57 protein-coding genes are annotated in these 55,495 nt (G+C 33.9%); 52 read left to right on the forward strand and 5 right to left on the reverse strand.

The features are described from left to right. The 31 genes from HMPREF2801_RS06285 to HMPREF2801_RS06435 all read left to right on the forward strand — a co-directional run. A partial coding sequence (locus HMPREF2801_RS06285; RefSeq protein WP_148130085.1) for an ATP-binding cassette domain-containing protein occupies positions 1-402 on the forward strand: 402 nt, incomplete at its 5' end. Continuing rightward, positions 390-1,256 carry an energy-coupling factor transporter ATPase gene (locus tag HMPREF2801_RS06290; protein ID WP_070611220.1) on the forward strand — a complete coding sequence of 289 codons (867 nt, stop codon included), beginning with the start codon at positions 390-392 and terminating at the stop codon, positions 1,254-1,256. The genes HMPREF2801_RS06285 and HMPREF2801_RS06290, both read left to right, overlap by 13 nt. Beyond that, positions 1,249-2,046, forward strand: coding sequence for an energy-coupling factor transporter transmembrane component T family protein (locus tag HMPREF2801_RS06295; protein ID WP_070611221.1), 798 nt, complete (start codon positions 1,249-1,251; stop codon positions 2,044-2,046). The genes HMPREF2801_RS06290 and HMPREF2801_RS06295 overlap by 8 nt, the downstream gene beginning before the upstream one ends. Further along, on the forward strand, positions 2,043-2,774 hold the full coding sequence (truA, locus tag HMPREF2801_RS06300; protein ID WP_070611222.1) for a tRNA pseudouridine(38-40) synthase TruA: 732 nt from the start codon (positions 2,043-2,045) through the stop codon (positions 2,772-2,774). Before HMPREF2801_RS06295 ends, truA begins: the two co-directional genes overlap by 4 nt. 146 nt (positions 2,775-2,920) lie before the next feature. Further along, positions 2,921-3,307: an Asp23/Gls24 family envelope stress response protein gene (locus HMPREF2801_RS06305; protein WP_070611223.1), complete on the forward strand. Its 387-nt coding sequence runs from the start codon at positions 2,921-2,923 to the stop codon at positions 3,305-3,307. Continuing rightward, positions 3,304-3,702: a transcription antitermination factor NusB gene (gene nusB, locus HMPREF2801_RS06310; protein ID WP_070611224.1), complete on the forward strand. Its 399-nt coding sequence runs from the start codon at positions 3,304-3,306 to the stop codon at positions 3,700-3,702. The genes HMPREF2801_RS06305 and nusB overlap by 4 nt, the downstream gene beginning before the upstream one ends. Position 3,703: 1 nt before the next feature. Then, on the forward strand, positions 3,704-5,155 hold the full coding sequence (gene xseA, locus HMPREF2801_RS06315) for an exodeoxyribonuclease VII large subunit (RefSeq protein WP_083303720.1): 1,452 nt from the start codon (positions 3,704-3,706) through the stop codon (positions 5,153-5,155). Next, positions 5,156-5,380 (forward strand): exodeoxyribonuclease VII small subunit, encoded by a 225-nt coding sequence (gene xseB / locus HMPREF2801_RS06320; protein ID WP_019124819.1) that lies wholly within the window; start codon positions 5,156-5,158, stop codon positions 5,378-5,380. Further along, a complete protein-coding gene (locus tag HMPREF2801_RS06325) occupies positions 5,364-6,227 on the forward strand; it encodes a polyprenyl synthetase family protein (RefSeq protein WP_070611225.1) in 864 nt (287 codons plus the stop codon). The genes xseB and HMPREF2801_RS06325 overlap by 17 nt, the downstream gene beginning before the upstream one ends. Then, positions 6,227-7,027 (forward strand): TlyA family RNA methyltransferase, encoded by an 801-nt coding sequence (locus HMPREF2801_RS06330; protein WP_070611226.1) that lies wholly within the window; start codon positions 6,227-6,229, stop codon positions 7,025-7,027. Before HMPREF2801_RS06325 ends, HMPREF2801_RS06330 begins: the two co-directional genes overlap by 1 nt. Before the next feature lie 7 nt (positions 7,028-7,034). Next, positions 7,035-8,696, forward strand: a complete 1,662-nt coding sequence (gene recN, locus HMPREF2801_RS06335) for a DNA repair protein RecN (protein ID WP_070611227.1) — start codon at positions 7,035-7,037, stop codon at positions 8,694-8,696. Further along, positions 8,697-9,248, forward strand: a complete 552-nt coding sequence (locus HMPREF2801_RS06340; protein ID WP_070611228.1) for an NUDIX hydrolase — start codon at positions 8,697-8,699, stop codon at positions 9,246-9,248. Next, entirely contained in the window at positions 9,241-10,041 is an 801-nt protein-coding gene (locus HMPREF2801_RS06345) for a purine-nucleoside phosphorylase (protein ID WP_070611229.1), read from the forward strand. The genes HMPREF2801_RS06340 and HMPREF2801_RS06345 overlap by 8 nt, the downstream gene beginning before the upstream one ends. Beyond that, the gene (locus HMPREF2801_RS06350) at positions 10,041-11,342 is read left to right on the forward strand and encodes a thymidine phosphorylase (RefSeq protein WP_070611230.1); all 1,302 of its coding nucleotides are present in this window, start codon (positions 10,041-10,043) and stop codon (positions 11,340-11,342) included. The genes HMPREF2801_RS06345 and HMPREF2801_RS06350 overlap by 1 nt, the downstream gene beginning before the upstream one ends. 1 nt (position 11,343) lies before the next feature. After that, positions 11,344-11,976, forward strand: coding sequence for a site-2 protease family protein (locus tag HMPREF2801_RS06355; RefSeq protein WP_070611231.1), 633 nt, complete (start codon positions 11,344-11,346; stop codon positions 11,974-11,976). Further along, complete coding sequence (locus HMPREF2801_RS06360) at positions 11,955-12,698, forward strand: segregation and condensation protein A (RefSeq protein ID WP_070611232.1); 744 nt, start codon at positions 11,955-11,957, stop codon at positions 12,696-12,698. The genes HMPREF2801_RS06355 and HMPREF2801_RS06360 overlap by 22 nt, the downstream gene beginning before the upstream one ends. Beyond that, positions 12,667-13,194, forward strand: coding sequence for an SMC-Scp complex subunit ScpB (gene scpB / locus HMPREF2801_RS06365; RefSeq protein WP_019124810.1), 528 nt, complete (start codon positions 12,667-12,669; stop codon positions 13,192-13,194). The genes HMPREF2801_RS06360 and scpB overlap by 32 nt, the downstream gene beginning before the upstream one ends. Beyond that, entirely contained in the window at positions 13,191-13,898 is a 708-nt protein-coding gene (locus tag HMPREF2801_RS06370) for a pseudouridine synthase (RefSeq protein WP_070611233.1), read from the forward strand. The genes scpB and HMPREF2801_RS06370 overlap by 4 nt, the downstream gene beginning before the upstream one ends. Then, positions 13,895-14,449, forward strand: coding sequence for a tRNA 5-(aminomethyl)-2-thiouridylate-methyltransferase MnmM (locus HMPREF2801_RS06375; protein WP_070611234.1), 555 nt, complete (start codon positions 13,895-13,897; stop codon positions 14,447-14,449). Before HMPREF2801_RS06370 ends, HMPREF2801_RS06375 begins: the two co-directional genes overlap by 4 nt. Next, the gene (locus tag HMPREF2801_RS06380; RefSeq protein WP_070611235.1) at positions 14,446-15,636 is read left to right on the forward strand and encodes a BaiN/RdsA family NAD(P)/FAD-dependent oxidoreductase; all 1,191 of its coding nucleotides are present in this window, start codon (positions 14,446-14,448) and stop codon (positions 15,634-15,636) included. The genes HMPREF2801_RS06375 and HMPREF2801_RS06380 overlap by 4 nt, the downstream gene beginning before the upstream one ends. Positions 15,637-15,722: 86 nt before the next feature. Next, positions 15,723-16,343 (forward strand): (d)CMP kinase, encoded by a 621-nt coding sequence (gene cmk / locus HMPREF2801_RS06385; RefSeq protein ID WP_070611236.1) that lies wholly within the window; start codon positions 15,723-15,725, stop codon positions 16,341-16,343. A 3-nt stretch (positions 16,344-16,346) separates the two neighbouring features. Then, entirely contained in the window at positions 16,347-16,937 is a 591-nt protein-coding gene (locus tag HMPREF2801_RS06390) for a lysophospholipid acyltransferase family protein (RefSeq protein WP_070611237.1), read from the forward strand. Beyond that, a complete protein-coding gene (locus HMPREF2801_RS06395) occupies positions 16,922-19,105 on the forward strand; it encodes a bifunctional 4-hydroxy-3-methylbut-2-enyl diphosphate reductase/30S ribosomal protein S1 (protein ID WP_070611238.1) in 2,184 nt (727 codons plus the stop codon). Before HMPREF2801_RS06390 ends, HMPREF2801_RS06395 begins: the two co-directional genes overlap by 16 nt. Before the next feature lie 176 nt (positions 19,106-19,281). Next, positions 19,282-19,848: a DUF5317 domain-containing protein gene (locus HMPREF2801_RS06400; RefSeq protein ID WP_070611239.1), complete on the forward strand. Its 567-nt coding sequence runs from the start codon at positions 19,282-19,284 to the stop codon at positions 19,846-19,848. Then, positions 19,841-20,671 carry a diadenylate cyclase CdaA gene (cdaA, locus tag HMPREF2801_RS06405; RefSeq protein ID WP_070611240.1) on the forward strand — a complete coding sequence of 277 codons (831 nt, stop codon included), beginning with the start codon at positions 19,841-19,843 and terminating at the stop codon, positions 20,669-20,671. The genes HMPREF2801_RS06400 and cdaA overlap by 8 nt, the downstream gene beginning before the upstream one ends. After that, on the forward strand, positions 20,652-21,593 hold the full coding sequence (locus HMPREF2801_RS06410) for a CdaR family protein (protein WP_070611241.1): 942 nt from the start codon (positions 20,652-20,654) through the stop codon (positions 21,591-21,593). The genes cdaA and HMPREF2801_RS06410 overlap by 20 nt, the downstream gene beginning before the upstream one ends. Before the next feature lie 22 nt (positions 21,594-21,615). Continuing rightward, the gene (gene guaB / locus HMPREF2801_RS06415) at positions 21,616-23,061 is read left to right on the forward strand and encodes an IMP dehydrogenase (protein WP_019124800.1); all 1,446 of its coding nucleotides are present in this window, start codon (positions 21,616-21,618) and stop codon (positions 23,059-23,061) included. 81 nt (positions 23,062-23,142) lie between these two features. Next, entirely contained in the window at positions 23,143-23,826 is a 684-nt protein-coding gene (locus HMPREF2801_RS06420) for a response regulator transcription factor (RefSeq protein WP_070611242.1), read from the forward strand. A gap of 13 nt (positions 23,827-23,839) precedes the next feature. Next, positions 23,840-25,261, forward strand: a complete 1,422-nt coding sequence (locus tag HMPREF2801_RS06425) for a sensor histidine kinase (protein ID WP_070611243.1) — start codon at positions 23,840-23,842, stop codon at positions 25,259-25,261. After that, complete coding sequence (locus tag HMPREF2801_RS06430) at positions 25,245-26,681, forward strand: hypothetical protein (protein WP_246829989.1); 1,437 nt, start codon at positions 25,245-25,247, stop codon at positions 26,679-26,681. Before HMPREF2801_RS06425 ends, HMPREF2801_RS06430 begins: the two co-directional genes overlap by 17 nt. Positions 26,682-26,689: 8 nt before the next feature. Beyond that, positions 26,690-27,025 (forward strand): cytochrome C biosynthesis protein, encoded by a 336-nt coding sequence (locus HMPREF2801_RS06435; RefSeq protein WP_070611244.1) that lies wholly within the window; start codon positions 26,690-26,692, stop codon positions 27,023-27,025. A 115-nt stretch (positions 27,026-27,140) separates the two neighbouring features. Here HMPREF2801_RS06435 and HMPREF2801_RS06440 read toward each other — a convergent pair whose 3' ends face one another. Further along, positions 27,141-27,629 (reverse strand): ComEA family DNA-binding protein, encoded by a 489-nt coding sequence (locus tag HMPREF2801_RS06440; RefSeq protein ID WP_246829990.1) that lies wholly within the window; start codon positions 27,627-27,629, stop codon positions 27,141-27,143. 302 nt (positions 27,630-27,931) lie between these two features. On the opposite strand from HMPREF2801_RS06440, the gene fusA reads away from it, so the two are divergent. From fusA to radA, 7 genes are all read left to right on the forward strand, one after another. Continuing rightward, a complete protein-coding gene (fusA, locus tag HMPREF2801_RS06445) occupies positions 27,932-29,992 on the forward strand; it encodes an elongation factor G (protein WP_070611245.1) in 2,061 nt (686 codons plus the stop codon). A 132-nt stretch (positions 29,993-30,124) separates the two neighbouring features. Next, on the forward strand, positions 30,125-30,607 hold the full coding sequence (locus tag HMPREF2801_RS06450) for a hypothetical protein (protein WP_070611246.1): 483 nt from the start codon (positions 30,125-30,127) through the stop codon (positions 30,605-30,607). A gap of 273 nt (positions 30,608-30,880) precedes the next feature. After that, on the forward strand, positions 30,881-31,333 hold the full coding sequence (locus tag HMPREF2801_RS06455) for a CtsR family transcriptional regulator (protein WP_070611247.1): 453 nt from the start codon (positions 30,881-30,883) through the stop codon (positions 31,331-31,333). 11 nt (positions 31,334-31,344) lie between these two features. Further along, positions 31,345-31,854, forward strand: coding sequence for a UvrB/UvrC motif-containing protein (locus HMPREF2801_RS06460; protein WP_070611248.1), 510 nt, complete (start codon positions 31,345-31,347; stop codon positions 31,852-31,854). Further along, the gene (locus tag HMPREF2801_RS06465) at positions 31,841-32,827 is read left to right on the forward strand and encodes an ATP--guanido phosphotransferase (RefSeq protein WP_070611249.1); all 987 of its coding nucleotides are present in this window, start codon (positions 31,841-31,843) and stop codon (positions 32,825-32,827) included. The genes HMPREF2801_RS06460 and HMPREF2801_RS06465 overlap by 14 nt, the downstream gene beginning before the upstream one ends. Further along, entirely contained in the window at positions 32,824-35,295 is a 2,472-nt protein-coding gene (locus HMPREF2801_RS06470) for an ATP-dependent Clp protease ATP-binding subunit (protein WP_070611250.1), read from the forward strand. The genes HMPREF2801_RS06465 and HMPREF2801_RS06470 overlap by 4 nt, the downstream gene beginning before the upstream one ends. Next, positions 35,264-36,640, forward strand: coding sequence for a DNA repair protein RadA (gene radA / locus HMPREF2801_RS06475; protein ID WP_070611251.1), 1,377 nt, complete (start codon positions 35,264-35,266; stop codon positions 36,638-36,640). The genes HMPREF2801_RS06470 and radA overlap by 32 nt, the downstream gene beginning before the upstream one ends. 76 nt (positions 36,641-36,716) lie before the next feature. Here radA and brnQ read toward each other — a convergent pair whose 3' ends face one another. After that, positions 36,717-38,024 (reverse strand): branched-chain amino acid transport system II carrier protein, encoded by a 1,308-nt coding sequence (gene brnQ / locus HMPREF2801_RS06480; protein ID WP_070611252.1) that lies wholly within the window; start codon positions 38,022-38,024, stop codon positions 36,717-36,719. 117 nt (positions 38,025-38,141) lie between these two features. Between brnQ and HMPREF2801_RS06485 the strand changes: the two genes are divergently transcribed. Then, positions 38,142-39,419, forward strand: coding sequence for a bifunctional folylpolyglutamate synthase/dihydrofolate synthase (locus tag HMPREF2801_RS06485; protein ID WP_070611253.1), 1,278 nt, complete (start codon positions 38,142-38,144; stop codon positions 39,417-39,419). Between the two features lie 141 nt (positions 39,420-39,560). Here the strand turns inward: HMPREF2801_RS06485 and rpmB are convergent, their stop codons facing one another. After that, positions 39,561-39,752 (reverse strand): 50S ribosomal protein L28, encoded by a 192-nt coding sequence (gene rpmB, locus HMPREF2801_RS06490; protein WP_019124785.1) that lies wholly within the window; start codon positions 39,750-39,752, stop codon positions 39,561-39,563. Between the two features lie 181 nt (positions 39,753-39,933). Between rpmB and HMPREF2801_RS06495 the strand changes: the two genes are divergently transcribed. The 10 genes from HMPREF2801_RS06495 (at position 39,934) to HMPREF2801_RS06540 (ending at position 48,249) form a co-directional block, all read left to right on the forward strand. Beyond that, on the forward strand, positions 39,934-40,287 hold the full coding sequence (locus HMPREF2801_RS06495) for an Asp23/Gls24 family envelope stress response protein (protein ID WP_070611254.1): 354 nt from the start codon (positions 39,934-39,936) through the stop codon (positions 40,285-40,287). A gap of 13 nt (positions 40,288-40,300) precedes the next feature. Further along, on the forward strand, positions 40,301-41,965 hold the full coding sequence (locus tag HMPREF2801_RS06500) for a DAK2 domain-containing protein (RefSeq protein WP_070611255.1): 1,665 nt from the start codon (positions 40,301-40,303) through the stop codon (positions 41,963-41,965). Between the two features lie 55 nt (positions 41,966-42,020). Next, positions 42,021-44,054, forward strand: coding sequence for an ATP-dependent DNA helicase RecG (recG, locus tag HMPREF2801_RS06505; protein WP_070611256.1), 2,034 nt, complete (start codon positions 42,021-42,023; stop codon positions 44,052-44,054). Between the two features lie 53 nt (positions 44,055-44,107). Beyond that, complete coding sequence (gene rsmD / locus HMPREF2801_RS06510) at positions 44,108-44,674, forward strand: 16S rRNA (guanine(966)-N(2))-methyltransferase RsmD (RefSeq protein WP_070611257.1); 567 nt, start codon at positions 44,108-44,110, stop codon at positions 44,672-44,674. Next, complete coding sequence (gene coaD, locus HMPREF2801_RS06515) at positions 44,652-45,137, forward strand: pantetheine-phosphate adenylyltransferase (RefSeq protein ID WP_070611258.1); 486 nt, start codon at positions 44,652-44,654, stop codon at positions 45,135-45,137. Before rsmD ends, coaD begins: the two co-directional genes overlap by 23 nt. After that, the gene (locus HMPREF2801_RS06520) at positions 45,134-45,574 is read left to right on the forward strand and encodes an ATP synthase subunit B family protein (protein ID WP_019124780.1); all 441 of its coding nucleotides are present in this window, start codon (positions 45,134-45,136) and stop codon (positions 45,572-45,574) included. Before coaD ends, HMPREF2801_RS06520 begins: the two co-directional genes overlap by 4 nt. Positions 45,575-45,706: 132 nt before the next feature. After that, positions 45,707-46,288, forward strand: coding sequence for a hypothetical protein (locus HMPREF2801_RS06525; RefSeq protein ID WP_070611259.1), 582 nt, complete (start codon positions 45,707-45,709; stop codon positions 46,286-46,288). Positions 46,289-46,292: 4 nt separating this feature from the next. Further along, positions 46,293-46,844, forward strand: coding sequence for a hemerythrin domain-containing protein (locus HMPREF2801_RS06530; RefSeq protein ID WP_083303723.1), 552 nt, complete (start codon positions 46,293-46,295; stop codon positions 46,842-46,844). Positions 46,845-46,948: 104 nt separating this feature from the next. Then, positions 46,949-47,815, forward strand: coding sequence for an S-layer homology domain-containing protein (locus HMPREF2801_RS06535; protein WP_070611260.1), 867 nt, complete (start codon positions 46,949-46,951; stop codon positions 47,813-47,815). Positions 47,816-47,889: 74 nt separating this feature from the next. Beyond that, the gene (locus HMPREF2801_RS06540; protein ID WP_019124776.1) at positions 47,890-48,249 is read left to right on the forward strand and encodes a hypothetical protein; all 360 of its coding nucleotides are present in this window, start codon (positions 47,890-47,892) and stop codon (positions 48,247-48,249) included. A 65-nt stretch (positions 48,250-48,314) separates the two neighbouring features. Here the strand turns inward: HMPREF2801_RS06540 and HMPREF2801_RS06545 are convergent, their stop codons facing one another. Together HMPREF2801_RS06545 and glmS are read right to left on the reverse strand one after the other, a co-directional pair. Then, positions 48,315-49,565, reverse strand: a complete 1,251-nt coding sequence (locus HMPREF2801_RS06545; protein WP_070611261.1) for a hemolysin family protein — start codon at positions 49,563-49,565, stop codon at positions 48,315-48,317. 81 nt (positions 49,566-49,646) lie between these two features. Continuing rightward, positions 49,647-51,473 (reverse strand): glutamine--fructose-6-phosphate transaminase (isomerizing), encoded by a 1,827-nt coding sequence (gene glmS, locus HMPREF2801_RS06550; RefSeq protein ID WP_070611262.1) that lies wholly within the window; start codon positions 51,471-51,473, stop codon positions 49,647-49,649. A 395-nt stretch (positions 51,474-51,868) separates the two neighbouring features. Between glmS and HMPREF2801_RS06555 the strand changes: the two genes are divergently transcribed. The 3 genes from HMPREF2801_RS06555 to HMPREF2801_RS06565 are packed head-to-tail and all read left to right on the forward strand — an operon-like array spanning position 51,869 to position 55,460. Further along, positions 51,869-52,618, forward strand: coding sequence for a peptidylprolyl isomerase (locus HMPREF2801_RS06555; RefSeq protein ID WP_070611263.1), 750 nt, complete (start codon positions 51,869-51,871; stop codon positions 52,616-52,618). Positions 52,619-52,625: 7 nt separating this feature from the next. Continuing rightward, positions 52,626-53,957, forward strand: a complete 1,332-nt coding sequence (locus HMPREF2801_RS06560) for a GTP pyrophosphokinase (protein ID WP_070611264.1) — start codon at positions 52,626-52,628, stop codon at positions 53,955-53,957. Between the two features lie 48 nt (positions 53,958-54,005). After that, positions 54,006-55,460, forward strand: a complete 1,455-nt coding sequence (locus tag HMPREF2801_RS06565) for an aminoacyl-histidine dipeptidase (protein WP_070611265.1) — start codon at positions 54,006-54,008, stop codon at positions 55,458-55,460. The last annotated feature ends 35 nt before the right edge of the window (positions 55,461-55,495 follow it).

Consider the following 55,495-nt stretch of genomic DNA (forward strand, 5'->3'; position numbering starts at 1 on the left):
GGTGGACAAAAGCAAAGAGTTGCCATAGCAGGAATCCTTGCCATGAGTCCAAAATATATTATTTTAGACGAGCCAACTGCCATGCTTGACCCTAGTGGAAGGCACGAAGTTATTGATACTCTTGTGAAGTTAAATAAGGAAGAAAATAAAACTATTATCCTAATCACTCACTACATGGAAGAAGCAGCAATCAGCGACAGAGTTGTAGTTATGGAAGATGGAAATATTGTCCTAAGTGGAAAGCCTAGGGAAGTATTTTCTCATGTTGATGAAATAAAAAAATTGGGACTGGATGTACCACAAGTTACAGAACTGGCACATGAGCTTAAAAAAGATGGTATTGAAATTTCTACAGAAGTTTTAAATATCCAAGAAATGGTGAAGGAAATATGTCACTTATAGAGATAAAAAATTTAACACATATTTATAGTGAGGGCCTTCCCTTTGAGAAGAAGGCAATTGATGATATAAATTTAAAAATTGAAGAAAATGAATTTATTGGTCTCATTGGTCACACAGGCTCTGGCAAATCAACTTTTATTCAACACTTAAATGGACTTTTAAAGCCAAGCAGTGGAGAAATAATTGTGGATGGAATGAAGGTAGACAAGTCCAGCTCAAACTTAACTGAGCTGAGGAAAAAAATTGGACTTGTATTTCAATACCCAGAGTACCAACTTTTCGAAGAGACCATAGAGAGAGACATTGCCTTTGGACCAGGTAATTTAGATTTATCTGAAGAAGAAGTCCTAAGAAGAGTAAGGTCTTCCATGGATTCGGTGGGACTTGACTACGAAACTTATAAGGACAAGTCGCCCTTTGAACTTTCTGGTGGACTAAAGAGAAGAGTCGCCATAGCAGGAGTCCTTGCCATGGAGCCAAAGGTTTTAATATTAGACGAGCCAACGGCAGGACTTGACCCAAGAGGTCGTGACGAAATCCTTAGTGAAATAAAAAGTATTCACGAAAAAAGGAAGATCACTGTAATTTTAGTTTCTCACTCCATGGAAGATGTGGCAAAAATTGCTGAGAGAATTATTGTAATGGACAAGGGAAAAGTATTTTTAGACTCAAATCCAAGAGAAATTTTTAGAAATGAAGACAAACTTCTATCAGTTGGACTTGGCATCCCTCAAATAACTTCCCTTATGAGAGCTTTAAAGAAAAAGGGATTAGATATTAACGAAGATTCAATAACGGTGGAAGAAGCTAAGGACTCTTTGATAAAATATTTTAGAGGTGTTTCTCATGTTTAAAGATATAACAATTGGACAGTATTTTCCAGGAGAAACCCTAGTTCATAAATACGACCCAAAGCTAAAGATGCTTACCATGATACTTTTCATTGCATCTCTGTTTTTTATCTCTTCAGTATTTATGTATTTGCCAGTGGTAATTTATTTGCTACTTATTATCTATGCAGCAAAACTACCTATGGGTTTAGTCCTTCGCGGGCTTAAACCACTTAAATGGATAATACTGGTTACTTTCATAATAAATTTATTTTTCTCACCAGGTGAAGCAAAATACACATTTGGAATTTTGAAAATTTCACAAGAAGGAATTGACCTTGCAGTATTTATGGGCATAAGACTTATACTTTTAGTTCTTGGCACATCACTACTTACTTATACAACATCGCCAATTGAACTTACAGATGGAATTGAGTCTCTTCTTAGACCCTTTAGAAAAATTGGAGTTCCAAGTCACGAAATCGCCATGATGATGACAATTGCCCTTAGGTTTATTCCAACTCTAATCGAAGAAACAGACAAAATTATGAAGGCACAAATGGCAAGAGGAGCAGATTTTGAATCGGGAAATATAGTGAAGCGTGCAAAAAATTTAGTGCCCCTACTTGTTCCCCTCTTTATAAATTCCTTTAGAAGGGCAGAAGAACTTGCCACAGCCATGGAAGCAAGATGCTACAGGGGTGGAGATGGCAGGACAAAAATGAATGCATCAAAAATTGTGAAAAAAGATGTAATTATTTTTGTGGGCAATTTAATATTTTTTGCAGCAATAATTTTGGTTTCAAAACTATGAATATACTGATAAAAATAACTTATGACGGCACTAACTTTCACGGATTTCAAATTCAACCTGATGAGAGAACTGTGGAAGGCGAACTAAATAAGGGTCTTGCCAAAACCTTAAAGGAAGAAGTAAAAGTTTTTTATGCAGGCAGAACTGACAGGGGAGTTCACGCCCTTGGTCAGTATGCAAATTTTTATTCAGACACCACAATTGACATTGGAAATCTTCCAAAAGTTATAAACTTTAACTTGCCTGAAGATGTTTCAGTTGTCGGTGCAAAAATTGTGCCAGATGATTTTCACGCCAGATATGATGCAAAGTTAAAAAAATATCGCTACGTAATTCACAGATCTCGCTATAGAAATGCCTTACTTTTAAATAGGGCCTATGAATATCCCTATGAAGTGGACCCAGAGAGAATGAGAAAGGCTCTCTCATACTTAATTGGCGAGCACGACTTCAACTCCTTTATGGGTAAGGGAGCTGTAGTAAAAGATTCCATAAGGACAATAGATAGGATTGATGTAATAGAAGATGGCGACTTTTTGTATCTGGACTTTGTGGCAAAGGCCTTCTTAAAAAATATGATAAGAATAGTAATTGGAACTGCCCTTGAAATAGGACGAGGACAGAGAGAAATTGAATACATGAAAGAAGCCTTGGAAAAGAAAAAGAGAAAGGCTTCAGGACCAACAGCACCAGCCTGCGGACTATACTTAGTAGATGTTAAGTATTAGCTCTCGGGCTTTTTTCTTGCATAAAAACCTTGATTCGGCAAAAATTTCAAGAAAAAATTTATTTTTAAAAGTGCGGCAAAGTGCAATAAATTGATAATATAAAAAGTATTTGGTATAATTATTTTAGTTAATTTGGAGGTGTAATAGTGGATAATAAATATCTTGTTAATGGTAATGAGGCAGATGGTAAAGTTAAGATTTCTGAAGATGTTATCGCTACAGTTGCATCAGTTGCAGCTGAAAGTGTTGATGGCGTTGTTAAAGTTGGATCAAACTTCAAGTCTCAAGTTACTGACATTTTAAATACAAAAAACTTCAATAAGGGCGTAAGAGTTAATATTGGAGAAAGAGAAACTATTGTAGATGTATATATTACTATTGAGTACGGAATTAAAATCGTTGAGCTTTCTGAAAAGGTGCAAGCACAAGTTAAGGAAGCTATTGAAAATATGACAGACTTTGATGTTGTGGAAGTGAATGTGCACATTTCAGGCATAGCTTTAAAAAATTCTGAAAAGACGATTGTAAAATGAGTAGAAAGAAAGCAAGAATAGGTGCCATGCAGGCACTCTTTTCTATGGACATAAACAACGATTTTTCTCTTGACAATTTGAATTTATTTATGGAAAATAATCACTTCCTAGGCGATGAAGCTGATTACATTAATAGAGTTGTGCCAGATATTTTGGATAAGCTCGAAAGTGTGGATGAGACAATCGAAAAGAACTTAAAGGGCTGGACTATGGCTAGGCTTGCCAAGGTGGATAGGCAAATTTTAAGAATTGCTGTCTATGAATTTTTGTACAAAGATGACATTCCACCAGAAGTTTCTATTAACGAAGCTGTTGAAATTGCAAGGCTCTATAGTTCTGATGATGCGCCTAAATTTATAAACGGAATTTTGGGAACTATTTATAGGAGTTTTTAATTTGGCAAAGGCTGCTTTTAATGTAAGTGAACTTAATAATTACATCAAAAAGCTAATCTCAATGGACTACATCTTGAGGGATATTAACATCACTGGCGAGGTCACGAATTTAAATGTGCATAGTAATGGCAATATTTATTTTTCTCTAAAGGACAAGTTTGCAAGAATTGATGCAATGGCAAGTCAGGATGATATAAATATTAAATTATCTGACGGTGCCAAGGTCATGGCTAAGGGCACTGTCACTTATTATGAGAGAAGTGGCAGGATTTTTTTATATGCCAGTGAAATTGAGCTTGATGGCAGGGGAAATCTCTACCAAAAATACTTGGAATTAAAGAAAAAACTTTCTGAGGAAGGTCTTTTTGATCCTTCTCACAAGAAAAAAATCAAAAAATATCCATCTTCTATTGGATTAATCACGTCTACAAGTGGCGCTGCCATAAAAGATGTTATAAATCTCTTTAGAAAGAGAAATAAAAATTGTGATATTTTTGTTTTTCCAAGTTTAGTTCAAGGTGATGCGGCAAGTGAAAACTTAATTCGCGGCATAAAATATTTTAATGAAAAAAAGATAGTTGACACAATAATTATTGCTCGTGGTGGCGGAAGTTTTGAGGACTTATTTGTCTTTAATGACGAGAGCCTTGCCAGAGAAATTTTTGCGTCAAAAATTCCTATTATTTCTGCCGTTGGTCACGAAATCGACTACACTATATGCGATTTTGTATCAGATTTAAGGGCGGCAACGCCAACAAATGCAGCTGAATTAGCGACTCTAAGTGAAGATGAAATTGTCGACTATCTTTCAAAAAAGAAAGATGAGCTCAATAATTTAATAGAGAGAAGGCTAAGTGTCAGTCACTTGAAGTTACTTTCTCTATACAAAAATATTTCTCTAAAAAATCAAGTTTATAAGATGAATTCTATGACGAGAGACCTACTTTATAAGGGAACTTTATTAAATAATTCCATGGAAAAAATTTTGCAGGACCATGCTTATGATCTTCAAAAGAAAAAGTTTTACTTGCAGAATTTTAAGTTAAATAAGTCCAAGGAAATCGAAAATTATTCCTACAGGCTTAATAATATTTCAGTGAAATTATCTTCCAAAATCAGCAAAAATAGGGAAAATTTGAACTTTAACAAAAAACTTTTAGCTTATCATTTTTATTCACGCATCAAAGATGAATTTGACAAGTTTAAATCCTATGAAAAGTTTATTTTGGACTACGATTTAGATAATAGATTAAAAAATGAATGGGAAAGGCTAAATTTTTTAAGGGTAAGATTAAATTCAGCCTTTGATAAGATTAATAAAATAGAAATACTTACAGAAGATGGATTAGAGTTAAAATCTGCCAAGGATGCAAGGCTTGGAGAAATTATTTCTCTAAAATTCAAGGATGGTAATGTTAAATCCAAGGTTCAAGAAGTGGAAATGAGGGATTAAATGCAAAGAGATTACGAAAGTTCTTTTAGGGAGCTTGAAAAAATTATAAAGGAACTTGAGTCTAAGGACATTAGTCTCGAAGATTCCATAAAAAAGTACGAAGAAGGCATTGAACTTTACAAGTATCTTAACAATACTCTAAAGGCATACGAAGGCAAAATTAAAACTATTGCAGAAGAAAATTCTGAATTTATTGAGGACAAGAAAGATGACAGATACAGATAATTTATTAGAAAAATTTAAAAATTATTTGAGCTCACTACTTGAATACGACGACAGTCCACAACATAAGGTAATTGATTCTATGAAATATTCACTTTTTTCTGGTGGAAAGAGAATTAGACCTATGCTAACTCTTTTGACTTACAGTGAGTTTTCAAGTGAAGAGGATTCCTTTGATAAAATTCTTCCCTTTGCTGCTGCAATTGAGATGATACATACTTATTCTCTAATTCACGACGATCTTCCAGCTATGGATAATGACGATTTTAGAAGAGAAAAGCCAACTAATCACAAGGTTTATACTGAAGGAATTGCCATTTTGGCAGGGGACGGACTTCTAAATATGTCCATGGAAATTCTTCTTAGACATATTGAAAATCTTGAAGACAAAGACGACCTAAAAAGAGCAATAAGGGCAATGAAATACATCTATAATGCCACTGGCGTAAATGGAATGATTGGCGGACAAACTATTGACATAGATTTTAAGGTGGCTGATTATAACGAGGACATCTGCGAAAATATGTACAAGCTAAAGACAGGTGCTCTAATAAAGGCATCTGTAGTTGTAGGTGGCATAATAGCAGGAGTTGAAGCAGACAACATCACTAAACTTTCAAAGTTTGGTGAAAATATTGGTCTTGCTTATCAATATGAAGACGACCTACTTGATGAGGACAAGGATCCTGACAGTGGCGAAATAAATATGCTTTTCTTCAAGGAAAAAGAGGATTTAAAAAATGAAATTGTGGACCTTACTAATTCTTCCTATGAAGCACTTGAAGGGCTTGAGCTTAAAGACAATTTACTAAAAAGTTTTGTTGCAAAACTAATAAATAGGAGCAGATAATGGCTAAAAAACGCGCAGATGTTTTATTAGTTGAAAAGGGCTTAATTGATTCAAGAGAAAAAGCCAAGAGATTAATAATGGAAGGCAAGGTTTTTATTGGCACTGAAAGAGTGGAAAAGCCAGGCATGCAATTAAAGGATGATGCCAAAGTCTACATCAAGGGCTTAGAGGACAGCTTTGTGTCAAGGGGTGGTCACAAGCTTGAAAAGATGATTGACGATTATGACATAGACCTAGAGGGTGCTGTCTGCGTTGACATAGGCGCCTCAACTGGAGGCTTCACTCACTGCATGCTAAAACATGGGGCCAAAAAAGTTTATGCCATTGATGTGGGTTACAATCAGCTTGACTATAGGCTTAGGATGGATGATAGGGTAGTCTCTCTTGAGAGAACTAATATTAGATATTTTGACACTACACTGATTTCAGAGGAAGTTGATTTTATTTCCATAGATGTTTCCTTTATTTCCCTTGAATTAGTCCTTCCCGTTGCAAAAGAAATTTGTGGCGAAAAGGGAAAAATTGTTGCACTTATTAAGCCTCAATTTGAAGCAGGAAAAGGCAAAGTTGGCAAGGGCGGCATAGTAAGGGACAAAAAAGTACATATTGAAGTTATTGAAAAGATAATAGGTCTTGCTAGGGACTTGGATTTAAATATTCTTGCTCTCACAAATTCTCCAATTAAGGGCACAAGTGGCAACATTGAATTTTTAATTTACTTGTCAAATTCTGAAGAGTCTAGTGAAAATTTTGATGCAAGTGATATTGTAAATAGGGCTTATGAAAGTTTAAATGATTAGGTGAAATATGCTTTTAGAGTTAAATATCGAGAATTTTGCAATAATTGAAAATATGAAAATTGAGTTTGAAAGTGGTTTAAATGTTTTAACTGGAGAAACAGGCTCTGGTAAGTCAATTATCATAGACTCCCTTGGTCTTGTCCTTGGTCAAAGAGTAAATAAGGATATTATAAAAAAGGGAAAGGACAGAGCTTTTATTGAAGCAGTCTTTTCTTCTTATGACGAGGAGACTAAAGACCTTTTGTCTCAATATGGAATTGATTCAGGAGATTTAATTGTCATTTCCAAGGAAATAAGAGACAAGGGGCCATCAATTACGAGGATTAACAACAGAACTATAACTTCTCAAATTCTATCAAAAATTTCAAGTCATCTCATTGATATTTTTGCCCAACATGAGTCAATTTCACTTATGGACAACAAAAATCAGCTAAAATTAATTGATGATTTTTCTGGAAAGGCTCAAAAAGATTTACTCTTGAAGCTAAGAGATCTTGTTCAAGAGATAAATTTTTTAAAAGATGAATACCAAGAAAAGACTCTCCTCGAAAAAAATAAGGATAGGGAAATGGATTTATTGTCCTATCAAATAAAAGAAATCGAAGATGCAGGCTTAACTGATTACGATGACGAAGAACTTTACGATGATTTTAACGCCCTAAACAACATGACTGACACCCTAATAAAATTATCTCAGGCAAAGTCACTTATAAATGACGGCTACGAAAGTGCCTCTGCCGAAGATATTTTAGACAAGATAATAGGCAATATTGTTGATGTTACAAAGTACAATAAGGACTTAAAGTCAACAGAAGAAGAACTTGAGGACATTAGGTACAGGCTATCTGACATTGCAAAGGACCTTGATAGGATTATAAATTCAAGCGAAGTTGACGAGGAAAAACTCAAATATTTAAAGGAGAGAATTGACCTTGTTAATAATTTAAAACTAAAATACGGAAACAATGTCAATAAGATAAATTCTTTCTATGATGAAATAAAGGAAAGACTTTTATTTTTGCAAAACTTTGAAGATAATTTGCAAAAACTTTTAAATAAAATAAAAAATTTAGAAGATGAGGCTTTAAAACTTGCAGGAGAAATTAGCGAAAACAGAAAGAAAACTGCAAGAGTTTTAGAGAAAAAAGTAGAAGAAGAGATTAACAAGTTAAATATTAAGGGTGCAAAATTCAAAATTGATATAAGTGACAAAGACCTTTCCCTTGATGGAATTGATAAAATTGAATTTTTAATTGCACCGAACTTAGGTCAAGACTTAATGCCTATGTCAAGGGTTGCATCTGGCGGTGAAATGAGTAGAATTATGCTGGGCTTTAAGAGCATCATTGCTGAGAAAGACAACATCCCTACTCTGGTTTTTGATGAAATTGATACGGGTATTAGTGGCAAGACTGCACAAATTGTGGGCAACAAGATAAAAGAACTTGCAAGGGACAGGCAAGTTATAGTAATATCTCACTTGCCACAAATTGTTGCACTGGCAGACACACATTTTGCTATAAAAAAAGATGTGGTTAATAACAGCACAATTTCTACAATTGACAAGTTAAATTATGATGAGAGAGTGGAAGAAGTTGCAAGATTAATTGGCGGAATGAATGTAAGTGAAGTTGCAATAGAAACTGCAAAGGAAATGATTGGTGATTAAATGGCAAATTCAAATTATGTAGAGAGAACTATGAAATCCACAAAGATTTTTGACGGCAAAGTCTTACAACTAAGAGTTGACACAGTTGAGATGGAGGGTCAAAAGTACACTAAAAGAGAAATTGTGGAGAGACAGCCTGCTGTTGGCATAATTGCTATAACAGAAGATGACGAGATTATCCTTATAAAACAATACAGAAAGGCAATTGACAAAGAAATTTATGAAATTCCTGCAGGCATGGTGGACTTTGGAGAAGAACCACAAAAGGCAGCTCTTCGTGAATTAAAGGAAGAGACTGGCTATGATGCAGAAAAATCTGAATATCTTTTAGAAACTTATTCTTCTCCTGGCTTTACTAATGAAAAATTATTTATTTTCTACGCTGGTGGACTTACAGAAGGAGACCAAGATCTTGACGAGTTTGAGCACCTAAGTGTGGAAAAAGTAAAATTCGAGGAAGCTTTAAAACTTATAAGTTTTGGCGAAATAACTGACTCAAAATCTGTGGCAGGAATTTTATTCTACAATAATTTTAGGAGGAAAAATGGATAAGACTATTAAATATATAAGAGAAAAAACAAAGCTTGAACCTGAAATTGGAATTGTCCTTGGATCAGGACTTGGCGACTTTGCAGATTCAATTGAAGATAAAGTTGAAATAGCCTACAAAGATATTCCTGGCTTTCCAGTTTCCACAGTTAAGGGTCACGATGGCAAGTTAATTTTTGGAAAAATAAATTCAAAAAATGTCTGCCTAATGAAGGGCAGAATTCACTTTTACGAAGGCTATGACATGTCTGATGTTGTCTATCCTATAAGAGTCCTTGCAGATTTGGGAGTGAAGACTTTAATTTTAACTAACGCTGCAGGTGGAGTAAACACTGATTTTAATCCAGCAGACCTAATGATAATAACAGACCACATAAATTTAATGGGCAAAAATCCATTAATAGGTCCTAATGACGAGGATCTAGGTCCAAGATTTCCTGACATGACTGACCTTTACACGCCAGAACTTGTTGATCTTGCAGAAAATTCTGCAAAAAAACTTGGCATTGATATAAGAAAGGGTGTCTACATGTACTTTACTGGACCATCTTATGAGACAGCAGCAGAAGTTAGGATGGCTAGAATACTTGGAGCAGATGCTGTTGGCATGAGTACAGTGCCTGAAGCAATTGTTGCAAGACATAGGGGACTTAAGATTTTAGGAATCTCAACTATCACTAATATGAGTACGGGCATTCTCGAAACGCCACTTGACCACGCAGAAGTTGTTGAAGTGGGAAATCTTGTTGCCGGAAAATTTAAAGAACTTTTAAATGAAATCATTGAGGAGATTTGATGAATTTTTTAGATATTATTCAAAAGAAAAAGGAAAACAAAGCCTTAAGTGAAGAAGAAATAAAATTTTTTATAGAAAATTATGTAAAGGGAGAAATTCCTGACTACCAAGTTTCAGCTTTTTTGATGGCAGTTTATTTTAACAAGTTAAATTTAGATGAAACTTATTACCTTACAAAGGCAATGATAGATTCTGGTGACCGCGTTGACTTGTCTGAAGTGCCAGGTTCTAAGGTTGACAAGCACTCAACTGGTGGCGTTGGCGATACAGTTACCCTTGTCCTTGGACCACTACTTGCATCAGTGGGTCTTGTCTTTGCCAAGATGAGTGGCAGGGGACTTGGACACACTGGCGGAACTCTAGACAAGCTTGAGTCAATCCCAGGATTTAATATAAATATTGGCGGCAAAGAATTTGTTGAAATTTTAAAAAAATCAAATATAGCAGTAATTGGTCAGACAGAAAATATTGTGCCTGCAGATAAACTTTTGTATGCCTTAAGAGATGCAACGGCAACTGTTGACAATGTAAGTTTAATTGCATCATCCATTCTTTCAAAGAAGATTGCTCTAGGAACAGACGGTCTTGTTTTAGATGTAAAAGTAGGCAGTGGAGCCTTTATGAAGGATGTGCCATCAGCTGTTGAACTATCAGAACTCATGGTAAATCTTGGCAAAAAATTTGGCAGAAACACTAAGGCAATAATAACAAGCATGAACGAGCCTCTTGGCGATGCCATAGGAAACAGTCTAGAAGTTATTGAAGCTATAAATATTTTAAAGGGCAAAAAATCTGGTCATCTTAAGGAAATTGCACTGAGAATTGGCTCTAAGCTGATGATCATGGAAGGCCTGGCAAAAACTGAAGCTGAGGCAAGAAAAGTTCTTGAAGGGAAAATTTCTGACGGCTCTGCAATAGAAAAGTTCAAGGAAATGGTTGAACTCCAAGGCGGAGATCCATCATACATTGATAACACAGATAAATTTAAAAAGTCATCAATAATAAAAGACATCACATCAGAAGAAACAGGCTTTGTAAAAGCCATTGAAGCAATTGAAATTGGCATTGCATCAAGAGATCTTGGAGCTGGCAGACACAAGAAGGGCGATGTCCTTGATTTAAGTGCAGGAATTTACCTTCACAAAAAAGTTGGTGACTTCGTGGAAAAGGGCGAAAAAATTGCCACAATTTACACTGAAAAGGAAAATGAAGTAGCAGGCGCTATAGAAAGAATTAAAGCTGCCTATGCTTTTTCTGACAAGAGGGAAGATTATAAATTAATTATAGAAGAGATTGATTGAAATGAATAAATTAGATATAGCATCTATTGCAATAAATATTATTGCACTTATGATTGCCATTATTCCACATGAGATAGCCCACGGCTATGTTGCCTATCTATGTGGAGACACAACTGCAAAGGACGACGGAAGACTTAGCTTAAACCCACTTAATCACATTGACCCTGTGGGTTTAATTTCTATGATTATTTTTAGGTTTGGTTGGGCAAAGGCTGTGCCAATTAACCCCTATAGGTTTAAGGGCAACAGAAAAATCGCCTCACTTTTAGTTTCCCTTGCAGGTGTTTTTACTAATTTTGTTCTTGGTTTCATTTCAGGAATTATTTTAGTTTACTTAAACTACAAGTCATCCTTTTTGACACCACTTTTCACATCAATTTTTTGGTACAACATTATGCTTGGTGTATTTAATCTTGTGCCCCTTCCACCCCTTGATGGGTCAAAGGTCTTGGCAACACTTTTGCCAGAAAAGTTGGAATATAAATTTTATAAGTACGAAAAATATTTTTACTTTGTCCTTGTAATAATGATTTTTTCTGGCTTTGTAGATAAATTTATTGCGCCAATTATTGAAAGTATTTTAAGTGGAATTATTTACTTGGGAATCAAGCTATGGAATACAATATTGTTTTAAAAACTTATGAAGGTCCAATGGATCTTCTTTTAGATTTAATAAAAGAAAATGAAATAGATATTTACGACATTCCAATTTTTAAAATCACTGAAGAATTTTTAAAATACATTGAAAATATGAAGAAGCTAAACCTCACTCTCACTTCTGATTTTATTTTAATGGCATCTACTCTATTGGAGATAAAATCAAAAATGCTCCTTCCAAAAAAAGAAGCCTTAGATGACGAAGAAGTGGAAGAAGATCCAAGGCTTGACCTGGTTGAAAGTCTTTTGGAATACAAAAAGTACAAAGAGGCTTCAGAGATTTTAAAAATTCAAGAGGAATATGAGTCAAAATCCTTTTACAAGCTAAGGACAGAAATATTTTCTATGAGCGAAATGGATTTTTTAAAGGATTCCAATGTGGAGAAACTTTCCCTTGCCTTTTTCAATATTTTGAAGAACTACAAGGACAAGGAAGTTGTTGGCATTGAAAGAGAATATTTTAAAGTTGAGGACGCATCGAGAAAGATTAAGCAAGCTTTAAAGAAAAATAAAAAGATAAAATTCAGCCAACTTTTAGAGGACATTGTCTATAAGGTTGACGCCATAACTTATTTTTTGGGAATGCTTGAACTAATTAAGAACCAGTACATCGTCGCAAATCAAAGTGACAATTTTGCAGATATTTTAATTGAAGAAAGAGAATACCATGGACAAGAACAAACTCAAATCAATAATTGAATCAATACTTTTTATTTGGGGCGACCCCATTAGCCTAGAGGACCTTGCAAGTACCCTTGAACTTAGAAAGGACTATACAAGGGAAATCCTCATGGAGATGAAGGAAAATTATAAAAATGAAACTTCAGGACTAAGGCTAAGAGAAGTGGACGGCAAGTTTCAACTTGGCACTAAGCAAGAGAATGAACCCTATCTTAAAAATTTAATTAAAGAAAAAAATGAAAAAAATCTTTCCAAGCCTGCCCTTGAAACTCTTTCCATTATTGCCTACAAGCAACCAGTGACAAAAGTTGAAGTAGAAGAACTAAGAGGAGTCAACTGTGACAGCACAATCAAAGGTCTTCTTGATTTTAATTTAATAGAAATTTCTGGCAAGCTTGACAGGATTGGTCATCCAAATTTATACAGCACAACTGATAAGTTTTTGCAAAAGTTTGGCATGAAAAATTTGGAAGACCTGCCTGACTTAAAGGAATTAGAGGAGGAATCTAATTGAGATTACAAAAATATATGGCTCACTGCGGAGCTGCATCGAGAAGAAAGTGTGAAGAATACATTAAGGAAGGTCTTGTAAAAGTCAACGACAAAATTGTCACAGAGCTTGGCACAAAAATTGACCCTAATGTGGATAGAGTTTACTTAAATGGCAAGAGGCTAACACTTGAAAACAAAAAAGTTTATATGATTTTAAATAAGCCCATTGGCGTTGTAACCAGTGCCAATGATGAAAAGGATAGGCAAACTGTAACTGACCTTGTGCCAGACGACTACAGAGTTTATCCTGTGGGAAGACTTGACATTGACACCACAGGCTTAGTCCTTCTCACAAATGACGGCGAGCTTGCAAATATTTTAATGCATCCAAGATATAAAATTGGCAAAAAATATATTGTAACTGTGGAAGGCACACCTAATGCCCATGAACTTTCTCTTTTAAGGGCAGGACTTGATATTAGAGACTTAAAGACTTCTCCTGCAAATGTTAGAATTTTAAAAAATTTTAAGCAAGATTCAATTTTAGAAATAGAAATTTTTGAGGGACAAAATCATCAAGTTAAGAGGATGTTTGACTACATTGGTCACAGTGTAAAAAAACTAAAGAGAATTTCCATGGGAGAGATTGAACTCCTTGACCTTGAAGTTGGAAATTACAGATACTTAAATGAAAAAGAAATCAAGTATTTAAAGGGATTAAAATGATTGTAAAGGAAAAATATTTTGAGATAGTTGACGAAATTCTATCTCATAATTTTTTAGGCAAAATCGCTGTGGATGCCACTGTGGGAAAGGGCAAGGACAGCTTAAAACTTTTAGAGGCAGTGGGAGATGAGGGCTTCCTTTATGGCTTTGACCTGCAAGAAGAAGCTCTTGACGCTGCAAATAAGCTTTTAAAGGATTATAAAAATTATAAATTATTTTTGGATAGCCACGAAAATATTGATAAAATAGAAAAATTTGACCTAGTAATTTATAATCTTGGATACCTTCCTGGTTCAGATAAAAAAATTACAACATTAAAAGATTCAACTATTTCATCACTTAAAAAAGCCACAGAAAAAATTTCTGAAGGCGGAATAATTATTGTGGTTTCCTATTTAGGTCATGAAAATTCTCTTGAAGAAAGACTTGGAGTAGATGATTTTTTAAAAAATCTCGACCAAAAGAAATTTAAGGTTGAAAAGAGAGAATTTTACAATCAAAAGCACAATCCACCTATTGTTTATTTAGTGGAAAAGAAGGTAGAGAGATGAAAGTTGCAATAATTGGAGGAGGGCCTGCTGGGATGATGTGTGCCATTAAGGCTGCAGAAAATCACCAGGTTACCATCTTCGAAAAAAATGAAAAATTGGGCAAAAAATTATTTATTACGGGCAAGGGAAGATGCAATCTCACAAATTATTGCGACGAGAGAGAATTTTTGAAAAATATTGTAAATAATTCTAGCTTTATGTACTCATCAATTTATTCTTTTTCACCCTTTACTACTTATTATTACTTTGAAGAACTGGGTCTTCCCCTTAAAGTTGAAAGAGGTAATAGAATTTTTCCTGCTAGCGACAAGTCCTCTGATGTCATAAGAGCCTATGAAAAAAAATTAAAAGCCTTGGGCGTAAAAATAAATTTAAATTATGAAGTGACTTCCATAGAAAAAGTTGACGGAAAGTTTATTATAAATGGAAGAGAAAATTTTGATAAAGTCGTAATTGCAAGTGGTGGCATATCCTACAAGCTCACTGGGTCTACTGGCGATGGCTATAAGTTTGCAAAAGATTTTGGCCACAAGGTCATAGACCAAGTGCCGGGACTCATTGGCATAAATTTAAAAAATAATTTTTCTTTGGCAGGACTAACTTTAAAAAATGTTGAATTAAAAATCCTAAAGGATAAAAAAATTCTTTCAAGAGAATTTGGCGAAATGCTCTTTACTCATAGGGGCATTAGCGGTCCAATTGTCCTAACAACTTCAAGTAAAATAAATAGATTAAAAGATTTTGAAATCTACTTGGACTTAAAGCCAGCCCTTGATCCTGAAAAGCTTGATGCGAGAATTTTAAGAGACTTTCACGAAAATCAAAATAAAAACTTAGAAAATGTAATGAAGTCACTTTTGCCAAGAGATTTAATTATTTATGTCCTTGAAAGTGCAGGCATATCTGGAGACAAAAAGGTAAATCAAATTACAAAAGAAGACCGAGAAAGTTTAGTAAGAACTATTAAAAACTTTAGCTTAAAATTTGATTCATTGGATGATATTGACAGAGCCATAGTAACAAGTGGGGGTGTAGATGTAAAAGACATAGACCCCAAGACTATGGAGTCAAAAAAAGTTAAGGGACTTTATTTTATTGGAGAAGTCCTTGACCTTGACGGACTAACTGGTGGATTTAACATTCAAATTGCAAATTCAACAGGGTATTCTTGCGGAATCAATTTGTAAAGTCTATTCCTTTACTTATTTTTGAAAATAAAATATAATGAGATTAATCACTACTATGGATTGTAGTGATTTTTTTGGAGGTAAAAATGAAAATTGCAATAGATGGACCAGCAGGCTCTGGCAAAAGTTCCATAGCAAAGGAAATAGCAAATAGACTTGAGATTTTATATATAGACACAGGTGCCATGTACCGCGCCATAACTCTTAAACTTTTAAGGGCAGATGAAAGTGACTACGAAAAAATTTTAAAAGAAACAAAAATAGATTTTGATGACGATAAAATATTTTTAGATGGAAGAGATGTGTCTAAGGAAATTAGGGAAAATGAAATTTCTAACAAAACTTCTGAATTTTCTAAGAAAAAAATTATTAGAGATTACCTGGTAAAGATGCAAAGAGAAATTGCCAAGGACAGAGATGTTGTCATGGAAGGAAGAGACATTGGCTCAGTGGTTTTAAAGGATGCTGAATACAAATTTTTCCTAACAGCTGATGTAGAGACTCGCGCCATGAGAAGGTACAAGCAACTTGACGACGACAGCCTAAACTTTGAGGATGTCCTTGCCGACTTAAAGGTAAGAGACTACAATGACTCTCACAGAGAAAATTCTCCCCTCATAAAGACTGATGATGCCATTTTAATTGACAGCACAGACTTAAATGCTGAAGAAACTATAGAAAAAATTATTTCATACATTAAAAGGTGACTTATGTTTTACAAATTTGTACAAGTTTTTATTGGATTTTTTGTAAAAATTATTTATAGAATTGAAGTTCTTGGAATAGAAAATATTCCTGTGGAAGACAAAAGACTAATAGTATGTGGAAATCATAAGAGCAACCTTGATCCAGTGACACTTTCTGCAATTTTCCCAAGACAAATTCATTGGATGGCAAAAAAAGAACTATTTCAATATAAAATTCTAGGCGGTTTTTTGAATAAAATGGGAGCCTTTCCCGTTGACAGAAATAATAATGATTTAAAGGCAGTAAAGACTGCCCTAAAAATTTTGAAAAATGAAGATGTTCTTGGGATTTTTCCAGAGGCAACTAGGGTTAGTGAAATTGACTACACAAGAATAAAATCAGGCGTGGCATTAATTGCCCAAAAAACTAATTCAGAAATCCTTCCAGTTTTTATAGAGGGCGACTACAAGCCCTTTAGAAAAAATAGAATTTATTTTAGAAAGCCAGTAAAAATTAATAAAGAAATAAAGTATTCAAATGAAGAATTAGAAAATATTTCTCAGGACATAATGAGAAGGGTCTATGGTGATGAGATAAAATGGAAATTATTGTAGCAGATGTAAGTGGCTTTTGTGGAGGAGTAAAAAGAGCCGTAAAGATGGCATTTGATAGTGCTAAAGAGGGCGTCTACTCCTATGGCGACTTAGTCCACAACGAATTTGTGGTAAAGGAGCTAGAAGATAGGGGCGTAAAAAAAATTGATGACCCTCATGTCCATGATTCAAAGGTAATTATAAGAAGTCATGGAGTCCACAAAAAGATTTTAGATGAACTGATAGAAAACGATAATGAGATAATAAATTGCGTGTGTCCTAAAGTAGAAAAAGTTTATAATATAGTAGATAATTTCTATAAAAAAGGTTATAATATAGTAATTATCGGGAATTATAATCACCCTGAAGTTATAGGGATTAATTCCAGATGCAATGACTCTGCAACTATTATTTCTAACTTGGAAGATATAAAAATTCCAGAGGGAAAGATTGTGGTTGTATCACAAACTACAAATAATGTAGAATTTTTTGAAAATGCAATAAATATTATAAAAGATATTTCAAAAGATGAAGTTTTAGTTTATAATACTATATGTAATGCAACTTTCAAGAGACAAGAGAGTATTAGGGATTTATCCAAAAAAGTTGACGCTGTGATTGTACTTGGCGGCAAAAAATCTTCTAATACAAAAAAACTTGCAGAGATTGCAAAATTAAATTGTAAAAATGTATTTTTAATTCAGTCTATTAAAGACATTGATTTAAATATATTTAAAAAATTTAATAAAATAGGTATTACCGCCGGAGCATCCACACCGGATTCGGTAATCAAGGAGGCTGTTTGTAGGATGGAAAATTTTGACAAAGGTGAGATGATGGAAGCCATTGATAATTCTTTCAAAAGAATTAGAAAGGGCGAAGTAGTAACTGGAGAAGTTTTATATATAACTGATTCAGAAGTAATGGTGAATCTTGGATACAGATCAGATGGTATCATTTCAAAAGATGAACTAGCAGGAGGACCAGATGTTAATCCTCAAGATCTTTATGAACAAGGTCAAGAAATTGATGTATATGTTCTAAAGATGGATGATGGAGATGGCAATGTTGTTCTTTCAACAAAAAGAGTTGCTGATATGAAGATTTGGGATGAAGTTGAAGAACTTTATAACAACAAAGAAAATATCACAGTAACTGTAAAGAACCAAGTAAAGGGTGGTTTAACTGCAGATTACAGAGGATTAAATGTATTTATCCCAGCATCTCATGTTTCTGTTAGATTCCAAAAAGATTTAAGCAAATTCATTGGAGAAGAATTCGAAACTGAAATTATCGATTTTGATAAGAGAAAGAAGAGAATTGTTGTATCCAGAAAGAATGTACTTCAAGAAGAATTAGACAAAGTTCGTGACGAAGTATATGACAAGCTTAAAGAAGGAGACATTATCGAAGGAACTGTACAAAGACTAACTAACTTTGGTGCCTTTGTAGACGTTGGAGGAGTAGATGGACTTATCCATATCTCTGAACTTTCTTGGAACAGAGTAAAGCACCCTTCAGATGTTGTAGCACCTGGAGATCTAGTAAAGGTACAAGTTCTAAATGTTGATAAAGAAAAAAATAGAATTGCACTTGGATTAAAACAAACTATGGAAAAACCATGGGATGTATTCACAAGTGAAGTTAAAGTTGGTGATGTAGTTAAGGGTAAAGTAGTTAACCTTCTTGACTTTGGTGCCTTCGTAAGACTTGAACAAGGCGTTGATGGACTTCTTCATGTATCTCAAATTTCAAGAGAACATGTTGAAAAACCACAAGATAAACTTTCTATTGGCGAAGAAGTTACAGTTAAAGTAACTGATATTGATGAAGAAAATCAAAAGATTTCTCTTTCTATCAAGGCTCTAATTGAACCAGAAGAAAAAGAAGAATCTGAAGAAGCTAAACCAAGAGAAAGAAAACCTAGAAGAGAAAGAAAACCAGCTCCAAAGAGAGAAAAGAAAATTGAAGAACCAAAACAAGATGACTTCAATATGACTATTGGAGAAATGCTAGGACTTAACTTCGCTGATGCAGAATTAGATTCTGAAATTATTGAAGATGAAAAAGAAATCGCTGCTTCAGAAGAAGCAGAAGCAACAGAAGAAGCAGAAGCAACAGAAGCTGTTGAAGAAACAGAAGTAGCTGAAGAAGCAAAAGAAGAATCTGAAGAATCAACTGAAGAATAATAATAAATCAAATTTGAGAGAGACTTGTCTCTCTCTTTTTTTTTTAACTAATATGATAATAGACAGTTTAAAATTAATATTGGAAATAATATTTGTGTTATAATATTTAGAAAGAAAAATTTTTGGAATTTATGTCAAGTTATCTTATTTGTGATATTATAAATTATGGTGATGGAATGATTTTAGAGGCAATTATTTTAGCTATTCTTGTTTTATTTTTTATGAAGGACAAGGACTTAAATAATTTAATAAATTTTAAATTTAAAATGATTTCTCTTGCCTTTTTTGGCATATTTTTAATGATTTTTATAAATTTTGTAACTGCCCATTATTTTGGAAGTCTTACAGATTTTTTTGTAAAGTATTTTACAATTTTTCACATTATTTCAATTTTAGCTATAGGGATTTCTCTTATTTCAAATTATAAAAATTATGGACTGCTTTTATGTGGTCTTGGAACTTTTTTAAATGCCCTTCCAGTGATTTTTAATGGTAAAATGCCCGTCAGTGCCTCAGCACTAATGAAGACAAATAATGAGAGGATAATTAAATTAATATACATGGGTGGAAGTTTAAGTCACGGAGTTTTTGAAAGTCCAAAGTTTTATTTTTTGTCAGATATTATTCCACTACATAGGTTTATTGGAAATTCAAAGGTAATTAGCGTGGGAGATATTTTCATCGCTCTTGGCTTATTTTTTGCAATTATTTTAATTACTAGGAAGAAGGTGCCTAATGGATAAATTTAATAATTTGTTAAATGTGATAAATTTAAGAGATGTAGTGGACATTTTAATTGTCACAATGTTAATTTATTATATTTTAAAATTAATTAGAAATACTAGAGCAGAGCAAGTTTTTAAGGGAATTCTTTTAATTTTATTATTTATTAAAATTTCACAGTTTTTCCAACTTTATACTGTTAACTGGATTTTCACGAGATTCATAAATGATGGTATAGTTGCCATTATAGTTTTATTTCAACCGGAAATCAGAAGGGGTCTACAATACTTAGGTCTTACTTCCAGTATTAAAAATAATTTTAGTCAAAATAAGGAAACAGTTCCAGAAACTGTTGAGGAAATTATTTCTGCAGTGGCTTCTCTTGCCAGACAAAAAATTGGAGCACTTATTATTATTGAAAAGGAAGTAGGACTTACTGAAGTTATTGAAACTGGTACTGAAATTAATGGAAAGGTGTCTAGTGGTCTTTTGATAAATATTTTTATTCCTAACACACCTCTTCACGATGGTGCAGTTATAATTAAGGGTTCAAAGGTAAAGGCAGCGGCTTGCTTTTTGCCCCTAACTGACAATCAAAAAATTTCTAAGGAACTGGGCACAAGGCACAGGGCTGGAATTGGTATTTCCGAAAAGTCTGACTGTCTAAGCATTATGGTTTCTGAAGAAAACGGAACTATTTCTACTGCAGAAAATGGCGTTATCTCAAGATATTTGGACATTGAAACTCTTGAAGCTAAACTTCTTGAGATTTACAGTCCAGAATATAGGGCGAGAACTATTTTCGCAAAGCGTGGTGATAATAATGAAAAAGATAAGTTTTAAAGATGACAAAAGTTTAATGATAAAAGTTATGTCTCTTGTCTTTGCTATTATCTTGTGGTCCTATGTAAAGGGCGAGGCAAATTTTATAACTTCGGCTAATTATAAAAACATCGAAGTCACTTATGACGGCTTGTCTCACTTAAAGGACAATAATCTGACGATTATTTCGCCAAAGGAATCCACTGTTGATGTCAAGCTTCAAGGTTATAATTCTTATATGAGAAATGTGACAAGAGATGGTATTGTGGCTAAGGTGGATTTAAGCAAGTTAAGTGAAGGAGAGCACTCTGTTCCTGTAAATGTTTCTTATATTGACCTTGGTATTTCTGTTGTGAATACTTCGCCTAGAAGGATTCCCTTTAAAATAGATAAAGTTTTGGAAGAAAATCATAAGGTTGATATAGTTATAAAAAACAAGCCTCAAAAGGGTTTGTCTGTGGGAGAAATCAAAAAGACTGCTGATGTTGCAGTAAAGGGTGCCAGCACCTATATAAATAAAATTAATAAGGTGGAAGCTCACATTGATGTTACAGAAATAAGTGAAACTACAAGCGTAGATGCAGAAATTTTTGCCTATGACGATTCAGGTAAAATTATAAAGGAAGTTACAGTGACACCTGCCACTGTAAAAGTTGATGTTCCTATTTTAAAGAGCAAGACTGTTCCTATTAAATTAGTTTACAATGAAAATACTACAGAAAATATTGCAATAAATGACTTTTCAATTGAGCCAGCTTCTGTTACAATTAGAGGAAATTCTGATGTGATTGATTCTATTAATTTCATCGAAACTCGACCTATAGATTTTAACAATATTAAAAAGGGTGATGACCGAGTTAGATTAAATTTGCCAGATAAGGTTACATTAGTTGACGAAAATATTAATTATAAATTGAAGGAAAAAGTTAAGGAAGTAGAATAATTTTTAATAATCAGGAGGGAATATGGAATTTTTTGGAGAAGGATTAACATTTGACGATATTTTACTTGTGCCAGCAAAATCAGAAATTTTGCCTAACGAAGTTGATTTGTCTACTAACTTGACAGAAAAGATCAAGTTAAACATACCACTTATGTCTGCAGGCATGGACACTGTTACTGAACACAGAATGTCTATTGCTATGGCTAGAGAAGGTGGAATTGGCATTATTCACAAGAATATGTCTATTGAAGACCAAGCTCTTGAAGTTGATAGAGTTAAGAGATCTGAACATGGAGTTATTACTGATCCATTTTCACTTACTAAGGACCACGCAATTAAGGACGCATCTGAACTTATGGAAAGATACAGAATTAGCGGTGTTCCAGTTGTATCTGAAAAGGGAGTTTTGGAAGGGATTATAACTAATAGAGATATTAGATTTGAAACTGACTTATCTAAGAGAATTAGCGAAGTCATGACTTCTGAAAAACTTATAACTGGTGCTCCAGATATTTCCCTTGATGAAGCTTTAAAAGTTTTGAAAAAATATAAAATTGAAAAACTTCCCCTTGTTGACAAGGACAATGTCTTGAAGGGACTAATAACTATTAAGGACATTGAAAAGCACGAACAATATCCTAATTCTGCTAGAGATGCATCTGGAAGACTCTTAACTGGCGCTGCTGTTGGAGCAACAAAGGATGTCTTAGACAGAATCGAAGCTCTTGTCAAGGCAAAGGCTGATGTTTTTGTAATTGACACAGCTCATGGTCAATCTAAAAATGTTCTAAATACTATAAGAAATATTAAGGATGCCTTCCCAGACATTCAACTTATAGCAGGTAATGTTGCAACTTATGAAGGTACAGAAGATTTAATCAAGGCTGGTGCTGACTGCGTTAAGATCGGTATTGGACCTGGTTCAATTTGTACTACAAGAGTTGTAACTGGTATTGGCGTTCCACAAATTACTGCCATTATGGAAGCTTATAGGGCTGCTCAAAAATATGGCGTGCCAATTATTGCCGATGGTGGTATTAAATTCTCAGGCGATGTTGCTAAGGCTCTTGCAGCTGGTGGTAATGTTGTTATGATGGGTTCACTTTTCGCTGGTACTGACGAGTCACCAGGAGAAGAAATCTTCGTTGAAGGTAGAAGATTTAAAGCCTATAGAGGCATGGGTTCTCTTGGAGCCATGAGTGCAGGATCATCTGATAGATATTTCCAAAGCGGAACTACTAAGTATGTTCCTGAAGGAGTTGAAGGTAGAGTTCCTTACAAGGGACTTGTTGGCGACATTGTCTTCCAACTTGTTGGTGGTGTTAAGTCTGCCATGGGTTATATGGGTGCAAAGGACTTAGAAACCTTAAGAGCAACAGCTAAGTATGTTAAAATCACTCAAGCTTCCCTTGCAGAATCTCATCCACACAATATTACTATTACTAGAGAAGCTCCTAACTATTATTAATTATTAAAAATTTATTAATAAATCCACTTCAATTGAATTTGGAGTGGATTTTATTTATAATTAGCTGTAAGAGGTGATATTTTGAAAACTAAGGTATTGCTTGTTGAAGATGAAGAATCAATAAGAAAATTTGTAAAAATAAATTTAGAAAGAGAAGGCTACATAATTTTTGAAGCTGGAAGCGGCGAAGAGGGAATTGAAGTGGCAAGGCGTGAAAGACCTGACATAGTTGTACTTGACATAATGCTACCGGGTATTGACGGCTTTGAAGTTTGTAAGACTTTAAGAGGCGAATTCCCAAGTCTTGGTATTATTATGCTAACTGCTAAGGCAGAGGACTATGACAAGATAATGGGACTCCAATATGGGACAGATGACTATCTCACAAAGCCCTTTAATCCTACAGAATTAACCCTAAGGATAAAATCCATTGAGAGGAGACTTGAACCAGAGGAAGTTAAGGAAAGCAATTTAATTGTTGACCCTCCTTTTAAAATAGATTCTTACTCAAGAAAATTTTATAAGGATGAAGAAGAACTTGAGCTAACTCCTACTGAATATCAAATTATAAAAATATTCATGACAAATCCAGGCAAGGCCATGACTAGGGATGAAATCCTAAGGCTTGTATGGGGGGACGACTTTTTGGGGGACTCAAAAATTGTTGATGTAAACATAAGAAGACTTAGGTCAAAAATTGAGACTAACCCTGCCAAGCCAAATTATATTGAAACAGTTTGGGGAACAGGATACAGATGGAAATAAGAGGTGTCTGTAATTGAAAAATAAAATTGGAAAAAGGTTAGTTAGAAGTTTTCTAATAGTTATTTTAATTACAATTTCAATTATAGATATATTTTTGCTCTTTGCCTTCGGCTCTTACTATTATAACAATATTTCAAAAGAATTAGTTTCTAGGATGGAACTTTCTCTTGAAATTTATAAAAGAGATTATTCTGACAAGTCTTTGGAAGATTTAATTTACGAGGACAGCGACATCTTCCTTTCAAATACTAATGCAGAGGTGCAGATTTTAGATAAAGATGGAGAATTGCTCTTGGATTCTATTGGCAAACTTTCTTCCAATCCAATAGAGACGACAGATGTCCTAGCGGCGGAAAATGGTGAGATAAAAACATGGCGTGGTAAAGATTCACAAACTGGAGAATCTATTATGTCAGTTACAGGTGCTATAAATAATAATGAGGGAGAAGTTATTGGCTATCTTAGATTTATTTCTTCTATGGAAGAAGCTAATAAAGCAATACTAAAGACAGTCATTACTTTATTGATTTTTACTTTGTTTGTAGCTTTAATAACTACTATGGTATCTCTTCTTATTTCAAAATCAATTGTAAAACCCATACTGGAGCTAACAGAAGTTGCCAAGACCATGTTAAAGGGAAACTATGAGGAGAAGGCAAAAGTCTATGAGGACGACGAAATAGGAGAGCTAGCTAAGACTTTAAATACCATGAGCGATGAAATTATAAATAAAGATAGGATTAAAAACGACTTTATTTCTTCTATTTCTCACGAACTTAGGACGCCGTTAACTTCTATTAAGGGCTGGGCAGTTGTCTTAAAGGATGCCAAGGAAGATGAGAAGGACTTAATCGAAGATGGTTTAAACATCATAGAAAATGAAGCTGATAGACTGGCAAAAATGGTTGAAGAGCTTTTGGACTTCTCAAGATATATTTCTGGACGAATTACTCTGGACAAGGAAGTATTTGACATTTCACAAACTTGTCTTGATGTTTCAAAACAAATGCGACCTCGTGCAAAGTCCAATAATATTGAATTTATAACAGAATTTCCAGAGGAAGCCTTGCTCATTTATGCCGATGAAAATAGGATTAAACAGCTACTAATAAATTTACTTGACAATGCAATTAAATTTACATCAGACAAAGGCTGGGTTAAATTTCAAATGGCAAAAGAAGATAATATTGTTCAAATGATGATTTCTGACAATGGTATGGGAATGACTAAGGAAGAAATAGCCCATGTAAAAGAAAAATTTTATAAGGGCAAACACTCAAAGAGCCACAGTGGCATAGGTCTATCAATTAGTGATGAGATTACAAAGCTTCACAAGGGAAACTTGGAAATTTTCTCTGAAGAAAAAATTGGCACTACAGTGAAGGTAAGTCTACCAATTGAGATACCAAAAGAGGTAGGTGATAAAATTGATTAAAAAGATATTTCTTATATTTTCATTAATTTTATTGACTGCTTGTTCTTTTATGACATCTCAGGGCACTAATATTGAAACCCCAGCCATGGGACAATCACCAATTTATGGCAAGTGGACTATTACAAAATTTATTTACAATAAAAAAATTAATCAGGACAATTTTTTATTTAAGGACATTATTGGCGATGACCTTTACTTTTCCAATGACCAAGTTGTCCTTGCAAATGATTATATAAAGGGAGTTGAGTATAAGACTAAGTATGTTAAATTATCTCAATACCTCTACAAAAAATTTAATTTAGATTATAAGAGCCTTGGTATTGAAGATTCTGATGTCTACACAACTTATATCTTCGATTCGAAGTCGAGGGGGAGTATTTATTATGAAGTTATAAAAACGAGTGAGAATACAGCTCTCCTCTTTGACAATGGTGTAATACTTGAAATTAAACTTGTTGACGACAAGATAAATAACGATGACTTAAATGATTTAATACTCGCCAAAAAGGATGAAGTATTGGCAAGGGGGAGCTTATTTGACTACAATGGCGACAAGGGATTTTTAATTGGATTTAAAAGTAGAAGTGACTCTAATATTCCAACTTGGAATTATAAGACTCTATACATCAAATTTTCTGACTCCAAGCTAGAAAATGTCTACGAGATGAACAATATTATTCTCCCAAGAAATGACAGCTTTTCTGAAATTAGCGTCCAAAGGGAATCCAAGGACAAAGAGACTACAGATAAGTTAATTGTTAAGGACTTTAAAAATTCTAAACTTAGAAAAGATGACGAAGAAGTAATTAAAAATGACTTAGAGGAACTTAAAGAAGAAAACACTTTAAAGACAGTAAACTTCATCACAAATAATTATGTCAATGTGGAAAGTTTAGATGGAGTAACAAATAAGAGATACTTAAGGATTTACCAATTAGACAAGTTAGATGAAAAAAAACCAATTAGTTATAAAGAATTTTTATCTGACGAAGATTTAAAGGCTGAGGGGAAAAACCTTGAAGCCTTGAAAAATGATCCTTACAACATTGGAATTTATAGGGACAATGGTTTTTGGAAGTTAAAGGGAAGGATGGAGACAGAAGAAGGTAAGTTTTCTGACTTTGACTTGAACTTAGTTTTGCCCTACGATGTAAATAAATACAACGAGATAAATATTCCAATGTCTCGAATAAAAAGCTTTAAGCCGGGCATCAAGGACGGCTTTGTATCTCCTGATAATAATTTTTTAATAACATTGGAAAATAATTTTCTAAGAATATATAATATAGAGGATGGCAATATTCTTCCTGATGCAATTTTCGAAAGGGAAATAGGTAACGAAGCCTCCACAATTATGACGGAGTGGGCAACAGGTCGTTATTCAAATATTTGGCAACAAGAGCTGTCATCTAATAAATGAGGTGTAAAATGAATAAAATAATGGAATTGGTTACGGAAAACTCAACTTACTTGCTCCTAACTTTGGGCGCAATTTTAATTGGAGTGGTCCTAACTTTTATAGTTAACTTTGCAGCTAGGGATTTAAAATTTATAAAATATTTGCCGGGACTTGCCTTGGTATTTATTGGAATTATTTCACTTTTTATGGTGATAAATAAACTTTTCGATCCGGACAGTCTGGACAATTTAATTATTTTTGTAATTGGTTTATCCTCTGGTTTGGTTTCACTTATTTTTGCACTGATAATTGGCATTGCAAGTTCAGGGAAGAATCGCTACAAGAGAAATCCAAGAAAAAGATAAAATTATATAAGAATAAAAAGCTCAAGATTAATGGGATTATCCTTTTATCTTGAGCTTTTTTGTGCTTTATTAGTGTTATATTTTTTTATCATGAGCCTTTAAAAATTTTCTTTCATCAATAAGTTGATATGTAGTCCTTCATTGATTCAAATTTTTTGTCGCCAATGCCATCTACATTTTTTATGTCCTCAATTGATGAGAAGGGATTTTGTGAACGATAATTTATAATTTTCTCGGCAGTTTTTGCTCCAACACCAGGAATTTTTTGCAGTTCAGAGGAGTCGGCAGTGTTAATATTTATTTTATCAGAAGCCTTTCCACTTGTGCCACTTGACATAAGAGGAGCAATTTCATTTTTTGGGGCTTCACCAATTTTTGGAATGTAAATTTTTTCTTCGTCGTGGAGCTTTGCGGCGAGATTAATTCTATCGAGGTCGGCTTCATCTGTTGCGCCGCCAGCCCTTTCAAGAGCGTCTACAACTCTCTTTGATGAATCTAATTTTATAATGCCAGGATTTTTTACTGCGCCAGAAATGTGAACCATTACTTCTTTATTTTCTTCCTCTGATTCTATTTCAAGACCCTTTAATTCTTTTTTGTCCACTTCTTTAGCTGCTAGGCTTGAAGTTTTTATGTTTAGGAGGGCATTTGCTTCATCTGGGATCTTGTGAGAATCGTAATACTGGTAGCCAATGATTAAAGATAGGCAAATAATAACTATGTAGGGAAGATTATCTTTTTAAAAAATTTAAAATCCATTATATCACTCATTCATTTATAAAAATATATTTTTCAGAATTTTATTACCCTAAATAGATAATTTTACACAGTTTTCAAATGGCAAAATCTATGTTATAATTTATTCATCGAAACGATTTCAAAAAATTTACATAACAGGAGGAAAATATGAAAGTTTATACAACAGATAAGGTAAGAAATCTTGCTCTCGTAGGACATTCTGGCTCCGGAAAGACAAACCTAACAGAGGCTATGTTATTCCAAAGTGGAGCTACACAAAAACTAGGCAATGTTTCTAGCAAGAATACAGTTTCCGACTTCTCTAAAGAAGAAAAGGACAGGGGAACATCCATTGGAACATCAATTATTCCTATTGAATGGAGAAATTATAAAGTAAATGTTATAGATACTCCAGGCTATCTTGACTTTGTGGGAGAAGCTCACGGAGCTCTAAGAGCAAGTGAAGCTGCAATTATGGTTATTGATGCAACTAAGGGCATTGAAGTAGGTACTGAAAGAACTTGGAAATACACAGAAAAAATTGGCCTTCCAAGAATTATTTTTATAAATAAAATTGACGGAGAAAATGTAAACTTTAGAAAACTAATGGACGAGCTTGAAGCTTCCTTTGGTAAAAAAGTTATTCCTTTCTCTGTGCCAATTGGCGAAGGTGAACACTTTGTAGGTGTTACTGATGTTATCTTCCAAAAGGGATACAAATATGTAAACTCTGCACCACAAGAAACTGAACTTAACCACGACCAAGTTAAGGCAACTGAAAGAATGTATGAAGAAATTGCTGAAGTTGTTGCTGGTTCTGATGAAGTTTTAATGGAAAAATATTTCTCTGGAGAAAAATTCACTAGAGAAGATCTTTTAAGAGGAGTTACAACAGCCCTTCTTGAAGGTGACGCTGTTCCACTACTTGTAGGAAGTGGCGAAAAGGGAATTGGAATTGACATCTTATTAAACACAATTGTAAATTATATGCCAGCACCAGATGATGAGCGTGCAAATCAAGGCTTTAGATATAAAGATGGAGAAGAAAGAAAAGTTTCAGCAAAGGATCCATTTGCTGCAGTTGTATTTAAGACAATTTCTGACCCCTTTCTTGGCAAAATTTCTATTTTCAAGGTAATCTCTGGCATTGTTAATAAAAACACAGCTCTTTACAATGTAAATGCTGATGAAAATGAAAAACTTGGCGGACTTTACATTATGAGAGGTAAGGAACAAATTGAAATAGATGAAATTTACGCAGGAGATATTGGAGCAACGACAAAACTTGCCAACACTGTTACAGGCGATACTCTTTGCGACAAGGACCACAAGGTTGAATACAAAAAATTAAAGTATTCTTCTCCAGTTCTATATTATGCAATTGAACCTAAGACTAAGGGCGACGAAGAAAAACTTTCTCAATCTCTAAAGAAAATCAAGGACGAAGACCCAACATTTGTAATCGAAAGAAATCCTGAAACTAAACAAATGACTATTGGTGGTCAAGGAAAGGTTCAACTTGATGTAATTCTTGACAAATTAAAGAACACTTATGGCGTTGAAGTAAATATTGTTCCATTTATAGTTCCTTATAGAGAAACAATTAGAAAGACTGCCAGCGTTCAAGGTAAGCACAAGAAACAATCTGGTGGAGCAGGACAATACGGTGATGTTTGGATTAGGTTTGAACCATCTGATAAAGAATTTGAATTTGATGAAGAAGTATTTGGTGGAGCAGTTCCTAAGAACTATTTCCCTGCTGTTGAAAAGGGAATTATTGAATCTAAAGAAAAGGGAGTTCTTGCAGGCTATCCTGTAACTAACTTCAAGGCTGTCCTATACGATGGCTCTTACCACGATGTTGACTCCAACGAAATGAGTTTCAAACTTGCAGCTAACCTTGCTTTCAAGAAGGGAATGCAAGAAGCAAGTCCAGTTCTTCTTGAACCTATAATGAAGGTTGAAGTTACAATTCCAGATGATTATCTTGGAGATGTAATGGGCGATATGAACAAGAGACGTGGAAGAATCCTTGGTATGGACCAACAAAATGATGGCACACAAATTTTAATTGCAGAAGCACCACAAGCTGAACTATTCTCTTATCTAATTGATTTGAGATCCTTAACTCAAGGTAGAGGAACTTTCAGCATGGAATTTGTGAGATACGAAGAAGTTCCACAAAATATTGCAGAAAAAATTATTGAAGAAAGAAATGCAGAAAAATAAAATAAACTTTTAAGGGTTGGGCTTAAGTGTCCAACCTTTTTTATTATAAAACAATTAAAGATATTGAAAAGCAATATGAGTAGTTTTATAATTTAGTTAGGTAACATTATATCTTATAGAAAGGGGATAAAAATGAAAACTAAAAAAATTGTATTAATTTTAATATCTTTGGCTCTTGTGTCAATTATGTGTGGTTTTTCTTTTTTAAATTCTAATAAAGAAAATTATGATTTTAACATAGATGTTTGTGATGAAAAACCAGACTATGAAAAAATTATTAATAATTTAAGTTATGATAGTTTGTACAAATATAAGTTAAAAGATGTTATAGTAAGCAACAAGATTATGGAAGAAGAGGGTTTTAAATTTACAACAAATAAAGATGCGGATTATTTATTAATATTCTCTAATGAAGATAATGAGAATGCGCGTATTGCAGTAAGAGTTTCTGATGTGAGTTTGAGAATTTATACTTCTAAAAAACATAGTAGTTATGTACTTATTACTGATACAAAAAATTCAAAAAAAGATTTAGATTTCTCTTCTAAAAGTGGTATTCCAAAAGGAACATTTTCTATTTTAGAACTAGAACGAGAAAAAGTCATAAATAAGTAAAAAAAATTAAATTGCTCTAAAATATCTGTTGGTGAGTTAAATCCCAACAGATATTTTCATTTGAAAAAATATATTATTTATATGAATCAGTTTCTTAATTTTTTAATAAAATAATTAAAGTAATGATTCTTTAAAAACAACAAAAAATATATAAGCTTAAAAAGTTACGAAACTAATACTTTACAAAATATATATTTTATTTTATACTAGAAATAGTAAAAGATAGTCAGATTTTATAATTTGAAAGACAAAGATAGTCAAAGGAAGTGTATTATGGCAAAGCTTTCTAACTCCATTGAAGATTTTATAAATGAACTTATTTTTGAATCTGGTGGAGCTCTTGAGATACAAAGATCAAAAATTTCAGACCACTTTAACTGTGCGCCTTCGCAAATTAATTATGTCTTGACCACAAGGTTTACACCCGTTAAGGGTTACTATGTGGAGTCAAGGCGTGGTGGCGGAGGCTACATTAGAATAGTAAAGGTACAATTTGAAGATGATGAAGATACAATTGATACTTTTTTAAGTTTTATAGGAGATTCTATTACAAAAAACAATTCTGATGAACTTTTAAAGGAACTTTTGAGACTTAACAAAGTGACTGAAAGGGAGATGGAACTTATGAAAGTTGCTCTCTCAGACAGGGCTCTTAATGAGTGTGAAAATAAAAATGAACTTAGGGCAGATTTATTAAAAAATATGCTCCTAGTTATTTTTAGTTAGGAGGGAAGATCATGCTATGTGATGTTTGCAAGGAAAGAGAATCAGTTATTTCTTACACAAGAATAAAAGACGATGGAATAGAAGAAGTGCATCTCTGCGAAGTTTGTGCTGAAGAAAAATTTAAAAGAGACTTTAAGGGGTATCAAAATATTATTCCTCAACTTGAAAATGCTTTAAAGAATATTTTTCAGTTTACAGCAAATTCCTATAATGAAGAAGATGACATAAGCTGTGAATACTGCGGTAGGTCTTTTCGTGAACTTAAGGCAACAGGATCTTTAGGCTGCCCAAAATGTTATGATTCCTTTGGAGACGAAATTAAAAAGTATTTAAACGCCCTTAATATAAATTTAAAGTACAGGGGAAAAATTCCAAAAAATGCAGAAAGTTATCTCGTTTATAACAGAAAACTTGAGGATTTAAAGGAGAAGCTTGACCTTGCCATAAATTTGGAAGAATATGAAAAGGCAGCAGAAATAAGGGACGAAATAAAGAAGTTAAAGGAAGATGTCAGTGTCTAAAATTCTTTTAGGATATAAATTAAAATTATATAGAAATATTGACGGCAAAAAATTTGTAAATACAATGACAGAGGAAGAGCTAAGGGAAAATTTAGACTTCCTAGACCCAATTTTAAGTGACTTGGGCTACACTAAAGTAGACCTTTATAATATTTCTTCTTTAAAAAAGCTTGAATATGTGGAAAATGGAAGGCTTGGCAAAAAATCTATTGAAAGAGAAAATATTGGATTTTACGAAAAAAAAGATAGTCCAGATATTTTATTAAACGCTGGAGAACACCTTGAGCTACAAGCTTTTTCAAGGACAAAATCTCTTGAGGACTTGTATGGAGAAATTTATTCTTTGGAAGAAATGTTAGAAGAAAAAATTAATTTTTCCTTTGATCCAAGTTTTGGCTATTTAAGTTCTAGAGTTTTAAATTCTGGCACAGGCTTAAAGCCCCTTGTACTTTTGTATTTACCAGCCTTAAATTATTTTGGCATAGATGAGATTGCAAGAGGTCTATCAAGGCTTGGTTACACCCTTGCATCCTATAGAGACAGCTCCAACAAGGCACTGGGAAGTATTTTCACTCTTTCCTTTGAGTCAACCTTTGGCGAAGAGGAAAAGTCTTATATAGAAAAATTAAAAATCATTGCGCGAGAAATCGCCGATGTTGAAAGGGAAAATAGAAAAAAATTATATTTAGACAACATCATAACTCTTGAGGATATGGTAAACAGAGCCTTTGGAGTTCTTGCCAATGCAAGGTTGTTGTCGGAAGAAGAGATGATGCATTCCATGTCTACAATTAATCTTGGAATTGAACTTTCAATTTTAAGAGCAAATCGAGATTTTGATTTTTATGAAGAGATTAAAAAACTTAGAAATGGACATTTGCAAATTGAGAGAGGAGCAATATTAGACCTTAAGTCACGAGATATTTTAAGGGCTAATAAGGCAAGAGCTCTCATGAAGGAGGTTTTCAGATGAGTATGTTTGGAAAATTTAGCGAGAAATCGCAAAAGGCAATTCTCTTTGCTCAGCAAGAAGCCAGAGAGCAAAGACATTCATATATAGGCTCAGAGCACATTTTACTGGGAATAATCAGGGAAGGAACTGACTCAGGTGCTCACATCTTATCAAGGCTTGGCATAGATTATAAGAAGGCAAAGGAAGCAACACTTGACATTGTAAGTAGCGGTCAAGGTCCTATTGTGTCAAGCATAGCCTACACACCAAGGACTAAGAGAATTTTTGAGCTTGCCTTTGAAGTTTCAAGGGAAATGGGAGAGGTTGCTGTGTCAACAGAACATCTTCTTCTAGGAATTTTGCGTGAAGGTCAAGGTGTTGCCATTTTAGTTTTAAAAAGACTTGGCATAGACATTATGAGTCTTGAAAATGACATTTTAAACAATATGGAAGACTATGAAGATTATGATGATGAGGACAGAGAAATTTCTTCAGAAGCCTTAGAAAAATATACTACAAACTTAAATAAAAAGGCTGAAGAGGGAAAAATCGACCCAGTAATTGGCAGAGAAAAGGAAATAAAAAGAGTAATTCAAGTCCTATCTCGTAGGACAAAAAATAATCCTGTCCTAATTGGCGAGCCTGGTGTTGGTAAGACTGCCATAGCTGAAGGACTTGCTGCAGAAATTGTTGCAGGAAATGTGCCAGAAATAATGAAGGACAAGGTAATTTTAACTCTTGATATTTCTCAGCTTATAGCTGGCTCTAAGTACAGAGGAGACTTTGAAGAGAGATTAAAAAATGTAACTAATGAAGCTGCAAAAAACAAAAATATTATTTTATTCATTGACGAAATGCATGTCATAATTGGCGCAGGTTCAGCTGAAGGTTCTCTCGACGCTTCAAATATTTTAAAGCCACTTTTAACTAAGTCAGTATTACAAGTTATGGGGGCAACGACAATTTCTGAATACAGAAAGAAAATCGAAAAGGACTCAGCCTTTGAGAGAAGGCTTATGCCAATAATAGTAGATGAGCCAAGTGTTGAGGATTCCATAAAGATCTTAAAGGGACTTAAAAATATTTACGAAGACCACCACAATGTTACAATCCCCGATGAAACAATTGAAGCTGCAGTAAAATATTCTGACAGGTATTTAAATGACAGATTTTTGCCAGACAAGGCCATTGATTTAATTGACGAGGCTAGTTCAAAGTTAAAAATTGAATCCTATAAGGTTCCTGAATTTGAAGAAAAGTACAAGAAGGAACTTGAAGATATTGAAAATAAAAAAGCTGAAGCAGTAAAGAGTCAAGACTACGAACTTGCAGCAAATCTTCGCGATGAACAAAAAAAGCTAGAAGAAAAGTACAAGGAAGAAATAGAAAAATTCCAAAAAGAGGAAGCCAAGAAAGAAGTTACGCCAGAACTCATTGCCAAGATTGTATCTGACTGGTCAAAGGTTCCTGTAACTGAAATGACAGCAGAAGAAACTGAAAAGTTAAGAGACTTAGACGAAAAATTAAAGGAAGATGTGAAGGGTCAAGATGAGGCTGTAAAAACTCTTGCCAAGGCAATAAAAAGGTCAAGGATTGGGCTTAAGGACCCTAACAAGCCAATTGGCTCTTTCATATTTGTGGGACCAACTGGCGTAGGTAAGACTTACCTAGCCAAGAGCCTTGCGAAAAATTTATTTGGCAAGGAAGAAAATATGATTAGGTTTGACATGTCCGAGTACATGGAAAAATTCACTGTCTCAAGACTTGTGGGTTCACCTCCAGGATATGTTGGCTACGAAGAAGGTGGCGAGCTAACAGAAGCTGTAAGGACTCACCCTTATTCAGTAATTCTTTTAGATGAAATCGAAAAGGCTCACCCAGACATCTTTAACATCTTGCTACAAATTTTAGACGAAGGAAGAGTAACGGATTCCAAGGGTAGGACTGTAAACTTTAAGGACACAGTTATAATTATGACTTCCAATGCTGGGGCAAATCTTCTTGCCAAAAATTCAGTTTTAGGTTTTTCAACTTCAGAAACTTCTGTTCAGAAGAGCGAATATGAAAATATGAAAAAAATTATAAATGAATCCTTAAAGGAAAAGTTTAGACCTGAATTTTTAAATAGAGTTGACGATGTAGTAATCTTCAAAACTCTTGAAAAGACTGAAATTAAAGAAATTGTCAAGAATATGCTTGATAAATTAAGTGATAGACTTTCTGAAATGGGAATAAAGGCAAATTATTCAAATAAACTCATTAACTTCTTAGTTGAAGAAGGTTATGATAAGGTATTTGGTGCAAGACCCCTTCAAAGGACTATTACAAAATTAATTGAAGATAGAATTGCCGATGAATTTTTAGAGGGAAAGATTAAAGAGGGCGACGAAATCAATCTCGATGTCAAGTACAAAAAAATTCAAATAGAAAAAGTTAAGAGGACTAAAAAGACAAAAAATGAAAAAGAAAATAGTGTATCAGTGCAGTAAGTGCGGATATATTTCCCAGGGCTTCTTTGGCAAATGTCCAAGCTGTGGCTCTTGGAACACCCTAGAAGAAAAGGAGAAGGAGTCTGGTGGTAAGGCTCCTTCAAATAGTAAAAAAATAAAAAAAGATGCACAAAAACTTCAGGCAGTGGAAATTTCTTCTGACGAGAGAGTTATGACTGGCATTGAAGAATTTAATAGGGTCATGGGCGGCGGAATCGTGAGAGATTCTGTCAGCATCTTAACTGCAAAGCCTGGCTCTGGCAAGTCAACCCTACTAATGCAAGTGGCAAATGACCTGGCAAATAAGGGCATGAGAGTTTTATACGCATCTGGAGAAGAATCTGAGACGCAAATAAAGATGAGGGCAGAGAGAATTTTAGACAAGCTCTCTGACAAAATTTGGGTTTATTCAGTGACTTCCCTTAACTCTGTTTTGGATCAAGTTGAAAAAATTGACCCACAGATGATTATTATTGATTCAATTCAAACTTTTACCCTAGACGAATTTCCACAAAGACCTGGCACACCAACCCAGACTATGGAGTGTGCCTACAAGATGACTGAAATTGCCAAGGACATAGAAAAGCCCCGCATGGTTTTTCTTGTGGGACAAATGACTAAGCAAGACGAACTTGCTGGAGTGAGATCTCTTGAGCACTTAGTGGACACAGTTTTACTCATCGAAGGCGACTCATCAGAAGATTTAAGGTCACTGATGGCGACAAAAAATAGGTATGGGTCTACTGGTGAAATTGGATTTTTCTCCATGACTGAAAAGGGCATGATATCCATTGACAATCCTTCAGAATATTTTATGACAAAGAGGTCAGCCAGTGAACAAGTCCCAGGTTCATCCCTATCTGTTATAAGAGAGGGGACAAGGCCAATAATTTTAGAGACAGAGGCATTGGCATCAAAGACCTTTCTCCCTTATCCATCGAGGATTTCTGAATCTATAAGAAGAGAGCACTTAAACACACTGGTTTCCATCTTAGAAGAGCGAGCAGGCATAAAATTTTTGGACAAAAACATTGTTGTCAAGTCCACTGGTGGCATTAAGGTCAAGGAGCAAGCCTCAAACCTTTCTGTAATGATTTCCATTGTTTCATCTACTCTCAATAAGCCTGTAGAAGCAAATTCAGTTTTCATTGCCGATGTGGGACTAACTGGCGAACTTAAAAATGTGCCGAGCCTCGATGTAAGACTTAAAGAAGCTGAGAGAATGGGCTTTAAAAAGGCATACATCTCTAAATATGCCAGCGTCAAAGAAGAAAATTATAAGGACTTAAGGGTCCTTAAGATGTCAAATATTTTAGAAGTTATTCAAAAAGTTTTTGAAATATAAATAAATTTGCGCAAGAAAAAAACTCTTTTTACTGTGAAAGTAAGAAGAGTTTATTTTTTGTAATTTAAAATTTTATTTAAGCTGTCTTTGTCTTTCTTGTGCTTGAAATTATCATTGCAATAACAAGTCCAAGGATCATTGGCACAACCCAACCAAGTCCAAACTTAGAAAGTGGTAAGGCCTTTAAAGTTTCGCCAAAGTTTCCAAGAAGTTCTTTTTCTTGAAGGACAAATAAAAATCCGAAGATTAGTGAAACAATAGATGGTATTTTAAAAACAATATCATCTTTTATTTTTTCGTTAAAGATTCCCAATATTACAATTGTCATTGCACATGGATAAAGTGTTTCAAGTATAGGTGCAGAAATTTTTATAATTTCTCCAACGCCAAGCATAGATATTAAACAAGAAATTACTGAACAGATGACAACAACAAGTGCATAGGAAACTTTCCCCTTGCTGAGGTCACTAAAGAAATTACCTGCAGCTGAAATTAAACCAATAGCAGTTGTTAGACAAGCTAGGGCAGTTATAATTGCCAAGATGTAAACGCCAACGCCGCCTAAAATTCTATTTGTAATTTCTACAAGTAGGACAGTATTGTCTGTGTCCACATTGTAAGTGCCAAGGCTTGAAGTTTGTGCACCAATATAAACAAGACCGCCATAGATAAAGGCAAGACAAAGTGCTGCGATTACACCAGATATAATAGTTGCTTTTATTTCAACTTTTTCACTAGAATAGTTCATTCCCCTTACTGCATTTATTACAACTAGGGCAAACATACAACCAGCTATTGCGTCCATAGTTTGGTAACCGTCTTTTATTCCCTTTTCAAGTACATTATCTATCATAGTTGTATCTTGAACCTGGCCTATTGGGCTTGCAATGCCCTTTACAATTAAGATGGCAATACAAATTATAAGTGTTGGTGTCAAAAACTTTCCAACTATATCAACAACCTTATTTGGTCTAATAGTTAAAAGACATACAATTACAAAGAAAATTATGGAGAATAAATATCTGTTAAAAGATTCTCCAAAAATTGGAACTATTCCAATTTCATAAGTAGTAGCAGCTGTTCTTGGAGTTGCTAAGAAAGGTCCAATACATAAAATAATAGCCGTTGAAATTATAATTGCGAAAACTTTATTAACTCTTGATGCCAATACATTTAAATTACCATCGTATTTAGAAAGAACTATTATTGCCAGAAGGCCAAGACCTGCATCAGCAATTGTAAATCCTAAAAAGCCAACCCACCATTGACTACCAGATATCAAACCTAAGTAGGGTGGAAAAATTAGATTTCCTGCACCAAAAAACATTGCAAAAAGTGCAAAGCCTATTACAAATAAATCTTTAGTGCGAATTTCTTTGTTCATCTTTTTTTACCTCCATTTAATTATTTTTTCTATTTTACCACAATTAAATAAATTTTGGTACACTAAAATGTTGAATGAGAATAAAAATTTTGGTACTATTGCAATTAAGGTGATTATATGAATTATAGAGAAGCAGTATCTTGGCTTGAAAATAGAAATATACCTCTAGGAGAATTTACTCTTGATAATATCAAAGAGCTATTAAATATTTTCGAGAAGCCACAAGATAAATTAAAAATTATACACATTACGGGAACCAACGGCAAGGGGTCTGTGGCAAGCTTTATAGAAAATGCCTTAATAGAAAATTCTTATAAGATTGGCAAATTTACTTCGCCTTATATCACAAATATTCGGGAAGAAATTGAAATAAATAATGAAGAAATTTCAGAAGAAGAATTTGCAAAACTTGCAACAGAAGTTAGAGTAAAAGTAGAAGAACTTGACGAGAAAAAAATTTTTGTAAGTGGTTTTGAAATTTTAACTTCTATTGCTTACATTTATTTTGCAAGGAATAATCTTGATTTTGCAGTAATGGAAGTTGGAATGGGTGGAAGAGTTGATGCTACAAATGTAATGGAAAAGTCAATTCCAGTTTTCTGTCACATTTCTCTTGACCACGCAAATATTTTGGGAGACACTATAGGCAAGATTGCCCATGAAAAGGGCGGCATTATAAAAGAAAATTCCCAAGTATTCTCTTACCCTCAAGATGAAGAGGCGAGAGCTGAACTAAAAAAACTTAGCAAGGAAAAAAATTCAAGCTTTTATGAATTTAGCCAAGATGAAGTTGAAATTTTAAGCTCAAATGAAGAGGGAAATATTTTTAATTTTAGGGATCATAAGAATGTGGAAATTTCTTTGATTGGCGACCACCAAGCCCTTAACGCTTCCCTTGCCCTAATGGTCCTTGACTTTTTAAAGAAGGACTATGTGCTTGACGAAGAAAAAATAAAAGAGGGGCTAAAAAAGGCAAAAAATATTGGAAGGACAGAATGCCTATCAAAAGATCCGCTAATTATTATTGACGGCTCTCACAATTTAGATTCTATAGAAAGAATTGAAGAGAGTGTTAAAAAATTTAAGTATAAGAAACTTATTTTGGGTTTTAGCCTCTTAAAGGACAAGGACCACGACCATATCCTTCGAAAAATAGAAAATATTGCAGATAAAATTGTCTTGACAGAAATTGATAGTGATAGACTTACAGATTTAAAGGATCTTGAAGCTGAATTTAAAAAGTTTTCAAAAAAAGAAATTTATCCTATAAAAAATAGGGAAGAAGCAGTGGAAAAAACTCTCTCTCTTGCAGGTGAGGGCGACATGATTTTGTGGTGCGGGTCCCTATATTTAATTAAGGACATAAGAAAAATTATATTAGATAAATTAAGTTAGATAAAAATTTAGAAAATAGAAAAAGTTCCCTGTCACTTCGGGAACTTTTTTTTGTAAATTTTATTAAAATAAAAAATCTCTTGCAAGGGGCAAGAGACTATGTAAAGGACCACAAAAAAAGGATCTTACTAAGACCCTTAATTAGATAGCTCTTTCTACTTTACCAGATCTTAAACATCTAGTGCATACATTGATTCTTTTGTTTGATCCATTAACTACAGCCTTAACTCTTCTAATGTTAGGAGACCAGCTTCTGTTAGAACGAGAGTGAGAGAAAGATATTTTATTTCCAAATTTTTTTTCTTTTCCACAAATTTCACATCTTTTAGCCATAACGCACCTCCTTTAGTCATTAAGCAACAAATATTTTATCAAAAAATGATGCTAAGTGCAAATAATTTTTTCAATATGTTCTTATTTTACACTAATTTCACTTTTTTTACAAAGGAATTTTTCAAAATCTCGTAATCTTTTGCAAATTCTGTTATAATAAATTAGATAAGGAGGTGCCCTCATGCCGGCAATTATAAATAGAGAACTTGGAAATATTGTGATAGAAGATAGCGTACTTGCTAACATAGCTGGAATTTCAGCAATGGAATCCTACGGAATTGTTGGAATGGCATCAAAAAATGCCGCAGATGGAATTTTTGAACTTTTGAGATTTGAAAATTTGTCAAAGGGAATTGTTGTAAACACTGAAGAAAATGAAATTTCTATTGAACTTCATGTTGTTCTTGAATATGGAGTAAAAATTTCTACAGTGGGTGAAAATATTATAGAAAGAGTTAAGTTTAATATAGAAAATTTGACAGGACTTGAAGTTGATAAAATTGAAGTTCTGGTAGAAGGTATTAGACTTAAATAGTGGAGGTAAGATTTTGGAAATAAAAAAAATTAATGGCCCTTTATTAAAAGAAATTTTTAAAGGCGCTGTAAATTATCTAATATCCAGAAAGGAAGAGGTCAATGCACTTAATGTGTTCCCAGTTCCTGATGGAGATACAGGTACAAACATGAGCCTTACATCAAAATCTGCCTTAAAACAAATTGATAGTTTAGAAGGGGATTTTAAAGTTAGTGATGTTTCTGCTGCTGCAGCTCGTGGTGCCCTTATGGGAGCAAGAGGCAACAGTGGTGTAATTCTTTCTCAACTTTTGAGAGGTTTCTCTGAAGGTTTAGAAGGTCTAGATGAAGCTGGTACTGCTGAAATTGCTCACGCTTTTAAAAAGGCAAGTGAAACGACTTATAAGGCTGTTATGAAACCAATTGAAGGTACTATTCTCACAGTTGGAAGAGAAACTGCAGAATTTGCTATTAGACATTACAAAAAGGCTGAAGACCCAGTAAAGTTTTTGGAAGATGTAATTGTTGAAGCTAATAAGTCACTTGACAATACGCCAAATCTTCTTGAAGTTTTAAAGGAAGCTGATGTTGTTGACGCTGGTGGCAAGGGTCTTGTTGTCCTTCTTGAAGGTGGGCTTAAGGTTTTAAAGGGCGAAGATATAGCTGACCAATCTGAAGATGAAACTTTGAAGAAAAAGGCACAAAAGGAAATTCAATTTACTGAAGCTGACAAATCTCTTAAGTATGGATATTGTACTGAATTTATTATAAATACTGACTACGAAGACATTGATTCTTTTAGAGAAAAAATTGCTCCTCTTGGAGACTGTCTACTTGTAGTTGGCGGTGGCGGAAGTCACATAATTAAGGTTCACGTTCACACTAATGATCCAGGAATTGTTTTGCAACACGCTTGCGAACTTGGTCTTCTTCAAGATATTAAAATCGACAACATGAGATACCAACATAGGGAAGTTCTCTTTGACGACAGCGAAGTTGCTGAAGCCAAAAAGAAGGAGGAAGAGGAAGAAATAATTGAAGAAAAGGATTATTCCTTTATAACTGTTTCCATGGGCGATGGAATGACTGAAACCTTCAAATCCCTTGGTGTAGATTATGTTGTAGCTGGTGGGCAAACTATGAATCCATCTACTGAAGACTTTTTAAAGGGCATAGACAAGGTTGGCGGAAAAGTCATCTACCTAATTCCAAATAATAGCAACATAATTTTATCTGCAGAACAAGCAAGAGACATTTCTGATAGAGATGTTATTGTAATTCCATCAAAGTCTGTGCCACAAGGTATTGCAGCTATGCTTGCCTTTAATGGTGACCTAGATAAAGATGAAAACAAGGAAAATATGATAGAAGCCATAGGAAGTGTAATTGACGCATCAGTAACTTATGCAGTTAGGGACACAACTATTGGCGGAAAAGAAATTCACAAGGACGACATCATAGGCATTGCAGCCAAGGAAATTATCTCCAGCGGCAAGACTGTATTTGATGTTGTAACAGAAACAGTGGATAAGCTTATGGACGAGGACATTTCTCTTGTAACACTTTTCTATGGAGAAGATGTGAAAGAGGAAGATGCTGAAGAAGCTCGCCAGGCTATTGAAGAAAAATATCCAGACATTGACATAGATGTAATAAAGGGAGATCAACCAATTTATTATTACATCCTTTCATTAGAATAATTAGAATTTTTATGAGCCCGAAGTTTTTCTTTGGGCTTTTATAATAGGTGAGAAAATGCTTAAGTTAAGTGATTCTATAAATAATTTAAAGGGAATTGGACCAAAGAGGGAAAAGCTCTTTCACAAGCTTGGAATCTATTCAGTTAAGGACCTACTCTTGTACTATCCAAGAAGGTATGAAGATAGCTCAAAAATTGTAAAGATTTCCCAGGCAAAGATTGGCGAAAAAAATGCCTTCAAGGTGAGGATCCTATCAAAACTTCAAAATAGGAGAATAAGAAAGGGTCTCACTCTCACATCTTTTCTGGCAGAAGATGAAAGTGGAGAAGTGGAGCTTTCTTTTTTCAATGCCTTTTACTTAAACTCTCTCATAAAAATTGGCGGAGAATATTTAGTCTATGGCAAGGCAGATTTTTTCAGGGGAAGGGTCAGCCTATCTAGTCCAGAAATCGAAGATATACATAAATTAAAAAAGCTGGGTAAAATTTCTCCTATTTATAATTTGACAGAAGGCCTAAATAATTTTGTCTTTGAAAATTTAATCAATCAGGTTATTGACTTAAATCTCTTTGAGGAAAACCTGCCAGAGGAAATTTTGGAAAAATATTCTTTTATTGGCAAGAATGATGCCATAAGGGCAATTCACTATCCGAAGTCCCGAAAAAATTATATTATGGCTCGCCAGAGATTAATTTACGAAGAATTATTTTTATTTGAACTTTCAATTCTAAAAAATAAATTTCAAAACCAAAGGCGAGATGCCATAAAATTTGAAATAAAAGATGAAATTTACGATTTTATAAATAAGCTTCCCTTTAAACTGACAGAGGGTCAAGAAAAGGTCACAGATGAAATCTTTGATGACATGAAAAAGGGAAAGGCAATAAATAGGCTCATCCAAGGCGATGTTGGAAGCGGCAAGACCATTATTGCCATAATAATAATGTATCTTGCCTACTTAAATGGCTACCAGTCATCTATAATGGCGCCAACAGAAATTCTAGCCAAGCAACATTTTGAGTCCTTTGTAGACCTCCTAGAGCCTCTTGGAGTAAAGGTCGCCTTACTTATTGGCTCAACGATAAAAAGTGCAAAGAGGGACATCCTAGACAACCTAGAGATGGGGTCTATTGACATACTTATAGGAACTCACGCTCTCATCGAAGAAAATGTAGTTTTTAGAAGGCTTGGAGTTAATGTAATTGACGAGCAGCACCGCTTTGGTGTTGTCCAAAGAAATATGCTGCAAAATAAAAATGTGGACGCAGCTACACTTGTAATGTCTGCCACGCCAATTCCAAGAAGTTTAAGTCTTGTTCTCTATGCAGACTTAGACATATCTGTCATAAAGACTATGCCAAAGGGCAGAAAGCCAATTAAGACCATTGCCATAAATGAAAATATGTTGGAAAAGTCTCTTGCCTTTATAAAATCTGAACTAGAAAAAGAAAGGCAAGCCTATGTAATTTGTTCTTTGATTGAAGAAAATGAAGACTACGAAAATTTGCAGGCTGTGGAAAAAGTTTATGAAGATTTGAGTAAATTCTTCATAGATTACAAGGTCGGACTTCTCCATGGAAAGATGAAGGCAGAGGAAAAAAATAAAATTATGAATGACTTTGCCGCCAATAAAATAAATTTACTTGTATCCACAACAGTTGTGGAGGTTGGAGTAAATGTGCCTAACGCATCTGTCATTATGATTTATAATGCAGAGCGCTTTGGACTTTCAACCCTTCACCAACTAAGAGGTAGAGTTGGAAGAGGTACTCATCAATCCTACTGCATACTCTACAATCTTTCCAAGAGTGAAATTTCTTGGGAGAGGATGAAAATTATGACAGACTCCAATGACGGATTTTACATTGCCAACAAGGACTTGGAGCTTCGCGGCTTTGGAGACATTTTGGGCACAAGGCAATCGGGCATGCCAAACCTAAGACTTGCTGATTCCTTTAGAGATGAAACAATTTTAAAATATGCAGCAGATGATGTGAAAAAGATTTTGGAAGTTGACCCAAACCTAGAGAGCAAAAAATACTTTTATTTAAATAGAGAAATAAGTGACTTTTATTCTGATTTAAACTAATATCTTTAATTATTTCTTGACTTATGGTAAAATAAAACTAATTTGGAGGCTTTATGAGAATTATTTCAGGAAATAGACGAGGACTCAAATTAAAAGCACCCAAGGGTCTTGATACCAGGCCCACAGAAGACAGGGTAAAGGAATCTGTTTTTAACATTTTAGGTCAAAATTTTTTTGACGACCTTGTCCTAGACTTATTCTGTGGCAGCGGTGCAAATGGAATTGAATTTATATCAAGAGGGGCAAAGAAAGCTTACTTTGTTGACAAGTCAAAGGAAGCCATGGACTGCGTGAAGTACAATTTAGAAAAGGCAAAATTTTTAGATGAAGCAGTTCTTATTGAAGATCATTTAAACAGAGCCCTAAGAAATTTAGATGTTAAATTCGATTACATTTACATGGATCCGCCCTTTGACAGGCGTGACTTATATAAAAGAGCCTTTAAACTAATTAGAGAAAATAAATTATTAAAGCCTGATGGAAAATTAATTGTGGAGTATAATACAGATGTTCCCCTATTAATTGGCGATGGCTTTAAAGAAATAAAAAATAAAAAATATGGAAATACTTCCATTTCCATATGCGGATGGGATGTAGATGAAAGCAATATATGCGGGTAGCTTCGACCCAGTGACTAATGGACATTTAGACATTATAAAGAGAGCAAAGGATATTTTTGGAGAAGTAATTGTAGCAGTATTAGACAACACTTCAAAAAAAGGATTATTTACTGTGGAAGAAAGAAAAGAACTTCTTCACAAAGTTTTAGATGGAATGGAAGGAATAGAAATAGATTCCTTTGACGGACTTCTCGTTGATTACGCAAAGAAAAAAAATTGTAAAGTAATAGTAAGAGGACTTAGATCAGCTTCTGATTATTTTAATGAATATACACTTGCCATGGCAAATATGCATTACAAAGACGGCGTTGAAACTGTCTTTTTGTTGGCATCAAATGAAAATTTATTTGTGAGCTCAACACTTGCAAAAGAGGTTTCAACCTTTAACGGAGATACAGATTTATTCGTGCCTCCTGTTGTAGGAGAAGCTATGAAGAAAAAATTACTTAGGAGGAAGATATGAATTTAATTGATTTAGTTGAAGAATTGGAAGATCTTGTTGAAACATCATCACAAATACCACTAACAAATAAGGTTATGGTAGACAGAGAAGAATTTTTGGAAATTGTTAACGAAGTAAAAATGCAAATTCCAGGAGAAGTTTCTGAAGCACAAAGAATTGCAAAGGACAAGGACGACATAATTAATGGAGCCCATGACGAAGCTGACAAAATTATTGCAGCAGCAAGAGCTCACGCAGAAAAAATTATTGACGAAAACGAACTTGTGAGAGAAGCTGAGGAAAGATCTATGGAAATTTTAAGATCTGCAAAAGAAGAATCTACTCAAATTAGAGAAGGCGCAAGAGATTACGCAGACGAACTTCTTGAAAACACACAAGTTAACCTATCAGAAATAATCAAAATGCTTAACGAAAACAGACAAGAGTTAAGAGGATAATTAGATTTGAAAGAAGAGAGAAGCTATTATGGCTCCTCTTTTTTTTTTAGAATTTTTTAGATAATTTTGTGACAATTATCACAATAATTTTTTGCTAAGAATGCTATTATCTTATTAGAAATGAGGGATAAGATGAGTTTATTTTTGGGACGCATTCACTATATTATGTACGATAAAATTTTATTTCAAGAAGAAATTTTAGAAAATTTATTAGATTTGTTGGAAGAAGAAAAAAGTCTGGAGCTTAAAAAAGATTTAGATGATAATTTTCCACTTGAAAGAGGAAATTTAGAAGATATAATTGATGAAAGTAATATTCACGGCTGGCTCAATGAGAGAGTAATAAGAAGTGAAAATAGACTGGCAAAAGCAGTTTCAATTCTATTAGGGGACTTTGACTTAGAAAAATTAAAGAATAAATTTTTTGAAATCGGAGAAAATTATAAGGCAGGCGACAGTCCAATAGAAGTATTTTCTTTTATTACTTCCAAATTTTTGGATGGCATGCCCTGTGACCATGCCCTTGCCATTTTAAAAAATGATGAGGATGAATTTGTATTTACACTTGCATCTGATGTCCATAAAAATATTTGGGGAAATTATGTAGATCCTGAGATTTATTGGATGCTTAGGGACAGCCTTATTCTTGGAAGTTTAAGCTCCACTAGTTTAAAATATCAAAAGATAGATGAAAATTATGTAATAAGGAAGTGATTAAGTGGATACTTTAAAAAATACAATTAACTATTTGGAAGATGAACACGAAGAAATTTTAAGATTTTGCGACAAAATGGAAGAAAAATGTTTGGAGATCCTAAGGGGAAGGGTGGACACAGAATTTTTTAGAAATGCAATTGAGTTTATAAGAAAGTATGCCGACGGCCTTCACCACAAAAAGGAAGAGGACATTTTATTTGTGACTATGCTTGAAAATCTTGGACCTGTGGCAGAAAAAGTTGTCCGTGGTGGCATGCTCGTTGAACATCAAATGGCAAGGGGCTATGTTATGGAGCTTGAAAAAAATTTAAATTTATTTGAAAAATATAAGGAAGATCTTTCAAAGCTTCACATCTTGACTAATGCCATGGCTTATGTGGAACTTTTGAGAAATCACGCAGAAAAGGAAAATAAAACAGTTTATCCCTTTGCTGATAAAAGTTTAAGCGAAGATGTCAAGCTTGAAGTCGCAAAGGAAATGGATGAAAGAATAAGGGAAGAAGAAAAATTTTTAGAAGATAAAAGAAATTTAATGAAAAAATTGGGACTATAAATTACTTTAGCCTGCTATCAAAAAGATTACAAAATTATTACAAATCTTAAATTTTGAGGATTTTCGCCAAAGTTTTTGCTATTATAAGACTTCGAGGTGAAAGAATGAAAAAAATACTTATATTGATGATAATTTTACTTGCAATGCCCTTTAGCGTTTTTGCAGCTAAGGAAGTTGCCATGCCACTTAGTGTCAGCGCAGTAAAGGAAAGTGAAACTTACAACTTTGAAATAAAAAATGCCAAGGACAAGGATGCAGTTGAAATCGAAGTGAAAAGCGAAGGCAATGATGCAAAAGGAAATTTAACAAAAAATGTCTTTGTAAAAAATAATAAAAAATATGTTTCAATTACGCAAAGAGAACTTGACTCCCTTGTGGGACCTTCAAGTGGCTATGCCTTTAGACTTAGATTTGCAAATAGTGAGGGCAAATCAAATTACACAGATGTCTTACATCTTGGCAAGGCGCCAGTTTTTAGAAATTACAGCAACTGGGCTTACAAGGATTTAATGAAGGCAGAAGATTTAAAACTTTTCTCAAAGGATCTTGCAGCTAACACTAAAGAGAAGATCACTCGTGAAGAATTTGCAGAAATTGCAGTTAAGGCTTATGAGATTAAGTACAAGAGAAGTGCCCAAGGTTCAGTAAAACACTTTAAGGACACCGACAACAAATATGTGAACATGGCATGCGATCTTGGCATAATGAATGGAAAGAGCAAGGACAAGTTTGCTCCCAAGGAAAATATTACGAGAGAAGACTATGCTGTTGTTATTTCAAATTTATTTAAGCTAGAAGATGGCAAAAAGATAAAAATCAAGGACGGCAAAAAGATTTCTGATTACGCAAGGGAATCTGTTTATAAGGCTCTTAGCTCTGGATTTTTAAATTTAGATGAAAAGAAAAATTTTAATCCAAAGAATCAAATGAAAAGAGAGGAAGTTATTTCTTCAATAGTACGTCATGTTTGATTAAAAATTTACAAAAGTCCCCAAATTGTATATAAAACTTTATAATTGTGATATAATACTTCCAAGGTGAGGTAATGAAAAAAGTAATTTTTGACATTAGTCCACTTGGAAGTTTTCAATTTTCTTGTGAGACTTACATGATGTATTACAGAGAAAAATATGGACAAGATATTTTTTTCTACACTAGAAAAAATGGAAAGTATGTAAAGGTTGAAGACCTAGAAGAGCTCAGACATTTAAAAAGTAGAGTTATGGTAAGTGTTGACCTTGGCTCTGAAGTTGATTTTATTGCCCACGACTTAGATGCAAGAGTTAAACCACTGACAGAAGAGTTGGAAGATGACGAGTTACTTATAAATATAGTGGAAAGGCTTGGCGACAAGGCAAGCTGGAAAAATTCTAAAATGAGAGTCGTTGAACTTCAAGAGTGTTGATTAAAAATTTATAAAATTAGAAAAGAAAAGAGATTCCTTTAAATTTTTGGAATCTCTTATTTTTTTTATTTATTTTTTGGAAACTCGAGAATTATTTTTTCGATCCTATTTTTTGACTTCCTTGCTATGGTAAATTTTAAGTCAGCGATATTTATGACTTCATTTAATTTTGGAAATCTGTCAATATTTTCGATTATAAAACCGCCAAGGGAATCAAATTCTTGGCATTCAAGTTCTGTTTCAAACTTTTGATTGATCTCGTCAATGTTAACTGAGGCGTCTATTAAATATTTTCCTGGAGCGATAGTTATTATGTCTTCGTCTTCTTCTGTGTCGTACTCGTCAGAAATTTGACCCACAATTTTTTCAATGATGTCTTCAAAGGTAATCATACCTTCAGTGCCGCCGTACTCATCAGTAACTATGGCGACGGATAATTTATTTTGTCGCATCTCAGAAAAAAGTGTTCCAGTAGGCTTGTACTCAAAGGTGAAGAAGGGCTTTTTGAAAAAAGATTTGTTTTCAGCAAGGGGTTTTGTCCTATCCATGTGGAAAATATCTTTTACATTTAAGATACCAATAATATTGTCCAAGTTGTCCTCATATACGGGCATTCTTGAATAAGAATATTCAGAAATTTTTTCGATAATGTCTTCATAGGAATCTTCAATTTCAATAGCCACAATATCTGTCCTTGGTGTCATTATGTCCTTGGCATAATTGTCCTTAAAGCCAATTACATTTTGAATCATCATAGACTCGTTCTTATTTATTATTCCTTCTTCCATGCCAAGGTCCATGGCATCTATTAAGTCTTCTTCTGTTATAATTGGATCCTTGTAGGTTTTGTCCTTAATAACTATTTTAATTATGCTTTGGGACAAGAAGTTAATTAGCATGGAAAGGGGACGCATAAAAATTATTAAAAAATTTAAAAATTTTGCGTACTTTGGCACAATACTTTCATAATTGTTTTTGCCAAGCTTGCGAGGAAGGCTCTCTCCAAAAATTATCACTATAATTGTTGAAATTATTATTCCGATTATTATGCCAAGATGATTCCATTTATGAAAGAAAAATAGTGACATAAAGATGACTGTAAGGGAATTGGAAAAATAATCTAGGATAAGCGTTGAAGAATAAATATTTTCTTTTTTTACAAGTTTTTTTATTATGTTTAAATTTTTTACTTCTAAATCCTCAAGTTTTGAAAGTTTTACAGGTCCCAGGGCGAGATAAGCATTTTCTATAAGGGTAAACAAATAGGAAAAGAAAAGCGCCACAAGGGATATAAGTAGGTATATATACTCATTCATAAAATTCAACTCCATTTTACATTATATACCCGAAATAGCTTTATGAAAACTAAAAAAAGCTGCACCTGGCAGCTCTTTTCTTTATTCAACTGTAACTGATTTTGCCAAGTTTCTTGGTTTATCTACATCATTTCCTAATAGGACTGAAGAGTAGTAGGCAATTAACTGTTCAGGTATTACTGCAAGAAGTGGTGTCAATAGATCAATGGTGTCTGGTATTTCAATCATTACATCAGAAGAATCTCTCACGAAGTCATTTTTTTCTTCTGCAATGGAAATTACTGTTGCCCCTCTCGCTATTAGCTCTTGGTTATTAGAAATAGTTTTTTCTAAAATTGAGCTTTGCGTTGCAACAGATATAACTGGTGTGCCTTCTTCTATTAGGGCAATAGAACCGTGTTTTAACTCGCCAGAAGGGAAGGATTCTGTGTGAATATAAGAAATTTCCTTTAGCTTTAGGGCTCCTTCCTTGGCAGTTATATAGTCAAGGCTTCTTCCAGTGTAGAAAATTGATTTTGCATCCTTAATTAATTCAGCAATATCTTCAAATTGCTCTTTATGTTTTAAAATTTCTTCGATTTGTTCTGGAAGTTTTTCCATGTTTTCGATTATTTCTTTAACTTTATCTTCAGAGATTTTATTTAGCTTTAGGGCAATGTCCATGGCCAAGAAGTATAGTGAAATAACCTGTGTTGTGTAAGCCTTAGTTGATGCCACAGAGATTTCTGGACCTGCATAGCAATAGACAACCTTGTCGGCTTCTCTTGAAATTGATGATCCAACTACATTTGTAATGGCAAGAGTTTTTGCACCAAGAGCCTTTGCTTCTCTAAGAGCTGCTAGGGTGTCAGCAGTTTCTCCTGATTGGGATACGAAAATTACCAGAGACTTGTCGTCTACAAACATATTCTTGTACCTAAATTCAGATGCAATTTCTGAAATAACAGGAATTTTTGCCAGATTTTCTATGGCAAACTTGCCAGCTTCGCCTGCGTGAAAGGCAGTTCCACAAGCTGTCACATAAATTTTATTGATATTTTTTAGTTCATCAAGGGATAGACTTCCTTCGGCTGGAAGATTTATCTTGTAATCCTTGTGTTTAATTGAAATAACTTCGCGAAGTAGGCGAGGTTGTTCGTGAATTTCCTTAATTAGGAAGTGGTCGTAGCCTTCCTTTGATGCATCAGCTGCAGAAATTTCAACTTCAGTAATTTCTCTCTCAACTTTTTTGTGGTTTTTGTCATAAATTGTGTAAGAGTCTTCTCTCATGTCAACTACATCGCCATCTTCAAGATAGATGATCTTATTTGTGTGTTCAATGACAGAAGTAATGTCACTTGCCACAAAGCATCCATCTTCGCAGATTGCAAAAAGTAGAGGGGAAGAATTTCTCACAGCTATGAGCCTCTTGCCTTCATTTTCATCTATGATGCCAAGGCTGTAGGCTCCCCTTAAAATTTCTGTTGACTTAAAGACAGCTTCAAGAATGTCACCCTTGTAGTTATCAGAAATAACATTAGGAATGACTTCTGTATCTGTTTGTGAAAGGAACTTGTAGCCCTTTTTTGTCAAATCATTTCTAAGCTCTAGGTAATTTTCTATAATTCCATTGTGAACTACAGAAATTTTTTCATCAGTTGATAAGTGAGGGTGAGCATTTATTTCATTGGGCTCCCCATGTGTTGCCCATCTAGTGTGACCAATGCAAATATTTGAAGAAAACTCCTCTTGGTTAAAGGAATCTTCCAAAACTTTTATGCGACCCTTCTTTTTAAAAGTCACAAGTTTATTATCTCTTATCATAGAAAGGCCTGCAGAGTCATAGCCCCTGTATTCTAATTTTTTCAGACCTTCTAGTACTAATTTTGTTGCATTATTTTTTCCAATATATCCAACTATTCCGCACATATTTCTACCTCCAATTTATTAGAGATTCACTACATTTATTTTGTTATAAAATTGCTTTTATTTTTTGTAAAATGTTTAGGCTGTGAAACCTTTAGAGCATCCGCCGATTTTCGATAACTCTATCCCTCGTCAGCCACTTGGGCTCAGGCGCTTAAATTATTTTTATCTCTTCAGTTGATTTTAACATAAGGCAAATTTAAAGTAAACTTTTTAAGAAATTCTGAGGATTTAAGAAGCCTTTATAAAATATTTTTTACAAAAAACTTATATTTTATTTAGATTTTTGTCTCAGAAAGGCTGGGCAATTTGAAAGCCTATTAGTTGAAAAAAATTTTTTCAAATGGTAACATTACTTATAGAAAACTTATAATTTGAGATAAATTACGGAGGTAATAATGGATAGAGAAAAACTTTTAGCAGAGGTAAATGGCAAGAAAATTACAGGAGTGGACTACAACTTATTTTTAGATTCTCTAAACCCACAACTTAAACAATATTTTGGCGGCGAAGAGATGAATAAGGAAGTCGTAAATGAACTTGTTTACCAAGCACTTTTATACGAAGATGCAATAGAAAAGGGCATGGACAAGGAAGATGACTTTACACAAGTTTTGGAAAAGACTAAGGAAAGCATGCTAAAGACTTACGCTCTTGGCAAACTTCTTGCCACAGTTACAGTTTCTGATGATGAAATAAAAAAATTCTACGAGGACAACAAAGAAGTCTTTAAGGAAAATGAAAGTGCCAATGCTTCTCACATCTTAGTTGCAGAAGAAGACAAGGCTAAAGAAATTTACGAAAAAATTAAAAATGGCGAAGACTTTGAAGCTCTTGCAAGAGAATTTTCCACTTGTCCATCAAAGGAAAAGGGCGGCGACCTTGGAACTTTCACTAGAGGACAAATGGTAAAGGAATTTGAAGATGCTGTCTTTGACAATGAAGTTGGCACAGTTACTGAACCTGTTAAGACACAATTTGGCTACCATATTATTAAAATCAATGAAAAGAATGAAGGCAGAGACCTAGAATTTGATGAAGTGAAGGATAAAATTGCGGCACAAGTTAGAAGACAAAAGGAACAAGCCCTTTACAACGAAAAAATTACTGAACTTAAGGGCAAATACCAAGTGAAGATGAATATCTAGGTGGAACATGAAACTTGAGCTTTTTAATTACATCGATGATGTACTAGATCTTTTTGATTATCATAAAATTGAACTTGCTGGAGTTAATAAAGAGCTTAAAAAGTATTTTTCCGATTTATTTTTAGATGACGACAGACTTACAAATATTACCACGAGAATAAAGACTCAGGAATCCCTTCGTGAAAAATTAATTAGAAGAAATTTTTTCATGAGGTTTCCTGATCCTGTTCGTGGATTTAAATATATTCAAGACTTAGTTGGCATTAGAGTGGAATGTCGTTTTATAAAAGATGAAGAAGCTTTGTACAAAAAAATCATAGAAGATTTTACTATTAAATCTGATAGGGGTTATTACAAGTCTAATAAAAATAAAAAGATTAGATTAAAACTTGATGACCCTCAGCCTCAGACTCTTGCAAATGGTTTCACAATGTACAAACTTGACGGAGAATACGACACAGGATCCTTTATATATTGCTTTGAGCTGCAAATCAAATCCTTTGTAAATGTCTTTTGGGGAGAAATAGACCACAAGCTTCTCTATAAAAATTATAATTACATAATAACAGAGGGATTTTTTAGAGAAATAATGAACTCCATTAATGACAACTTGAAGATGATAGACAAGCAACTTATGATTTTATATGACCATGTAAAAAAACAGGATGCCTCAGAAATAATTTCAGCAGAAAGTCAGTTAAAGACACTTCTTTCTAAAATTCTTCACGATATCTTCACGAAAAAGATTCACGATGAGCTTGGACTATTTATCAATATTAAGGCTATTACTGATGTTGTCGTAGACTTTTTATTTATGAAATCTTCCAAGAATAAAGATTTAAGTTATGGAGAAAATTTCATAGATTTAATAAATAAGATAAATTCTGTCACAGGCAAGGACTTAAACATAGAAGAGTACATTGTCTGTGAGAAGGAGCCCAAATATTATGATTCCTTCTCAAAGGGTGCTACAGAAGTCTTGGCTAGAGTTATTAACAACGACTTAGACTGGAATATTTTATTTAAAATTATTAGACTGATTACACAAGAATCCTATGGAGAAATTTTTACAGAGTTTATAATTTTTGTGAGATATGAGTACATGGCTTGTATGACAAAACTTTTTGAAGAGAAAAATCTTTCAAAGGAAGAACAAGATGAAATAGAAAATAAATTTTTATCTAAGGTAATTGATGAATTTAAGGAAAGACCTTCCATTGACTTTCTCTTAGACAAGTCTTTAAATAAATTCAACTCTGTCCTATGGGAAATTAATAAAAGTGATGCCAGAAGCCTGGAAAAAATCATTAAAATATTTGAAGATAATTATACTTTTTAAACTATAAATATTTTTTATACTCATGTATAATGTAAGTAGGAGGTTTAAATGAAAGATATAAATACCTTATTAGAGAACAGAATTTTTTATTATTTTGATAAATTGACAAAAATTCCAAGATGTTCCTTTGAAGAAGAAAAAATTAGAGCTTATCTAATTAACTTTGCCAAGGAAAAGGGATTGGAATATAAAACTGACGAAATAGGAAATGTGGTAATCATTAAAGAGGCGACAGAAGGCTATGAAGATGTAGACAGCATAATTTTGCAAGGTCACATGGACATGGTTTGCGAAAAGACTCCTGAATGCACCATTGATTTTTCTAAAGACCCTATTAAGTACGAAATAGATGGCGACTTTATTATCGCTCGCGAGACAACTCTTGGGGCAGATAATGGCATAGCTGTTGCCATGACACTTGCTCTTTTAGAATCAAATGACTACAAACATCCAAAGATTGAAGCGCTTTTCACTGTCAACGAAGAAAGTGGAATGACTGGAGCAGCTAACCTTGAAAAGGGTATGGTTACTTCAAAAAGACTTTTAAACATCGACTCTGAAACTGAAGGCGTTGGATGTATTTCCTGTGCTGGTGCAGAAAGAGACCTCATAAAATTACAAAAAGAATACAAAGAATTAGATAAAAATAAAAATCTTTATGAAATAATAGTAAATGGACTAAAGGGCGGACACTCTGGTCAAGAAATTCAAGTTGGTCTAGGCAACGCAGTAAAAATTCTCGGCAGAAGCCTTTACAGAATTTTTGAAAAAGTTGATGGCGACTTAGTTGAAATTGAAGGCGGAGCAAAACCTAATGCCATTCCAAGATATGCAAGGGCCCTTGTGGCAGTAAGGGAAGAGGACATCAAAAAAATTCAAGATGTAATAGTTGAACTCAACTCTCACTTTGTAACAGAACTTGGAAAAGTTGACCCTGATGTGAGACTAAACTTTGAAAAGTCAAAGGAATCTCGCGACAAGGCCTTTACTGATGATTTTAAAAATAAAATTCTTGGTCTAATAAATGTCCTACCTAATGGCGTAATAGCCATGAGTAAAAACATTGAAGGCTTAGTTGAAACTTCTGTAAATGTGGGAGTAATTGAAAACAAAGAAGATTCAGTAAATATTATTTCCAACATCAGGTCTTCAGTTCAATCTTCTAAGGAATATATTGGACTTGTAAATAAAATTGCAGCAGAAAATTTTGGCGCAGATATAGAGATTATTACAAAGTACCCTGCCTGGGAATATAAGGAACATTCACCACTTAGAGAAGTTGCAAAGAAGGCTTACAAGGAAGTTAGCGGCAAAGAATTTAAACTTGAAGCAATTCACGCAGGTCTTGAATGTGGAATCTTTGTGGAAACAATTGGTGATATCGATATGCTTTCAATTGGACCAAATATGAAGGGGGTACACGCACCTGGCGAGCACCTTTCTATTTCATCAACTGAAAGAGTATTTGATTTCTTAATAAAAATACTAGAAAATTTAAAATAAAATTTGGAGGATATTATGAGTAACGAAGAAAAAAA

The organism is Peptoniphilus sp. HMSC062D09 (assembly GCF_001811425.1).
Taxonomy (GTDB): Bacteria; Bacillota; Clostridia; order Tissierellales; family Peptoniphilaceae; genus Peptoniphilus_A.

What these genes read in the sequence shown, in the direction of transcription:
- HMPREF2801_RS06355 (WP_070611231.1), top strand. Translation starts at nt 11,344, where the DNA reads ATGAATAAATTAGATATAGCATCTATTGCAATAAATATTATTGCACTT.
- HMPREF2801_RS06340 (WP_070611228.1), top strand. Translation starts at nt 8,697, where the DNA reads ATGGCAAATTCAAATTATGTAGAGAGAACTATGAAATCCACAAAGATT.
- HMPREF2801_RS06345 (WP_070611229.1), top strand. Translation starts at nt 9,241, where the DNA reads ATGGATAAGACTATTAAATATATAAGAGAAAAAACAAAGCTTGAACCT.
- HMPREF2801_RS06330 (WP_070611226.1), top strand. Translation starts at nt 6,227, where the DNA reads ATGGCTAAAAAACGCGCAGATGTTTTATTAGTTGAAAAGGGCTTAATT.
- glmS (WP_070611262.1), bottom strand. Translation starts at nt 51,473, where the DNA reads ATGTGCGGAATAGTTGGATATATTGGAAAAAATAATGCAACAAAATTA.
- HMPREF2801_RS06395 (WP_070611238.1), top strand. Translation starts at nt 16,922, where the DNA reads ATGGAAATTATTGTAGCAGATGTAAGTGGCTTTTGTGGAGGAGTAAAA.
- HMPREF2801_RS06540 (WP_019124776.1), top strand. Translation starts at nt 47,890, where the DNA reads ATGAAAAAAGTAATTTTTGACATTAGTCCACTTGGAAGTTTTCAATTT.
- guaB (WP_019124800.1), top strand. Translation starts at nt 21,616, where the DNA reads ATGGAATTTTTTGGAGAAGGATTAACATTTGACGATATTTTACTTGTG.
- HMPREF2801_RS06460 (WP_070611248.1), top strand. Translation starts at nt 31,345, where the DNA reads ATGCTATGTGATGTTTGCAAGGAAAGAGAATCAGTTATTTCTTACACA.
- HMPREF2801_RS06380 (WP_070611235.1), top strand. Translation starts at nt 14,446, where the DNA reads ATGAAAGTTGCAATAATTGGAGGAGGGCCTGCTGGGATGATGTGTGCC.
- recN (WP_070611227.1), top strand. Translation starts at nt 7,035, where the DNA reads ATGCTTTTAGAGTTAAATATCGAGAATTTTGCAATAATTGAAAATATG.
- HMPREF2801_RS06450 (WP_070611246.1), top strand. Translation starts at nt 30,125, where the DNA reads ATGAAAACTAAAAAAATTGTATTAATTTTAATATCTTTGGCTCTTGTG.
- HMPREF2801_RS06400 (WP_070611239.1), top strand. Translation starts at nt 19,282, where the DNA reads ATGATTTTAGAGGCAATTATTTTAGCTATTCTTGTTTTATTTTTTATG.
- HMPREF2801_RS06535 (WP_070611260.1), top strand. Translation starts at nt 46,949, where the DNA reads ATGAAAAAAATACTTATATTGATGATAATTTTACTTGCAATGCCCTTT.
- HMPREF2801_RS06525 (WP_070611259.1), top strand. Translation starts at nt 45,707, where the DNA reads ATGAGTTTATTTTTGGGACGCATTCACTATATTATGTACGATAAAATT.
- rpmB (WP_019124785.1), bottom strand. Translation starts at nt 39,752, where the DNA reads ATGGCTAAAAGATGTGAAATTTGTGGAAAAGAAAAAAAATTTGGAAAT.
- HMPREF2801_RS06390 (WP_070611237.1), top strand. Translation starts at nt 16,347, where the DNA reads ATGTTTTACAAATTTGTACAAGTTTTTATTGGATTTTTTGTAAAAATT.
- brnQ (WP_070611252.1), bottom strand. Translation starts at nt 38,024, where the DNA reads ATGAACAAAGAAATTCGCACTAAAGATTTATTTGTAATAGGCTTTGCA.
- rsmD (WP_070611257.1), top strand. Translation starts at nt 44,108, where the DNA reads ATGAGAATTATTTCAGGAAATAGACGAGGACTCAAATTAAAAGCACCC.
- HMPREF2801_RS06360 (WP_070611232.1), top strand. Translation starts at nt 11,955, where the DNA reads ATGGAATACAATATTGTTTTAAAAACTTATGAAGGTCCAATGGATCTT.
- HMPREF2801_RS06410 (WP_070611241.1), top strand. Translation starts at nt 20,652, where the DNA reads ATGAAAAAGATAAGTTTTAAAGATGACAAAAGTTTAATGATAAAAGTT.
- cdaA (WP_070611240.1), top strand. Translation starts at nt 19,841, where the DNA reads ATGGATAAATTTAATAATTTGTTAAATGTGATAAATTTAAGAGATGTA.
- HMPREF2801_RS06435 (WP_070611244.1), top strand. Translation starts at nt 26,690, where the DNA reads ATGAATAAAATAATGGAATTGGTTACGGAAAACTCAACTTACTTGCTC.
- HMPREF2801_RS06290 (WP_070611220.1), top strand. Translation starts at nt 390, where the DNA reads ATGTCACTTATAGAGATAAAAAATTTAACACATATTTATAGTGAGGGC.
- HMPREF2801_RS06520 (WP_019124780.1), top strand. Translation starts at nt 45,134, where the DNA reads ATGAATTTAATTGATTTAGTTGAAGAATTGGAAGATCTTGTTGAAACA.
- HMPREF2801_RS06565 (WP_070611265.1), top strand. Translation starts at nt 54,006, where the DNA reads ATGAAAGATATAAATACCTTATTAGAGAACAGAATTTTTTATTATTTT.
- HMPREF2801_RS06560 (WP_070611264.1), top strand. Translation starts at nt 52,626, where the DNA reads ATGAAACTTGAGCTTTTTAATTACATCGATGATGTACTAGATCTTTTT.
- HMPREF2801_RS06495 (WP_070611254.1), top strand. Translation starts at nt 39,934, where the DNA reads ATGCCGGCAATTATAAATAGAGAACTTGGAAATATTGTGATAGAAGAT.
- HMPREF2801_RS06295 (WP_070611221.1), top strand. Translation starts at nt 1,249, where the DNA reads ATGTTTAAAGATATAACAATTGGACAGTATTTTCCAGGAGAAACCCTA.
- HMPREF2801_RS06545 (WP_070611261.1), bottom strand. Translation starts at nt 49,565, where the DNA reads ATGAATGAGTATATATACCTACTTATATCCCTTGTGGCGCTTTTCTTT.
- cmk (WP_070611236.1), top strand. Translation starts at nt 15,723, where the DNA reads ATGAAAATTGCAATAGATGGACCAGCAGGCTCTGGCAAAAGTTCCATA.
- coaD (WP_070611258.1), top strand. Translation starts at nt 44,652, where the DNA reads ATGAAAGCAATATATGCGGGTAGCTTCGACCCAGTGACTAATGGACAT.
- HMPREF2801_RS06350 (WP_070611230.1), top strand. Translation starts at nt 10,041, where the DNA reads ATGAATTTTTTAGATATTATTCAAAAGAAAAAGGAAAACAAAGCCTTA.
- HMPREF2801_RS06485 (WP_070611253.1), top strand. Translation starts at nt 38,142, where the DNA reads ATGAATTATAGAGAAGCAGTATCTTGGCTTGAAAATAGAAATATACCT.
- xseB (WP_019124819.1), top strand. Translation starts at nt 5,156, where the DNA reads ATGCAAAGAGATTACGAAAGTTCTTTTAGGGAGCTTGAAAAAATTATA.
- HMPREF2801_RS06455 (WP_070611247.1), top strand. Translation starts at nt 30,881, where the DNA reads ATGGCAAAGCTTTCTAACTCCATTGAAGATTTTATAAATGAACTTATT.
- recG (WP_070611256.1), top strand. Translation starts at nt 42,021, where the DNA reads ATGCTTAAGTTAAGTGATTCTATAAATAATTTAAAGGGAATTGGACCA.
- HMPREF2801_RS06555 (WP_070611263.1), top strand. Translation starts at nt 51,869, where the DNA reads ATGGATAGAGAAAAACTTTTAGCAGAGGTAAATGGCAAGAAAATTACA.
- HMPREF2801_RS06325 (WP_070611225.1), top strand. Translation starts at nt 5,364, where the DNA reads ATGACAGATACAGATAATTTATTAGAAAAATTTAAAAATTATTTGAGC.
- HMPREF2801_RS06465 (WP_070611249.1), top strand. Translation starts at nt 31,841, where the DNA reads ATGTCAGTGTCTAAAATTCTTTTAGGATATAAATTAAAATTATATAGA.
- radA (WP_070611251.1), top strand. Translation starts at nt 35,264, where the DNA reads ATGAAAAAGAAAATAGTGTATCAGTGCAGTAAGTGCGGATATATTTCC.
- fusA (WP_070611245.1), top strand. Translation starts at nt 27,932, where the DNA reads ATGAAAGTTTATACAACAGATAAGGTAAGAAATCTTGCTCTCGTAGGA.
- truA (WP_070611222.1), top strand. Translation starts at nt 2,043, where the DNA reads ATGAATATACTGATAAAAATAACTTATGACGGCACTAACTTTCACGGA.
- HMPREF2801_RS06375 (WP_070611234.1), top strand. Translation starts at nt 13,895, where the DNA reads ATGATTGTAAAGGAAAAATATTTTGAGATAGTTGACGAAATTCTATCT.
- scpB (WP_019124810.1), top strand. Translation starts at nt 12,667, where the DNA reads ATGGACAAGAACAAACTCAAATCAATAATTGAATCAATACTTTTTATT.
- nusB (WP_070611224.1), top strand. Translation starts at nt 3,304, where the DNA reads ATGAGTAGAAAGAAAGCAAGAATAGGTGCCATGCAGGCACTCTTTTCT.
- HMPREF2801_RS06470 (WP_070611250.1), top strand. Translation starts at nt 32,824, where the DNA reads ATGAGTATGTTTGGAAAATTTAGCGAGAAATCGCAAAAGGCAATTCTC.